The sequence below is a fragment of the Variovorax sp. V93 genome, assembly GCF_041154485.1.
In the GTDB taxonomy this organism is placed as follows: Bacteria; Pseudomonadota; Gammaproteobacteria; order Burkholderiales; family Burkholderiaceae_C; genus Variovorax; species Variovorax beijingensis_A.
On sequence record NZ_AP028669.1, the window covers coordinates 557,953 to 612,531 of the forward strand.

Sequence of the window (54,579 nt, forward strand, 5' to 3'; positions counted from 1 at the left end):
GCAGCACCGAATAGCCCGAGAGCAGGCCGTAGAGGATCGGCAGGCCGATGTCGACGGCGAGCGAATGCGTGAGCGCCATCAACGCGAACATCACCGCGGCCGCGAACGCGCAGCCCATGAGCCAGCGGCCGCGCCGCGCGCCGCCCGGGTCCAGGCGGCCGAACATCGCGGGGCTGATCATGCCCGCGATGGTCATCACCAGCGCCACGTTGCCGCTGCTGACCAGCGACAGCCCGTGGCGGTCGTGCAGCACGGGGCCGAGCCAGAGGCCGCGCAGGGTGATGAACGCGGCATACGACACGCAGGCAAAGCACAGCAGGCCCAGCGTGTGCGGCATGGCAAAGAGCGGCAGCAGTTCGCGCACGGCCTTGGCGAGCGTCTGGCGTTCGTGCGGCGCCGCGCGCGGCGGCTCGTGCACGCGCCAGAACACGAAGCCCCACGACAGCACCGCGAAGCCCGCGAGGCAGGCGTAGCCCGCGCGCCAGCTCGCGGCTTCGATCAGCAGCGCGAGCGGCGTGCCGGTGAACAGGATGCCGAGCCCCGCCATGCTCATCACGAGGCCCGACATGGCCGTGAAGCGCGCGGCCTCGAAGTGCCGTGCGATGAACACGGTGCAGGCGAGAAAGGCCGGCGCGCAGCCGACGCCGATCATGGCCTGCCCGAGCAGCAGCGCGTGGAAGCTGGGCGCCGCTGCGCACAGCACCGCGCCCGCAATGGCAAGCGGAAAGGCCGTGAGCACCGTGCGCCGCACGCCGTAGATGTCGATCGACACACCCATCGCGAGCTGCGTCGCGCCGAACATGAAATGGAAGGTGCCGGCCCACAAGCCCAGCGCCTGGGCCGTGAGGCCGAAATGCTGTGCGAGCGGCGTGGCCATCATCGCGCCGACGGTGCGAAAGGCCTGGCTCAGCGCGAAAGCGGAGGCCAGCACGATCAGCATCGATGTGGCCGAACGTGTCGAAGCGGGGGAGAGGGTCATGGGAGAGGCGCAGCGCTGGAGACGGAGGCAGCACGGATCCTAACGGCATGCCAAAGAAAAAAACGGCGCCTCGGGCGCCGTCGTTTTCAAGAGCCGATGCACGGCCGCGGTCAGGCCTCGCCCTTCACCTTCAGCCGCCACGCATGCAGCAGCGGCTCGGTGTAGCCGCTGGGCTGCTCGATGCCCTTGAACACCAGGTCCTGCGCCGCCTTGTACGCGGCCGAGGTTGCGAAGTTGCCGGCCATCGGCTGGTACACCGGATCACCCGCGTTCTGCTCGTCGACCACCTTGGCCATGCGCTGGAAGGTCTGGTCGACCTGTTCCTTCGTGACCACGCCGTGCAGCAGCCAGTTGGCGATGTGCTGGCTCGAGATGCGCAGCGTGGCGCGGTCTTCCATCAGGCCCACGTTGTGGATGTCGGGCACCTTGGAGCAGCCCACGCCCTGGTCGATCCAGCGCACCACGTAGCCGAGGATGCCCTGCACGTTGTTGTCGATCTCCTGCTGCTTCTCGGCCTCGGTCCAGTTGGCCGCGGGCGCAATGGGCACCTGCAGCAGCGCATCGAGGATGTTGTCGCGCTCCGCGTCGGCATCGATCTTCTCGAGCTCCTGCTGCACGGACGTGACGCTGATCTGGTGGTAGTGCAGCGCATGCAGCGTGGCGGCGGTGGGCGAGGGCACCCAGGCGGTGTTGGCGCCGGCCTTGGGGTGGCCGATCTTCTGCTCGAGCATGGCGGCCATCAGGTCGGGCATGGCCCACATGCCCTTGCCGATCTGCGCCTTGCCGCGCAGGCCGCACGAGAGGCCGACCAGCACGTTGTTCTTCTCGTAGGCGCCGATCCACGCGCTGGACTTCATGTCGCCCTTGCGGATCATCGGGCCGCCGTGCATGGCGGTGTGCATCTCGTCGCCGGTGCGGTCGAGAAAACCGGTGTTGATGAAGGCCACGCGCGCGGCGGCCTCGGCGATGCAGGCCTTGAGATTCACGCTGGTGCGGCGCTCCTCGTCCATGATGCCGAGCTTCACGGTGTTGGCGGGCAGGCCGAGCAGCTGCTCGACGCGGCCGAACAGCTCGCTCGCAAAGGCCACTTCGGCCGGGCCGTGCATCTTGGGCTTGACGATGTAGATGCTGCCGGTGCGCGAGTTGCCCTTGCGCTTGAGGTCGATCATCGCAATGGTGGTGGTGACCACGGCATCGAGGATGCCTTCGGGGATCTCCTTGCCGCCCGCGTACAGCACGGCCGGGTTGGTCATCAGGTGGCCCACGTTGCGCAGGAACATGAGCGAGCGGCCGTGCAGCTTCACGGGCTTTCCGTCGGCGCCGGTGTATTCGCGGTCGGGGTTGAGGCCGCGCGTGAAGGTCTTGCCGCCCTTGGCGACTTCTTCCGTCAGCGTGCCCTGCACGATGCCGAGCCAGTTCGAGTACGCGACCACCTTGTCGGCCGCATCCACCACGGCCACCGAGTCCTCGAGGTCGAGGATGGTCGAGAGCGCGGCTTCGAGCACCAGGTCGCTCACGCCGGCCGCGTCGCCCTTGCCGATGGGCGTGCTGCGGTCGATGCGGATGTCGAGGTGGATGCCGTTGTGCCTGAGCAGCACCGACGACGGCGCAGCCGCATCGCCCTGGTAGCCGACGAACTGCGCGGGGTCGGCCAGGCCGGTGCTGCTGCTTTGCAGCGCGACGACCAGCTTGCCGTCCTTCACGCTGTAGCCGGTCGCCATCTTGTGCGAGCCGTTTTCCAGCGGTGCGGCCTGGTCGAGCACGTTGCGCGCGTATTCGATCACCTTGGTGCCGCGCACGGGGTTGTAGCCCTTGCCTTTTTCGGCGCCACCGGTTTCGGGAATGGCGTCGGTGCCGTAGAGCGCGTCGTACAGCGAACCCCAGCGCGCGTTGGCGGCGTTGAGCGCGTAGCGGGCGTTGAGGATCGGCACCACCAGCTGCGGGCCGGCCTGCAGCGCGAGCTCGGAATCGACGTTCGCGGTGGTGGCCTTCACGCCCTGGGGCTGCGGCAGCAGATAGCCGATCTTCTCGAGGAAGGCGCGGTAGGCCGGCATGTCGGTGATGGGACCAGGGTTCTTCTTGTGCCAGGCGTCGAGCTCGCTCTGCAGGCGGTCGCGCTCGGCCAGCAGCGCGATGTTCTTCGGCGCGAGGTCATGGACGATGGCGTCGAAGCCTTTCCAGAAAACCTCGCTGGCCACGCCGCTGGCGGGCAGGACCTTGTCCTCGATGAAGCGGTGGAGCTCGGTCGCAACCTGGAGGCCATGGGTGGTGGTGCGGGCGGTCATGTTTTTCTCTCCTTGAGAACGGTGCAATGCTGAATGAATCGAGGGGCGGTGTCTGTCAGAAGAACCCGAGCACGTCGCGCAGGCTGCTGCCGATGCGTTCGGGCTGCGTGCCGAGTTCTTCGAACGGGAGCTGGTAGCGGTTGACCCAGAGCGTGCGAAAGCCGAACCAGGTGGCGCCGAGTGCGTCCCAGCCGTTGCAGCTGACGAAGGCGATGCGCCCGGGCGGCAGGCCGGTGGCGGCGACGCCCAGCTGGTAGGCATCGGGATGCGTCTTGTACTTGCGGATGCCGTCGACGCTCAGCACGTGGTCCAGCAAGCCGTCGAGCCCGGCGCTGCGCACGGCGGCATCGAGCATGCCGGGGTCGCCGTTCGAGAGGATGCCGGTGGCCACGCCGCGGTCCTTGAGTGCCTGCAGCACTTCGCGGCATTCGGGAAAAGCCGTGAGCGTGCGGTACTGGTCCATGAGCTGCTGCTCGGCGGCTTCCGTGAGGCCGAGGCCCAGCCGCTTGCAGGTGTAGCGCAGCGCGGCGCGCGTGAGTTCGCCGAAGGGCCGGTAGTGCGCGCCATGGTTGCTGGTGGTGACGAGGCGCGTGTATTCGATCTGCTTGTCGCGCCAGCCCGCGGCCAGCGCCTGCCCCTGGCCGGCGAACAGCCGCTCGGCCGCCTGCGCGACGCTGTAGACGTCGAACAGCGTGCCGTAGGCATCGAAGAGCACTGCGCCGGGTTGATCCATGGCTTGGACTTTATTCGATACTTTGCTGATCAGTAATAACCAGGATCGGGATTTATCAGTGACAAAAATGAAGGTAATCGCAGTGCGGCTGCGTTTTTCCCCTTTGTTTGTCAGAGGATTCCGCTGAGCTCGCGGGCGGCGGTGCGCACCGGCTCGATGTGGCGCGCGTCGTAGCGGTGCGCCGGCATCGTCAGCGTGACGGCCGCGGCGAGGCTGCCGTCGGCATGGAACACCGGTGCCGAGATGCCGGCCAGCTCGGCCGTGCGGTCGCCCACCAGCGCGCAGTAGCCCTGGGCGCGGATCGCGTCGTACAGCTTGCGCTCTTTGGCGCCGCGGGGGCGCCCGGCTTCGGGGCCGAAGGCGATCAGCACGCGCGCGCCCGCGCCGCGGTCGTTGGGCAGCAGGTCGCCCGCGCGCACGTGGTCGCGCACCACATGCGACGAATCGACCCGGAACTGGCACAGCCGCACCCAGCTGTCGCCCTGGTCCTGCCGCACGTGGTAGGCCGCGCTCTCGCCCGTGGTTGCCGCCAGCGCGCGCAGCACCGGCAGCACGATGCGTTCGAGCGACAGCGACGCCGCATAGAGGCCGTGCAGCCGCGCGATCTCCGCGCCCAGTGCATAGCGGCCATCGTCCTGCCGGCGGATCAGCCGCGCATGTTCGAGCGAGGCCAGGAGCCGCAGCACCGTGCTCTTGTAGAGCTGCGTGCGCTCGGCGAATTGCGCGAGCGTGAGCGCCTCGTCGCCGGGCCGGAACGCCGAGAGCAGGCTCAGGGCGCGGTCGACGGCCGCGGCGCCGCCGGGCGCGGCGTTGAGGTCTGGAACCGATTCGGTTCGGGCTTTGCGAGGCATGGGCGGGCTTGACAGTGAAAGTCGATCGGCAGTTTAATTCTGTTTCACAGAATTTAGTTCTGCAAGATAGAACTGTCAAGCGGTCGATGCCGCGACCGCTCAACGGAGATGAAGCCAATGACACCCCCCGATGTCCTCATCAGCGAGGTCGGCCCGCGCGACGGCCTGCAGTCGGTCAAGGCCACGATGCCGACCGCCGACAAGCTGCGCTGGATCGATGCGCTCCACGCGGCCGGCGTGCGCGAGATCGAGGTCGCCTCCTTCGTGCCCGCCAAATTGCTGCCGCAGATGGCCGACGCCGCCGAGGTGGTGCGCCATGCCGTCACCTTGCCCGGCCTCACCGTGATGGCGCTGGTGCCCAACCGCAAGGGCGCGCAGGCCGCGCTCGAAGCGGGCGTGCACAAGCTCACCATGCCGGTCTCGGCCAGCGTGGCGCACTCGCTCGCCAACGTGCGCAAGACGCCGACGGAAATGGTGGAAGAAGTGCGCGCCATCTCCGAGCTGCGCCGCGCGATCGCGCCGCATGTGAGGCTCGAGGCCGGCATCTCCACCGCCTTCGGCTGCACGCTGCAGGGGCTGGTGCCGGAGGACGACGTGATCCGCCTCGCGGCGCAGTGCATCGAGGCCGGCGCGGAAGAAGCGGGCCTCTCGGACACCGTCGGCTACGCCAACCCGGCGCAGGTGCGCCGGCTCTTCCGGCGCCTGCGCGCCGAGCTCGGCGCGCACGCCGGCGCCGCCCACATGCACAACACGCGCGGCCTCGGCATCGCGAACTGCCTCGCGGCCTGGGACGAGGGCGTGCGCACCTTCGACGCCTCGCTCGGCGGCCTCGGCGGCTGTCCCTATGCGCCCGGCGCCTCGGGCAATGCCGTCACCGAGGACCTCGTCTTCATGTTCGAGGCCATGGGCGTGCGCACCGGCATTGATATTCAAAAACTCATTGCGGCGCGCGCGCCGCTCATGGCCGGCCTGCCCGGCGAACCGGTCTACGGCATGACGCCCGAGGCCGGCCTGCCCAAGGGCTTCGTCCAACAGGAAACCACCGCACATGCCTGAATCCCAGCCCCTGCCGTACGCCGGCGTCCGCGTCGTCGAGTTCACCCACATGGTGATGGGCCCCACCTGCGGCCTGCTGCTGGCCGACCTCGGCGCGGAGGTCATCAAGGTCGAGCCCATCGAGGGCGACAGCACGCGCCGCCTGCTCGGCTCGGGCTCGGGCTTCTTCCCGACCTTCAACCGCAACAAGAAGAGCATCGCGCTCGACCTCAAGACGCCCGAAGGCGTGGAGGCCGCGCTGCGCCTCGTCGCCACGGCCGACATCGTGAGCGAGAACTTCAAGCCCGGCACCATGAAGAAGCTGGGGCTCGACTACGACAGCCTGAAGCAGCTCAACCCGCGCCTCATCTACGTGAGTCACAAGGGCTTTCTGCCCGGCCCCTACGATCACCGCACCGCGCTCGACGAAGTGGTGCAGATGATGGGCGGCCTCGCCTACATGACCGGCCGCGCGGGCGACCCGCTGCGCGCGGGCACCAGCGTGAACGACATCATGGGCGGCATGTTCGGCGCCATCGGCGCGATGGCCGCGCTGCGCCAGCGCGAACTCACGGGCAAGGGCTGCGAGGTGCAGTCCGCGCTGTTCGAGAACAACGTGTTCCTGGTCGCGCAGCACATGATGCAGTTCGCCGCCACCGGCAAGGCGGCCGACCCGATGCCCAGCCGCATCTCGGCCTGGGCCGTGTACGACGTGTTCACCGTGAAGGACGGCGAGCAGATCTTCCTCGCGGCGGTGAGCGACAAGCAGTGGGCGATCTTCTGCAAGGCCTTCGGCCTGGAGGAGATGCTGGCCGATCCGCGCCTCGCGACCAACAACGACCGCGTGCTCGCGCGCGACTGGATGATGCCGATCCTGCGCTCGCACCTGGCGGGCTACAGCGCCGCCGAACTCAGCGCGGTGTTCGAGCAGAACGAGCTGCCCTTCGCGCCCATCACCAAGCCGCAGGCGCTGTTCGACGACCCGCACCTCAACGCCACCGGCGGCCTTGCACCGGTGCGCATGAACGACGGCCACATGGCCAAGGTGCCGCTGATGCCCTTCACGCTCGACGGCGAAAGGCCCGGCATCCGCCTGCAGCCGCCGCGCATCGGCGAGCACACCGGCGAGCTGCTGAGGGAAGTGGGCTACAGCGAGGAGGAGATCGCCGCCTTCGAGGCGCGCCAGGCCGGCATCACCGGATGAGCCCGGGCAAAACCCTGGCGATATAGTTCGGGCGCCATGGACCGCCTGAAGCAACTCGAATCCTTCGTCTCCGTGGCGACCCGCGGCGGCCTCACGGCCGCGGCCAAGGCCGAGGGCGTGGCGCCCGCGATCATGGGGCGGCGGCTCGATGCGCTCGAGGCGCGGCTGGGCGTCAAGCTCCTGGTGCGCACCACGCGGCGCATCACGCTCACGCACGAAGGCAGCGCCTTTCTCGAAGACTGCCAGCGCCTGCTGACCGAATTCGCCAATGCCGAGGCGAGCGTGAGCGCGGGCGGCGTCAAGGCCAGCGGCCATCTGCGCGTGACGGCACCGGCCGGCTTCGGCCGCCGCCACGTGGCGCCGCTGGTGCCGCGCTTCCATGCGCTGCACCCGGAGGTCACGATCTCGCTGAACCTCAGCGACCGCGTGGTCGACGTGCGCGGCGAGAGCTTCGACTGCGCGGTGCGCGTGGGCGACATGCCCGACTCGTCGCTGGTCAGCGTGCGGCTGGCCGACAACCGCCGCCGCTGCGTCGCCACGCCGGAGTTCGTGCGCCGCCACGGCATGCCGCGGCATCCGAACGAGCTGTCGCGCTTCGCCTGCCTCACGCTGTCGAGCGATGCTTCGCAGACGCGCGGCTGGGCGTTCCGCGTTCCGCGGACCGCCCAGGGGCGGGATCAGGGACGCACCCTCGCGGGTGCGGGCGTTCCGCGCACAGCCCAGGGGCGGGATCAGGAGCGCACCCTGACGGGTGCGGGCGTTCCGCGCGCCGCTCAAAGCCAGGAACAGGAGCGCGCCCCGGCCGGCGCCGGCGAGGAGGGCGGCGAAGAGCTGATCTACCTGCGGCCCGAAGGCCCGCTCGATTGTTCCGACGGCCAGGTGCTGCACGACTGGTGCCTGGCCGGCCACGGCATCGCGTGGCGCAGCACCTGGGAAGTGGAGGCCGAGATCGATGCCGGCCTGCTGGTGCCGCTGCTGGACGAATTCGCCGCGCCGCCCAATGGCATCTACGCGGTCTTCGCGGGCACCAAGCACCTGCCGCTGAGGGTGCGGCTGTGGCTTGATTTCCTCAAGGAGCAGTATGGGCGGCCTGAATTCTGGGGCGGCAGGGGGTAAAGCGCGCGAGCGGCGGCACAATCTGCAAGCATTTGCAACTCATTGAAGAAGAAAGCCATCGATGACCCTCGAAGCCATCCTCGCCTACCTGCATCTGCTGGCCATCCTCACGATGGTCGTCTTCATCTCGAGCGAAGCGGCCCTGTGCCGCGTGCAGTGGCTCAATGCCGCCGTGGTGGAACGGCTCGCCAAGGTCGACATGGTCTACGGCATCGCCGCCATCGCTGTGCTGGCCACCGGCATCGCGCGCACGGTGTGGGGCGTGAAGGGCACGGCGTGGTATTGGACCAACCCGCTGTTGCATGTGAAGCTCGGCTTGTTCATCATCGTCGGCGTGCTCTCGATCTTTCCGACGCTCACCTACTTCCGCTGGCGCAAGGCGCTGCGCGCCAACGGCACGCTGCCGGCGGAAGCCGACATCCGCAAGACGCGCAGGCTGGTGATGGTGCAGGCCCACCTGATCGCGCTGATTCCGCTGGTCGCCGTGTTCCTCGCGCGCGGCTTCGGCAAGTAGGCGCATGGAACGCGCCGGCATCCAGCTCCTGTTTGCCGGCACCATCTTCAGCAGCGCGTTCCTGCTGTTCCTGGTGCAGCCGCTGATCGCCAAGCAGATCCTGCCCTGGTTCGGCGGTTCGGCCGCCGTCTGGTCGACCTGCATGGTGTTCTTCCAGGCCGTGCTGCTCGCCGGCTATGCGTACTCCGACTGGGTCACGCGCCGCCTTCGCGTACGCGCGCAGGCCGCGCTGCACGTGGGGCTGCTGCTGGCGAGCCTGGCGTTCCTTCCGCTCGTGGTGGCTGCGCGCTGGAAGCCCATGGGCGCCGAAGACCCGGCGTGGCTGATCCTCGGGCTGCTGCTCGCGACCATCGGCCTTCCGTACTTTCTTCTGTCGACCACCGGCCCGCTGGTGCAGTCGTGGGTGGCGCGCACGCCCTGGAGCGCGCGGGTGTACCGCTATTTCTCGCTCTCCAACCTGGCATCGCTGCTGTCGCTGCTGAGCTATCCGGTGCTGATCGAGCCGCGCAGCTCGCTGCTGCAGCAGGCGACGGGATGGTCATGGGGATATGGCCTGTTCGTGGGGCTTTGCGCCGGCACGACCTTGCTCGTGGCCTGCCGCTGGCCCGCGGCCGTGCCGGTTGCCGCGGCGCCCGGCCTGGGCGCGGCCGCCGACGGCAGCGACAAGCCGCCGCGCTGGTCCGATGGCCTGCTCTGGCTGGTGCTGCCGGCACTGGCCTCGTGGCTGTTGCTGGCCGTGACCAACCACATCACCCAGAACGTCGCCGCGGTTCCGTTTCTCTGGATCGTGCCGCTGTCGCTGTACCTGTTCACCTTCGTGCTGTGCTTCGAAAGCGACCGCTGGTACCGGCGCGGCGTCTTCCTGCCGCTGGCGGCGGGCGTGCTGCTGCTGTGCGCCTTCGGGCTGCAGCACCACGTCGGCTCGGACGTGCGCACGGGGCTGCCGATCTATGTCGGCGGCCTGTTCGTGCTGTGCATGTTCCTGCACGGTGAAACCGCCAGGCTGCGGCCGGCGCCGCGCTATCTCACGCGCTTCTACCTGATGCTCGCGCTCGGCGGCGCGCTGGGCGGCGCCACGGTCGGGCTGGTGGCGCCGCATGTGCTGCCGGCGTATTACGAGCTGGGCATCGGCCTGGTGCTGACGGCGCTCGCCGCAGCCGCCGTTCTGCGCCAGCGGATCTGGCTGCGGGTTTCCGGCGTGGCATTGGCGGCCGGCTGCGCGTACTTCCTGATGGCGCAGATCGCGAGCGACAGGTCGGACGCGCGCCACCTGCTGCGCAATTTCCACGGCGCGCTGATCACCTTCGACGTGCGGCGCCTCCATCCCTCGGACAGCGTGCGGGTGCTGTCGCACGGCTCCATCAAGCATGGCGAGCAGTTCCTCGATCCCGCCCGCCGGCGCGAGCCCACCACCTACTACGGCGCCACCTCGGGCATCGGGCGTGCGATGGCCGCCGCGCCGGCCGGACCGCGCCGCGTGGGGCTGATCGGCCTGGGCGCCGGCACGCTCGCAAGCTACGGCCGCAGCGGCGACGCCTACCGCATCTACGAGATCAACCCGCAGGTGTTCGAGCTGGCGGACAGCGAATTCAGCTTCCTGCGCGACAGCCCCGCGCGCATCGAGCGCGTGCTCGGCGACGCGCGGCTGGCGCTGGAGCGCGAGCCGCCGCAGGGCTTCGACCTGCTCGCGGTGGACGCTTTCTCGGGCGATGCGGTGCCGGCCCACCTGCTCACGGCGCAGGCCATGGACGTCTACCTGCGGCACATGAAGCCCGATGGCATCGTGGCCTTCCATGTGACCAACCGTTTCCTCGAACTGGCACCGGTGGTCGCGCGGATTGCCGGGCTGAAGGGCCTGCATGCCGTGCTCGTGAGCGACGACGCCGAAGCCTCGAGGTGGCTCAATCCGACCGACTGGGTGCTGGTGGCGCGCGATCCGGCCGTGCTGGCGCGCGAGCCGGTGCGCGCCGCGGCCTCGCCGATCGTGCTGCGCGCGGGCGTCCGCCCCTGGACCGACGACTTCAACAACCTGCTGAGCGTGCTGAAGTAGCCGGCCTCGCGGCCATGAAAAAGGCCCGCACGCGGCGGGCCCTGTTTGCGCAGGCTGGAGCGCAGTGCTGCTTCAGGCCTTGGCGTCCTTTTCGCACTTCTTCATGAAGCTGCTCTTGGCGGCGCCGGCCAGCGGCTTGCCGTTCTTGTCGACGGCCTTGGCTGCGCAAGCAGGTGCTGCGGCGGCCTTGGCGTCTTTTTCGCACTTCTTGATGAAGCTGCCCTTGGCGGCGCCGGCCAGCGGCTTGCCGTTCTTGTCGATGGCCTTGGATTCGCAGCTTGCGCCGGCGGCGGGGGCTGCTGCGGTGGCGGGCGCCGCGGGGGTGGCCGCCGCAGGAGCGGCGGGGGTGGCAGGCGTAGCGGGCGTGGCCGCGGGAGCGGTGACAGGTGCTGGAGCCTTGGCCGGGGCCTTGTCTTGTGCCTGCGCGGCGCCGAAGGAGAGACAGGCGCCCAGGGCGACCAGGGAAAGGAACTTCTTCATGGTGATATGTCCTTGCAAGGTGGGTTGTGACAGGTGCCCCGCCCCGGGGCCGAGGCTTCTAACGGCCGAAGGCGGCAATCGGATGACGATGGTCAACGGCGCCCGGGTTTGCCCCCGGTAAAATTCGCAGATGCTATTGGTCAAACAGGAGCTGCTCGCGGCGCTCGCGAACACGCTCGAATCCCTCTCGCCCGGCGCTGGCTCCAAAGCCGCGTTCGAGTCGCCCAAGGTGGCTGCCCACGGCGATTTCGCCAGCACGGCCGCCATGCAACTCGCCAAGCCGCTCGGGCGCAAGCCGCGCGAACTGGCCGAGGAGCTCAGTGCCGCGCTGCTCGCCACCCCGGTTTTCGGCCAGTGGGTCGAAGCCATCGAGGTCGCCGGCCCCGGTTTCCTCAACATCCGCCTGAAGACCGCAGCCAAGCAGCAGATCGTGCGCGAAGTGCTGAATGCGGCCGATGCCTTCGGCCGGCAGCCCGCCACCGGCGAAAAGGTGCTGGTCGAGTTCGTCTCGGCCAACCCGACCGGGCCGCTGCACGTCGGCCACGGCCGCCAGGCCGCGCTCGGCGACGCCATCTGCAACCTGCGCGCCTCCCAGGGCGACACCGTCTGGCGCGAGTTCTACTACAACGACGCCGGCGTGCAGATCCAGACGCTGGCCCACAGCACCCAACTGCGCGCCCGCGGCTTCAAGCCCGGCGACCCCGAATGGCCGAGCGGCGAGAAGGCGCCCGCCTACAACGGCGACTACATCGCCGACATCGCCGAAGACTTCAAGGCGAAGAAGACCGTCAGGTCGGACGACCGCGAATACACCGCCAGCGGCAACATCGACGACCTCGACTCCATCCGCGAATTCGCGGTCGCCTACCTGCGCCGCGAGCAGGACCTGGACCTGCAGGCCTTCCGCGTGCGCTTCGACAACTACTACCTCGAATCGAGCCTCTACACCAGCGGCCGTGTCGAGGCCGCGGTGCAAAAGCTCGTGGCCGCCGGCAAGACCTACGAGCAGGACGGCGCGCTGTGGCTCCGGTCGACCGACTACGGCGACGACAAGGACCGCGTGATGAAGAAGCAGGACGGCACGTACACCTACTTCGTGCCCGACGTCGCCTATCACATCGCCAAGTGGGAGCGCGGCTTCCACAAGGTGGTCAACATCCAGGGCACCGACCACCACGGCACCATTGCGCGCGTGCGCGCCGGCCTGCAGGCGGCGGGGGTCGGCATTCCCGAGGGCTACCCCGACTACGTGCTGCACACCATGGTGCGCGTCATGAAGGGCGGCGAAGAGGTCAAGATCAGCAAGCGCGCGGGCAGCTACGTCACGCTGCGCGACCTGATCGAGTGGACCAGCACCGACGCCGTGCGCTTCTTCCTGCTGAGCCGCAAGCCCGACACCGAATACACCTTCGACGTCGACCTGGCCGTGGCCAAGAACAACGACAACCCGGTGTACTACGTGCAGTACGCTCATGCGCGCATCTGCTCGGTGCTGGCGGGCTGGGGCGGCGACGCGGCCGCCCTCAAGGACGTGGACCTGTCGCCGCTCGAAAGCCCGGCCGCGCAGGCGCTCATGCTGCTGCTGGCCAAGTACCCCGCCATGCTCACGGCCGCGGCCAAGGATTTCGCGCCGCACGACGTCACCTTCTACCTGCGCGAACTGGCGGCCAGCTACCACAGCTACTACGACGCGGAGCGCATCCTGGTCGACGAGGAGCCGGTCAAGCTGGCGCGGCTCGCGCTCGTCGCGGCCACCGCGCAGGTGCTGCACAATGGCCTCGCGATTCTCGGCGTCAGTGCGCCGAGCAAGATGTGAACCTCACCATGAAGAAGACAACCAGACAACGCGGCAACATCGTCATCGGGCTCATCGTCGGCCTGGTGCTGGGGTTGGGTGTCGCGCTGGGCATCGCGGTCTACGTGACCAAGGTGCCGATCCCGTTCGTGACCAAGACCCAGCGCGGCGGCGCCGAGCAGGACGAAGCCGAAGCCCGCAAGAACCGCGACTGGGATCCCAACGCACCGCTGGCCGGCAAGGCCGGTGCGCCCAAGCCACCGCCGGCCGCGGCCGGTCCGGTGGCGCCACCGGCCGGCGGCGACACCGCCGCCGTGGCGCCGGGTGCGGCGCCGCCGCCCGCTCCGCCGGTGCCGGTGGTGGTGGCTCCGAAGCCCGCGCGCCCGGCCCCGGTGCCGGCCGAGGCCAATTCCCTGCCGCCATCGAACGATCCGCTCGGCGACCTGGCGCGCGCGCGCGCCGGCGGCAACAGCGGCAGCACCGCCACGGCTTCCGCCGCGCCCGGCGGCAACAGCGCGGCGGCGGGTGCCGATCCGTTCATGTACTTCGTGCAGGCGGGCGCCTTCCGCACCACCGACGATGCCGAGGCACAGCGCGCCAAGCTGTCGCTGATGGGCGTCGAGGCCCGGGTCACCGAGCGCGAGCAGGCAGGCCGCACCGTCTACCGGGTGCGCGCGGGCCCGTTCAACAAGAAGGACGAGGCCGATCGCCTGAAGGAGCGGCTCGACAGCGGCGGCCTCGAATCGGCGCTCGTGCGCGTGCAGCGCTGAGCTTGCCGGCAGCCGTCACGGATATTCTTTAAGCTTCGCCGCGCGGCATGGGCCGCCGCCAGGATCGTCCTGGGCATGCCGCTTGCGGGAACTCCGCGCGGCGCGCCGGCTCAGTCTGCCGTACCCCACAGGAGAACTCTTTCAATGAAACGTCGTGACTTTTCGCTGGCCGCCACCTCGCTGGGCCTGCTTTCGCTGGCTGGCAACACCGCGCACGCCCAGGCGCGCGCGCCCAAGGCCGGCACCGAGTACCTGGTGCTCGACAAGCGCGTGCCGGTCGACGCGCCGGCGGGCAAGGTCGAGGTGATCGAGTTCTTCTCGTACAACTGCCCGCACTGCAACGACTTCGAGCCGCAGCTGGAAGCCTGGCTCAAGACGGCCCCCAAGGAAGTGGCGTTCCGCCGCGTGCCCGTGCCTTTCGTGGGCAACGACGTCGAGGCCAAGCAGCGCCTGTACTACGCGCTCGAAGCCATGGGCAAGGTCGACGAATTCCAGCCGAAGGTCTTCGACGCCATCCACAAGCAGCGCCAGAACGTGAACGGCGACGCCAACATCATTGCCTGGGCGGGAGCCAACGGCCTGGACGGCGCCAAGTTCAAGGAAGTCTTCACCTCCTTCGGCGTGGCCAGCAAGGCCAAGCGCGCCGCGCAGCTGACCGACGCCTACAAGGTGGCCGGCGTGCCGGCGCTGGCCGTGAACGGGCGCTGGTACGTGGACGGCGAGCTGGCCGGCAACATGACCAAGGCGCTGCAGGTCACCAACTACCTGATCGGCGAAGCCAAGAAAGGCTGACCCCGGGCTGCGCGGCACTTCGCGTCCGCTGCGCGCCCACACCCCCTTGCAGGGGGCGGCACCTGCGGCCCGGCAAAGCCGGTTCCGCGGTGTCTCCCGGATGGGATGTCAAGCCCGCATTTGGCGGGCTTTTTCATTTGCGGTTGAAGGCTTGGCGCCATCCGCCGCATACAATGCAGAGCAAGTTTCGTGCCTCTATGACATTGCACTCCTACTCCCACACCACCCCTCTTCTTCGCAGCACCGGCCGCCTGGCCCGTCTCGCTCGCGCGGCTATCGGTGCGCTGCTGCTGGCCGGCCTGGCCTCGGGCGCGCTGGCCGAGACCGCCGACCGCAGCAAGCCGATGAACATCGAATCCGATGCGATGCGCTACGACGACCTCAAGCAGACGAGCGTGTTCACGGGCAACGTGCTGGTCACCAAGGGCACGATCATCATCCGCGGCGCGCGCATCGACGTACGCCAGGATGCCGAGGGCTACCAGTACGGCGTGGTCACGGCGGCGCCCGGCAAGCGGGCCTACTACAAGCAGAAGCGCAATGCGCCCGACGAGTGGATCGAGGGCGAATCCGAGGTCATCGAGTACGACAGCCGCGCCGACAACGTCAAGTTCATCCGCAATGCCGTCATGCGCCGCCTGCTCGGCGCCACGCCGAACGACGAGAGCCAGGGTGCGCTGATCGTCTACGACCAGAGCAACGACACCTACACCGTCAATGGCTCCACCGTGCCGCCGAACACCGCGGTGAACGCGCCGGCGGGCGGACGGGTGAAGACCATCCTCACGCCCAAGAGCGCCACCGCGCCGGCCCCGGGAGCTTCGGCGCCCGCCGGCGGACGGGCCGCGCCCGCGGCAGCAGCCCCCCAGCCGGCGCCCGGCGCCGGCCTGCGCTCGACCACCACGCTGGGCGGCGAAGGGGAAGGGCGCAAGTGATCGAAACCGCTGGAACCCAGAACGCCGACGGCACGCCGGGCAGCCGCCTGGTGGTGCGCGGACTGCAGAAAAGCTACGGCAGCCGCAAGGTCGTGCGGGACGTCTCGCTCGACGTGCAAAAGGGCGAGGTCGTCGGGCTGCTCGGCCCCAACGGCGCGGGCAAGACCACGTCGTTCTACATGATCGTGGGCCTGGTGCGGGCCGACGCGGGCGACATCACCATCGACGGCGAGCCCATCGCCCACATGCCGATCCACCGGCGCGCCCGCATGGGCCTGAGCTACCTGCCGCAGGAAGCCTCCATCTTCCGCAAGCTCACGGTCGAGGAAAACGTGCGCGCCGTGCTCGAACTCCAGCGCGAACCCGACGCCAGCGGCAAGCCCGCGCCTTTGACGAAGCAGCGCATCGAGGAGCGGCTCTCGGGGCTGCTGGCCGACCTGCGGGTGGACCATCTTCGCGATTCGCCCGCGCTCGCGCTCTCGGGCGGCGAACGCCGCCGGGTCGAGATCGCCCGCGCGCTGGCCACGCAGCCGCGCTTCATCCTGCTGGACGAGCCCTTCGCCGGCATCGACCCGATCGCGGTGATCGAGATCCAGCGGATCATCAGCTTCCTGAAGGAGCGCGGCATCGGCGTGCTCATCACCGACCACAACGTGCGTGAGACGCTGGGCATCTGCGATCACGCGTTCATCATCAGCGACGGGCATGTGCTGGCACAAGGCACACCCTCGGAGATCGTCGACAACGCCGAAGTACGCAGGGTGTACCTCGGCGAGCACTTCCGGATGTAAGGGAGGAGTCGGTCTCCATGAAGCAAGGGCTGTCCCTTCGCGTTTCGCAGCACCTGGCGCTCACGCCCCAGCTGCAGCAGTCGATCCGGCTGCTGCAGCTGTCCACGCTCGAACTGAGCCAGGAGGTGGAGCAGATGCTGGACGAGAACCCGTTCCTCGAACGCACCGCGGAAGAAGCGGCGCGCGAGGAGTTCGGGCTCGACGCCATCGACACGCCGGTGCCGCGCGACGAAGCCGGTGAAGCCGCCGAGGGCGAATTCGCCTCGGCCCCGGCCAGCAGCGCAACCACCACTTCGAGCGAAACCTCCTCGGCAGCCGAGGCCGACGTACCCGCCGCCGACGCCACCGAGCGCGAGCCCGACTGGGAAGGCGACGGCACCGTCGACATGGCGCCCGACGACAGCGAATGGGGCAGCGACGCCCCCGCGCGCCAGAACAACCTGGGCGACGACGAACGCGCCGACGCCACCGAGCTCGCGCGCAGCCAGGAGTCGCTGCAGTCCTTCCTGCACCGGCAGGCGCTGAGCCTGCGGCTCAACGAGAACGACAGCGCCGCGCTGCGCTTCCTGATCGAATCGCTCAACGACGACGGCTACCTCGAAGACTCCCTGCCGGCGCTGGCCTCGGGCCTCGCGGGCGACGACAACGACCAGTTCGACGAACTGGTGCACCACTTCCAGGTGGCGCTCGGCCTGCTGCAAAGCCTGGAGCCGGCCGGCGTCGGCGCGCGCGATCTGGGCGAATGCCTGTGCATCCAGCTGCGCGCGCTGGCCAGCGAAAGCGAGACCGAAGAGCAGGCCCTGGTGCGCAAGACCGCCATCGCGATCTGCAAGCAGCCGATGGAGCTGCTCGCGCGGCGCGATTTCAAGCGCCTGGCCACGCTCACGCGCACCAACGAAGAGGTGGTGCGCTCGGCGCTGCAGATCATCTCGCGCCTGGAGCCCAAGCCGGGCCGCCGCTTCGTCGACGTCGAGCGCAACATCGTGATTCCCGACGTGATCGTCACCAAGATCGGCCGCGGCACCAACGCCAAGTTCCGCGTCATGCTCAACCCCGAGGTGATGCCGCGGCTGCGCGTGCACGACATCTATGCCGGCGCGCTCAAGTCGCACAAGGGCGAGGGCAGCCAGGCGCTGTCGCAGCGGCTGCAGGAGGCGCGCTGGTTCATCAAGAACATCCAGCAGCGCTTCGACACCATCCTGCGCGTGAGCAACGCCATCGTCGAGCGGCAGAAGAGCTTCTTCGTGCACGGCGAGCTCGCAATGCGGCCCTTGGTGCTGCGCGAGATCGCCGACGAACTCGGCCTGCACGAATCGACCATCTCGCGCGTGACCACGGCCAAGTACATGGCCACGCCTTTCGGCACGGTCGAGCTCAAGTACTTCTTCGGCTCGGCGCTCGGCACCGAGACCGGCGGCAATGCGTCGAGCACCGCCGTGCGCGCGCTGATCAAGCAGTTCGTGAGCTCCGAGAGCATCAAGAAACCGCTGTCCGACAGCCAGATCTCCGAGATGCTCAAGGAGCAGGGCATCGAGTGCGCACGCCGCACCGTGGCCAAGTACCGCGAGGCCTTGCGCATCGCGCCCGCCAACCTTCGCAAGGCCCTGTAGAAAGCCGCCGATGGCCCGCCGCCTGCTGTCGCGCTGTGGGCAATGGGTCTTCGCCATGGCGGCGGCGCTGCTGTTCGCCGGCTGCGCCACCCTGCCCGACGAGGCACCGCGTCCGCCCACCAAGGCCATGGCCGCCTCGGCCGACACCGCGCTCGGCAAGATCGCGCTGGCCTCGCAGCCCGACCCCGACCTGAGCGGCTTTCGCCTGATGCCGGGCGGCGACTTCGCCTTCGACACCCGCATCCAGCTCGCGCGGCGCGCCCAGCGCACGCTCGACGTGCAGTACTACCAGATCGAGAACGACGAGACCGGCCGCTACCTGCTGCGCACGCTGCGCGATGCGGCCCGGCGCGGCGTGCGCGTGCGGCTCCTGATGGACGATCTCTACACCTCGGGCGAGGACGAGCTGCTGCTCGGCCTGGCCGCCACGCCCAACGTCGAGCTGCGCCTGTTCAACCCCTTTCCGGCCGGGCGCGGCAGCCTGCTCAGGCGCTTCACCGCTTCGCTGTTCGATTTCAGCCGCGTCAACCGGCGCATGCATAACAAGCTCTTCATCGCCGATGGCGCGATGGCGGTGGCGGGCGGGCGCAACATCGGCAACCAGTATTTCAGGCGCACGGCGGGCGAGAATTTCCTCGATCTCGACACCTTCGTGGCTGGTGCGCTGGTCCCGCGGCTGGGTGCGCTGTTCGACCAGTACTGGAACAGCGTCTATGTGCGGCCGGTCCAGTCGGTGGTGGCCAGCGAACTTCCGCAGGGCGAGCTGCAGAAGCGCTTCGAGGCCGCCACCGGCCCCGACACCACGCCGCCGCCGCCCAGGCCCGCGCCCAACGACCTGCTCGGCTACAGCCCGATCGCCGAAGACCTGGCTGCCGGCAAGCTCGACCTGATCTGGACCCTTGCCGAGGCCTACGCCGATTCGCCCGAACGCGTGATCGGCAAGACCGCCTCGTACGGCGGCGTGCCGCTGCTCGATGTCGACAGCGTGCGCTACAACGTGGTCGAGCAAATGCGCCGCGCGCGCTCCGAGGTGACCATCGTCTCGCCCTACCTGATTCCAGGCAAGGCGGGGCTCGAAGTGATGCGCGAGATCCGCCGGCGCAACGTCAAGATCAGCATCGTCACCAATTCCTTCGCCGCCACCGACGAGCCGCTGGTCCACACCGCCTACCGCCGCTACCGGCCCGAGATGCTCGAGCTCGGCGCCGAGCTCTACGAACTGAGCACCACGCGCACGCGGCGCAGCGTGCGGCTCGGCCTGTTCGGTACTTCGGTGGGGCGGCTGCATGCCAAGTCGGCGGTGATCGACCGGCAGATTCTTTTTGTCGGCTCGATGAACTTCGACCCGCGCTCCGAGACGCACAACACCGAGATCGGCCTGTTCATCCGCAGCCCCGAGATGGCGCAGCAGACGCTCAAGCTCATCGAGGTGCTGAAGCAGCAGGGCGCCTACCGGCTGCGCTTTGCGAAGGACAGCGGCAATTCGCGCATCGAGTGGATCAGCGAGGAGGAAGAAGCCGGCCGGACCACCGTGCTGAACGAGGAACCCGACTCCGATTTCTGGGGCCGCACCATGCTCGAGATGCTGGCGCCGCTGACGCCCGAGAGCCTGCTGTAGCCCGGGCGGCTCAGCCGCTGCGCACGCCCGACAGCAGCTTGAGGCCCAGCAGCACCATCACGCCGCCGGCCGCGCGGTCGATCCAGGCCTTGTAGCGCAGGTAGGCCGAGCGCGGCGCTGCCGACGAGAGCGCCAGCGCGACGACCGCGTACCAGCCGGTCTCGATGCAGAAGATCACCGCCGGCACCGCGAGCGCCAGCGCCAGCGGCACTTCGCGCGGCAGGAAGGCGGCAAAGATGCTGGCGTAGACCACGGCGGTCTTCGGATTGCTGATCTGCGTGCCCATGCCCAGAAGAAACGCACGCCGCGCATCGCCCCGGCTTCCGGGCGAGCGCTCTTCCTGCGAAACCGGCAGCGGCTGGCTCGCACCGCGCCAGATGCGGATGCCCAGAACCACGAGGTAGGCGCCCCCGAGCAGCTTCACCGCGAGGTACAGCGCGGGAACCGCGAGGAACGCCGCCTGCAGCCCGACCAGCGCCGCAATGGCGAACACGACGCCGCCCGCGCCCATGCCCAGCGCCGCGGCCAGGCCGTCGCCGCGCGACGACGAGACGGCGGTGCGCGCGACCATGACGAAGCTCGGGCCGGGGCTCATGGCCCCCACGACCATCGCGCCCGCGATGCCCAGCAGTGCAACCGTGATGCCGCTCATGGTCTTCTATTGCTGCACGTTGACGGCTTCGACCTGCACCAGCAGCTTCACCTTGTTCTCGAAGCCGAAGTTCAGGCCCCAGGTGATGCCCCAGTCGCTGCGCTGCACCGTCGTCTCGAAGTCGCCGCCGCAGACCTGGCGGTTGATGAGCGGATTCAGGTAGCAGTTGAAGCGCACGGCCCTGAGCGTGACCGGCCTGGTCTGCCCCATCAGCGTGAGCGTGCCCGGCACGTCGACCACCTTGTCGCCATTGAACTCGATGCGGTCCGCCACGAAGCGGCCGGTCGGGAATTCGGCCACGTTGAAGAAATCCTTGCTCTGCACGTGGCGGTTGAGCAGGTCGACGCCGGTGTTGATGGAGCCGATGTCCATCGTGATGTCGACCTTGCCGCTGCTGCCGGTGCCGTCGATCTGCACCGAGCCGTCCTTGGTGCTGAAGCGGCCGCGGTTGGTGGTGGTGCCGTAATGCCCCATCTCGTACATCACGAAGGTGTGCGTGGGGTCGATCACGTAGCTGGCGTTCTTCACCGGGCCGCCCGCGGGCTTGGCGGCCACGGCCGGCGCGGTGTAGTCCTGTGCCAGGGCAGGGGTGGCAAGGGCCGCCGCGGCAGACAGCGCGGCAGCGAGGAGGAGCTTCTTCATGGCAATGGGCGTGCGTGGCGTGGGAACGAAACAGGAAAAATTCAAAGCGGACCGAAGCCCGCGAGCGTGAACTTGAAGCGAACCAGCACCTCGTTGGCGACCACCGAGGTGTCGGTCCACTCGCCGTCGCCCACCTTGTAGTCGAGCCGCTGGATCGTAAAGCTTCCGCTGGCCACCGCGTGGCCGTTGGCCGGCGCAATGCTCACCGGCACCGTGACCTGGCGCGAGATGTTCTTGATGGTGAGCTTGCCCGCCATCTCGAAGCGGCCGTCGCCCAGCGCCTTGATCGCGCTCGACTGGAAGCTGGCCTGCGGAAAATGCGCCGTGTCGAACCACGGCGCCTTGGGCAGTTCGGCATCGCTCATGGGCACGCCGAGCGATGCGCTGCCGGTGTCGATCTGCAATGCGACGCTGCCGCCTTCGGGCTTGCGCGGATCGAAAGCCACCTGGGCATCGAACTTCTTGAACGCGCCCTCCACGGGCACCCCCATCTGCTTGCTCACGAAGGCGATCTGGCTCTTGTCCGGCACCAGCCGGGTGGCCGCGGCCGGCTCGGCGAGCGCGGGCGCAAGAGTGGCGAACGCCAGGGCTGCGAGCAAGGGGCGGGCGGTGCGCTTCATCTGGCGGATTCCTTGCGTGGCGCGGGCCACATGCGTTTCAAGATGCCGTCGCGGTCGATCCAGTGGTGCTTGAGCACCGCCGCCACATGCAGCAGCGCCACCGCGGCGAGGGTGAAGGCGCTGCCCTTGTGCAGCGGCTTGAGCACGGCCTCGGCCCATTCCTTGTCGACCGGCACGAAGTCGGGCAGCGGCAGCAGGCCGAACCACACGACCGGAAAGCCGAGCGCCGAACTGTAGGCCCAGCCGAACAGCGGAACCGCCAGGAACAGCAGGTACATCAGCGCGTGGCTCGCGCGGTGGCCGCTGCGCTGCCAGCGCGGCATGGCCGCCGCCGCAGCGGCCGGCAGCGGCGGCGGCGGATGGCGCAGCCGCCACAGCAGGCGCACGGCCGACAGCAGCAGGATCGTCACGCCGGCCCATTTGTGCCAGTTGTAGAGCTTGATGCGCGCCGGCGACAGCGGCAGGCCGGTCATGTAGAGGCCGACGCCGAGCGAGCCGACGATCATGGCCGCCAGCAGCCAGTGCAGCGCGATCGCGACGGGGCCGTAGCGCAGTTCGCGCAGGCGTGGATCGGCGGGTGCATCGGCCATGGCGGCGGGGTGGGAAGGTGTGTCGATGGACATCGGAAGCAGGACCGGCGGCCTGTGCGCGGAGCATATATCGGAAGCGGCGGAGGCGCCGCGGCCCGATCGGCCGGAGCGACCATGGACGCGGTGGTGGAATTGCTTGTCCGATCCCCTGTGTGGAGAAGCGGCCCGGCGCGGCGACAATGGCGTTCCCCTGCGGCCGAATGATGGCGAACCTCCTGTGAACGATCTCTCTCTCTTTTTGCCCTGCGCCGCCGGCGTCGAGGAATTCCTCGCGCAGGAAGTCCATGCGCTCACCGGCCGCGTCGGCCAGGACCTGCTCACGCTGCGCGGCGGCGTGCGGGTGCGCGCCGAATGGCGCGACGCGCTCAAGCTCAACCTGCACAGCCGGCTCGCGCAGCGCGTGCTGGTCGAACTGGCGCACGCGCCCTACCGCAGCGAGAACGACCTCTACGCCATCGCGAGCGGCGTGGCCTGGGAGATCTGGTTCACGCCCAGGCAGACCTTCAAGATCGAGACCACGGCGCAGCACAGCCCGCTGCAGAGCCTGAACTTCGCCACCCTGCGCATCAAGGACGCCATCGCCGACCGCTTCCGCGCCAAGGCCGGCGGCGTGCGCCCGAGCATCGAGACCCAGTGGCCCGACTGCCGCGTGTTCGCCCACCTGACCACCGAACACTGCACGCTCTACATCGACACCTCCGGCGAGCCGCTCTTCAAGCGCGGCTGGCGCCAGGACAAGGGCGATGCGCCGCTGAAGGAAACCCTGGCCGCCGCGATGCTGGCCGCCAGCGGCTGGTGGAACCCCGAAACCGGCGCCGTGGCCGCCGAGCCGCTGTACGACCCCTGCTGCGGCAGCGGCACCATCGCCATCGAGGCGGCGCAGATCGCGCGCGGCATTGCGGCCGGGTCGCTCAGGCGTTTCGGCTTCGAGAAGCTGCTGCCGTTCCAGGCCCATGTCTGGGACGCGATCAAGAAGGACGCCGCATCGTCGGCGGTGCCGCGCGATGTCGCCATCTTCGGCTCCGACGTCTCGCACCGCATGGTCGACTTTGCCGAGCGCAATGCGGAGCGCGCCGGTGTCGCCGATGCCATCGAGTTCCGCGGCGGCGACGCGCTGCAGCGCATGCCGCCGGCCGAGGGCGGGGTGATCATGCTCAACCCGCCGTACGGCGAGCGCATCGAGGTCGGCGGCGTGGCGCGCTTCGGCGCCCGCGAAGCCGCGCAGACTTCGGGCGACGCTGGCGGTGAACGCGGCGGCGGCGGCGAGTTCTTTCCGCAGCTCGCCACCCACTGGAAGAAGAACTACGCCGGCTGGACCGCCTGGGTGCTCACGCCCGACCTGAAGCTGCCCAGGCAGATGCGGCTGAAGGAATCGCGCCGCGTGCCGATGTGGAACGGCCCCATCGAGTGCCGGCTGTTCCGCTTCGACATGGTCGCGGGTTCCGCCAGGAAGTAGCTTCGCGCGCCTGCGGGTGCACGCCACCATGACCGTTCCGGAATCCGGCCTCGTCGTCATCGACACCAACATCGCGCTCGACCTGCTGGTCTTCGAAGACCCCGCCTGGCTGCCGCTTATCGCCCTGCTGGCCGCGGGCGAACTGCGCTGGCTCGCAACGGCCGCGATGCGCGCCGAACTCGAGCGCGTGCTCGGCTACCCACTGATTGCCCGGCGCATGGCGCAGCGCGGCCTGCAAGTGCCCGCCGTGCTGGCGGACTTCGATGCGCGGGTGCGCATGGTCGAAGGCATTCCATCGCGCGCACCCTGCGTCTGCAGCGACCCCGACGACCAGGTCTTCATCGACCTTGCGGTGGCGCACCGCGCGCTGCTGCTCAGCAAGGACCGCGCGGTGCTGTCGATGAAGAAGCGGCTGGCGCTGCGCGGCGTGGTGGTGCAGGCGGCGCTCGGGGCCTGACTGCACCCACAGTCTCGGCCCGTTGCCGCTGCGCGCCGAGAAGCGCGAAATCCAGCGGCTTGACTACTTCCTTCTCATCGACGCCTGCCAGGGGCGGTGTTAGCTTTCCGGCAAGGCGAGGATGGTGCGGCGAACGGGTATCGCAGTCCTTGCCTTTGCGGCCCTTGCGCCACCCTTCAGTTCTTGCTTCGACTGGAAATCATGCAACCCTCATTCGCGACGCTCTGGGCGAATCATCCCAATATCAAGGGCGACGGCGCCCTGCTGGACAAGGGCGTTTACACGGATCAATGCGCCATCAATGTGGGCGCAGCATTCATTCGATCCAACCTGAGCCTCGACAGCTTCCACGGCGTCTTCTCCTGGCAGAAGGACAGGCCGAAGTACCCGATCAGGGCGCAGGAATTGGCGAACTGGCTGGATTCCGGCAAGGCCGGCTTGATGTCCCGGACCGAAAAATACACAGGGAAAGAAGGTTTCGAGAAAATCGCCAACCGCACGGGCATCGTGTTCATCCAGAACTACTGGGGTGAGGGGCGGCAAGGCGACCATATCGACCTATGGAATGGGGCGCGGCTGACTAAACTGTCGTCGTGGTTTCTCATTCAGTGGCGCATCTCTTGGGAAGGGGTCCTCACTGACATGCGTCATGCGCAAGCCATATGGTTTTGGCCGGTCCTATGAAAATCCTCATTCGACTACTCTGCATTTTGGTCGGAGCGCTGGTGCTCAGTTTTCTTGTTGCGAAAGTCGTACTCGTTCCCATTGGGCAATGGTACGAAATGAACAAAGCCCAAAGCTTCGACGATATATCCGACGCTTTCGTTCTCGCTCTTGCTGTGCAAGCGATTTTCGCTGTTGTGGGCGGTTGGCTAGGCGATTGGGCATTTCGCAAATGGCGACAGAAGCAACTTGATCGTCAATAGCCCGTGGTGCATCTCTTGGGGACGGGCATTATCGAAATGCGCCATATGGTTTTGGCCAGTCCAGTGAAAACACTTGTTCAACCGCTTTGTATTTTGGCCGGAGCGATTGCGCTCGGCCTTGTTTTCTACAAGCTCATTGGCCCTGTGGGTCATTGGTATGAGCTCAAATTTGCAAGGAACGACGGTGACTTGGGCCAGGCGTACATGGTTGCGCTCGCCGTTCAATTCCTCGCATTGATAGTGGGCGGCTGGCTCGGCGACTGGGCATTTCGAAAATGGCTGCAGAAGCGGCCGGATCGCCAGTAGCCCATGTGGCGACTGCCGATAGGTCGTGTCCCATGAAGATACTTATTCGACTGCTCTTCATTTTGGTCGGCGCACTTGCGCTCAGTTTTCTTGCTGCGAAAGTCGTGCTCGTTCCCATTGGGCAGTGGTACGAAATGAACAGGGCCCAGAGCGAGAGCGATTTGTCGCGAGCCTTCGTCATTGCGCTTGCGATACAGGCTCTTTGTGTCGTAGTTGGAGGCTGGCTCGGCGACCGTGCATTCCGCAAATGGCGGCAGAAGCAGCTCAGCCGCCAACAACGCCTCTGACGACCGCTGCTAGTTCCGGAGCGCAGCGGCCGGCGCCAGGTGCCAGCGCCCCAGCAGCCGCGCCACCGCCCGCACCCGCTGCGTGTCGCGGCCCCAGCGGCGGCTCGCGGGCAGCTTCTGCGCCCATTTCATGCGCCGTGCCGCCTCGGCGATGCGCTCGCGCACTTGCGCGTCCACCTCGGCCAGCGCGGCGTGCCAGTGCTGGCCGGCGGCTTCGGGCGCGGCGGCCTCCAGCATCATGGCCGTGGAGTGCAGGTAGCTGAGCCAGTCGCGTGCCTGGCATTCGGCCAGGGTCATGACTTCGGAAGGATCGTCCTCGAAGTCGATGTAGCCGATCACGCCGTCGGGGCACTGCACCAGGTTGCGGTCGAAGGCCTGGCTCAGGTGCTGGCCGCGCACATGCACCCTGGCGATCGCGGCCAGCCCTTCGCGCCAGACCGCGAGCAGCGCGGCCGGTCCGGCCGCGGCGGCCTGGTCGAGCCGCTCCTGCAGCACGACAGTGCTGCGGCCGCTTTCGCCGAGGTCGGAAATCAGCAGGCCGTCGGGCTGCTGCGCCAGCACCGCCGGCACGCGCAGGCCCGCGGCCGCGAGCTGCCGCAGGCGCCGCGCCTCGGTGGCGATGGCGGCTTCGCCGCCCGGGTTGGGCACCGGCTTGATGATGTCCAGCCGCGCCATGCGCGCGACCGCCGCCATCACGCGGTAGCCCCACTTGCCGTGGCGCGGGCCGGCCTTCTTGAGCCACACGCGCTCGCTGCCCAGGCGGTGGCTGGCCACGTTCTTCTGCTGCTTCGGCAGCATGAGTCGCAGGAACTCGGCATAGTCGCCGGGCGCCGGCACGATGGGCTGCGCGTCCAGCGGCGCGGGCGCGGAGGCCGCGCCCTTGGCGCTGTGCAGCCGCGCCGAAGAACCACCGCGTCGCAAGGGGTTCATGCGGCCAGCGGAAGGTTCGACACCAGGCCGTGCGGCCCCTGTGTCAGGGGCTGGAAGCTCTCGGCGCTGGCCAGCGGCCAGTAGGTGCGGAACACGTTGTGCTGCTTGTCGAGCGGGCCGAGCAGCGCACCCGGCTGCACCTGCATCACCAGGTTGCTCAACAGGCGCACCTCGGTGTCGGAGATGCGCCGCACGATGTGGTGCGCCGTGATCTGCTGCGGATGGTCGAGGCCGGCGGCCTGTACCAGCTCCTGCAGCGCATGCAGCGTGCTGCGATGGAAGTTGCGCACGCGCTCGGCCTTGGTCGGCACCACCAGCGCTTGCTGGCGCACCGGGTCCTGCGTGGTCACGCCCGTGGGGCAGTGGCCGGTGTGGCAGCTTTGCGCCTGGATGCAGCCCAGGGCCATCATGAAACCGCGCGCCGCGTTGCACCAGTCGGCACCCAGCGCCATCATGCGCGCCACGTCGAAGGCCGTGATCACCTTGCCCGCGCAGCCCAGCTTGATGCGGTGGCGCAGGTTCACGCCGATCAGCGTGTTGTGCACCAGCAGCAGGCCCTCCTGCAGCGGCGCGCCCACGTGGTCGCTGAACTCGACCGGCGCCGCACCCGTGCCGCCCTCGGCGCCGTCGACCACGATGAAGTCGGGCGTGATGCCGGTGGCCTGCATGGCCTTGACGATCGCGAACCACTCCCACGGGTGGCCGAGGCAGAACTTGAAGCCGGTCGGCTTGCCGCCCGAAAGCTCGCGCAGCCTGGCGATGAAATGCATCATCTCGATGGGCGTGGTGAACGCGCTGTGCGATGAGGGCGAGACGCAGTCGATGCCGATCGGCACGCCGCGCGCGGCCGCGATCTCGGGCGTGACCTTGGGCGCGGGCAGCACGCCGCCGTGCCCGGGCTTGGCGCCCTGGCTCAGCTTGATCTCGATCATCTTGACCTGCGGGTCGCGCGCGTTGGCGCTGAAGCGCTCGGCGTTGAACGTGCCATCCTCGTTGCGGCAGCCGAAGTAGCCCGAGCCGATTTCCCAGATCAGGTCGCCGCCATGCACGCGGTGGTGCTGCGAGATCGAGCCTTCGCCGGTGTCGTGCGCAAAGCCGCCGAGCCTGGCGCCCTGGTTGAGCGCGAGGATCGCATTGGCCGACAGCGCGCCGAAGCTCATGGCCGAGATGTTGAACACGCTCGCGCTGTACGGCTGCGTGCAGGGATGGTGGGACGACGCCCCGGCCGCGCCCGATGGCGGCGGGTTTGCGTCGGCGGTATGCGGCGTGCCGCCGATCACGATGCGGAAATCGTGGTTCTCGAGCTTCGTGGGCTGCATCGAGTGGTTGATCCACTCGTAGCCCGCGATGGTCACGTCGAGCTGCGTGCCGAAGGGCCGGTTGTCGGGCTCGCCCTTGGCGCGCTGATACACCAGCGAGCGCTGCGCGCGCGAGAACGGGGCCGCTTCGGAATCGCTCTCGATGAAGTACTGCCGCATTTCCGGCCGGATGAATTCGAGCAGGAAGCGCAGGTGGCCGATGACGGGGTAGTTGCGCAGGATGGCGTGGCGCGCCTGCCGCAGGTCGTGCACGCCGGTGCCCGAAAGCACCGCGAAGACGGCCACGCCCACCCAGGCCAGCCACAGGTGGGGCGACACCAGCACCAGGGCGATGCAGGCCGCCAGGCCGACCACGCACAGGGCGAAGGCGCTGTAGCGCGTCGGAAACGGAATAATCGTGGGCATAGAAAATAGTGTCGACCGGAGGCCTGCTGCATCATAGAGGGCTGCCCCGAACTTGCCATGACCAACAACCACGACACCCCCCAGGCCGCAGCGGCCGCTTCCGCCCCCCTCGGCCCCGACGATTTCGATGCTCTCGACCAGGCGCTCGACGCCATGCGCGAGCACGATGAGGAAATCCCCCAGTGGGAGTTCTGCGAAGGCTTCATGGCCGCGCTGATCTGCACCCGCCGGCCCATCGAGCCCGCCGAATACTGGCCGGTGCTGCTGGGCGAGGGCTTCGTGCCGGCCCAGCACATGGAGTTCGTCTGGAACTGGAAGCGCCGCTGGCGCGAGATCGAAGAGGGGCTGGACGCCGACGTGCAGTCGCTCGACGACGAGCGCAGCTGGCAGCCCGAGGTGCTCGACACCCGCGGCGCCATCGCCTCGCTGCCCGAGGAAGAGCGCGCCGAGGTGGCGGGCGAGGAGATTCCCTCGTTCGCGCAGGTCTGGGCGCTGGGCTTCATGTACGCGGTCGAGAACTGGCCCGAGGACTGGGCGACGCCGCGCGACAAGGAAGCCGCCCAGATGCTCGACGACGCGCTCGACAACATCGTGGCGCTGACCGAGGACGACAAGGCCAAGCCCACGCTCTCGATGTTCAGCGACGACGGCCCGCCGAGCGTGAGCCAGCAGCGGCTGGACGATTTCGGCGCCGCCATCTGGGCCGTGTACGACCTGCGCCAGCTCTGGAAGAGCCTGGGCCCGAAGGTCGAGACCGTGCGCAAGGAAGCCACGCCCGGCCGCAACGATCCCTGCCCCTGCGGCAGCGGCAAGAAATACAAGAAGTGCCACGGTGCCTGATAGCGGCCCTGCCAGCGCACGGCTGACGCCACGCGCGGCGTGGGTCATGGTGCTGGCGCTGTGCGCCGGGGTGGCGCTGAGCCAGGCCTTCCGTACCGTGGGTGCCATCATGGCGAGCCCGCTGCAGGCCGACTTCAGGCTGTCGGCCCAGGCGCTGGGCATTTTCTCGGGCGCCTTTCATTTCGCCTTTGGCGCGATGCAGCTCTTCATGGGCATCGGCATCGACCTGCATGGCGTGCGGCGCACGGTGCTGGTGGCGTTTCCGGTCGCCATCGCGGGCGCGCTGCTGTCGGCGTTCGCGCCGAGCTACGCGGTGCTGGTGGCGGGGCAGGCGCTGATCGGCGTCGGCTGCGCGCCGGCCTTCCTGGTGTGCACCGTGTTCATCGCGCGGCACTTTCCGGCCGCGCGCTTCGCCACCGTCTCCGGCCTGGTGCTGGCCATCGGCGGCCTCGGCATGCTGGCCACCGGCACGCCGCTCGCGTGGCTGGTGCAGGCCTATTCGTGGCGCGCGGGCTTCCTGGTGCTGGCCGTGGCCTCGGCACTGGCGTGGCTCGCGATCTGGCGCTGGGTGCGCGAGCCCGCCTCGGCCGTGCCGCAGGCGAACGAGTCCATTCCCGAGGCCATCCGCCAGTTCGGCGCGCTGCTCGCAATGCCGCACACGCTCGGCATCGTCGTGCTCGGGGCCGTGACCTATGCCGCCTTCATCTCGCTGCGCGGGCTCTGGCTCGGGCCGCTCATGATGGAGCGCCACGGCTATTCGCTGGTGCAGAGCGGCAACGTCGCGATCGCGGTGTCGGTGATCTCGCTGTTCGGTGCGCCGCTGTTCGGCCGCTTCGACCGCGACGGCGCCGCGCGCCGCCGCCGGATCGTGGCGTGCGCGCTCGGCTATGCGGCGCTGTTCGCGCTCATCGCCTTCACGCACTCGGCCTGGCTGGACATCGGTGGCATGGTGCTGATCGGCGTGCTCTCGGGCTTCATCGTCTGGCAGTACGCCGACGTGCGCGTGGCCTATCCGGCCACGCTCACGGGCCGCGCGATGGCGGTGTTCACGATGGCGATGTTCCTTGGCGTCGCGCTCATGCAATGGGGCACCGGCGTGGCAGCCTCGGTGGCCGCGGCGCATGGCGGCGATCCGCTCACGGCCGTGCTGGCCACCATCGCCGCGCTGCTGGTGCTGGGCATCGCGGCCTTCGCGTGGCTGCCCGCGCCGAAGGCGCAGGCCCTCAGATCTTGAAGGCGCGCTGGATGTCCGGCCGCACCAGGTCGGCGTACTCGCGGTGCTTGCGGATATAGCCCGCGATGAATTGGCACACCGGAATCACGTGCAGCCCCCTGGCGCGCGCCTCGTCGAGCACATGCCGTGCGATGCCCGAGCCCACGCCCTTGCCCTCGTGCTCGGGCAGCACCTCGGTGTGGGTGAACATGATGGCGTCGGTCAGCAGGTTGTATTCGGCGTAGGCCGCGAGCTGGCCCTCGAGTGCGGCTTCGTAGCGGTGCTGGGCTTCGTTGTTGGTGATGACGAGGTTGCTGTTGCTCATGGTTGGCGTGCGAGATAAGTGGCGAGATTGGCGGCCGCGGTGGCGCGCACCTTGTTGCGCAGCATCGGCGTCCAGCCGAGCAGCAGGCCCGGCGCGCCGAGCGCCTGGCGCGACCAGGTCCAGAAGGCAAAGCTGTCGCGGTGCGTGGCGATCAGCCCGTCGGGCGTGAAGCCGAAGCGCGCGTCGACGCTGTTGTCGACCAGCCGGCCGGTGGCGCTGAAGCGGTAGTGCGCGTCCCAGTGGGCCTGGCCGCTGGTGTCGTCGGCGTGCACGTCGCGCCAGGTCAGCCGCCAGACGTCGGCCCCCTTGGCCTTGGTGGCATTGCAGAGCATGCGCCACATGCCGCCCACCTGTTGCCGGCCGCGCAGCGAGAAGGCCTCGTCGTCGAACGCCGCATCGCTGGCATAGCAGGCGGCCATGGCGGGGGCGTCGAGCCTGGAGAAAGCCTCGTAGAGGCGCTCGATGGTCTGGGCATTGGCTGCTGCTGTCATGTCATGGGGCCTTTGTTGTTGTGCCGGCGTACGGGCCGAGCAGGCCCACCAGCGTCTGCAGAGCGTAGTGCACCGTGGCCGCGCGCACTGCGGCGCGATCGCCGTCGAAGCGGCGGCGCTCGGTGCGGACCTGCCCGTCGACCGACCAGCCGAACCACACGGTGCCGACCGGCTTCTCGGGACTGCCGCCGGTGGGGCCGGCCACGCCGGTCACGGCCACCGCCGCACGGGCCGCCGAATGCGCGATGGCCCCTTCGGCCATGGCGCGCGCCACGGGCTCGCTGACCGCGCCGTGGGCGTCGATCAGCGCGGCATCGACGCCCAGCAGTTCGGTCTTGGCCGCGTTCGAGTAGCTGACGAAGCCGCGCTCGAACCATGCGCTGGAGCCCGCGAGCTCGGTGCATGCGCCGGCGATGAGTCCGCCGGTGCAGCTTTCGGCCGTGGCCAGCATCCAGCCCTTCTTCAGCAGCAGTTCGGCCAGGGCCGCGACGAGCGCGGGCGTGTCCTGGTCGGCAAGAAAATTCGCCGGGGTCGAAGGTTCCATCAGTTCACCATGCGCGCCAGAGCGCGATGACCAAGAGCGTGCAGAACGCCGCCACGAGGTCGTCGAGGATGATGCCGAAGCCGGCGCGCCACCAGCGCACCTCGGTCGCGTCGCGCTGCTTGAACAGCGCATCGGCCCAGGCCACCGGCCCCGGCTTGGCGGCATCGAAGAAGCGGAACAGGCCGAACGCGATGGCCTGCGCGAAGAGGCCGGCCGGTGTGACGAGCCACAGCACGATCCAGAACGCGATCACCTCGTCCCACACGATGCTGCCCGGGTCGGCCACGCCCATGTCGCGCGCGGTGACGCTGCAGGCCCACCAGCCGACGGGCAGCGAGGCCAGGATGATCCAGCCGATGGCGGCGGGCGAGAGCCACAGCTGCATCACGGCAAAGGCGGCCCAGGCCCACAGGGTGCCGACAGTGCCGGGCGCCACGCGCGGCAGGCCGGAGCCGAAGCCCATGGCGATGAAATGCGCCGGGTGGGACAAAAGGAAAGCGATCGAGGGACGGCGGGGCGTGGCTTGCGGCATGGGGCCTGCGTAGGAAGAAGCAGCTTGCATCAGGCCAGAGTGTCGCGCATTCGAGGGGCTGTCCAAGACCCTCTATTTATCAAAGCAATAGCTTGTTTAATTCAGAGAGCGGGCCTAGTATCCAGGCCTTGCCTTGCCACCTGTCGTCCGCCACGGACCGCGCCCTATGCCTGCTGCCTCATCCAACGCCCCTGCTTCGCTCCACCCCGCTTCGCCCGCCGCCGACTGGAGCGAACTGTTCAGCGGACGCAACGGCTGGCGTGCGCTGGCGCTCACGGGCGGCGTTGCGCTGCACGCGGTCAACGTGCACATCGTGACGACCGTGCTGCCGTCGGTGGTGAGCGAGATCGGCGGGCTCGACTGGTATGCCTGGAGCACCACGCTGTTCGTGGTCGGGTCGATCCTCGGCGCCACGCTGTCGGTGCGGCTGCTCGCGCGGCTGGGCCCGCGCGGTGCCTGCCTGGCGGCGCTGGCGGTGTTCGGCGCGGGCTCGATGGCCTGCGCGCTCGCGCCGACCATGCCCTGGCTGCTCGCGGGCCGCACGGTGCAGGGGCTGGGCGGCGGACTGCTCGCGGCCCTGAGCTATGCGCTGATCCAGCGGGTGTTCGCGCCGCGGCTGTGGCCCCGCGCGGTGGCGCTGGTGTCGGGCATGTGGGGCGTGGCCACGCTCTGCGGGCCGGCGGTCGGCGGCCTGTTTGCGCAGGCGGGGCATTGGCGCTGGGCCTTCTGGTCGCTGCTGCCGCTGGCTGCGGTACAGGGGCTGCTGGTGGCGGTGCAGCTGCGGCCCGCGGCCGGCGTGCGGCACGAGCGGCCGGCGGCCATGCCGCGCATCGCGGCGCCGCAGATCGGTTTGCTGGCGGCCTCGGTGCTGGTGATCGCCGCCAGCGAATTCCTGTCGGCCATCGCCTGGCAGGCCGCCGGCGTGGCGCTGGGTCTGGGGCTCGGCGTGGCCGCCACGCGGATCGACCGGCGTGCCGCAGTACGGCTGCTGCCCGCCGGCGCCTACGCGCTGCGCACGCCGATGGGCGCCATCTATGCGAGCGTGGTGCTGCTGCTGATCGGCACCACCACCGAGATCTTCGTGCCGTACTTCCTGCAGCTGCTGCATGGCCATTCGCCTTTGTCGGCCGGCTATCTCACGGCCGCGATGGCCGGCGGCTGGAGCGTGGGTTCGCTGCTGTCGTCGGGGCGCAGCGGCGCGGGCGCCGACCGCATGCTGCGCGCCGGGCCGGTGGCCTGCACGCTGGGGCTTGCCGCGCTCGCGCTGCTGCTGCCGGCGCCCGGACGCTTCGCGCCGGGGCTCGAGATGCTGCTGGCCGCCATTGCGCTGGCAGCCGTGGGGCTGGGCGTGGGCATCGGATGGCCGCACCTGGTCACGCGCCTGATGTCGCTGGCGCCGGCCGGGCAGGAAGGGCTGGCCTCGGCCTCGATCACCACCGTACAGCTCTACGGCATGGCCGTGGGTGCGGCAGTGGCCGGGCTGGTGGCCAACGCGGCCGGCCTCAGCGAGCCCGGCGGCGCGGCGGGTGCGCGCTCCGCTGCGGCCTGGCTGTTCGCGAGCTTCGCGTTCGCGCCTGCGCTGGCGGCATGGCTGGTGGCCCGCTTCGTTGCCGCGCGCAGCCTGGCCGGCGTGCCCAGGCAATCGCTCTAGGCCTTCCTGCATGCCGTCCGGCGTATTCGCCCGCGGCATGGGGCATCGTATGCTTGGCGACCCATTCAAGCGAGAGAGCCCATCCATCATGAAAAGAGCCGTGGTCCGTTTCAACGCGTTGTGGCTGTGCCTCGCGTTCAGCTTGCTGCTCGCGGCCTGCGGCAACAAGGAGGCCGAGCAACGCACCGCCTTCATCGCCTTCCTGCAGGCCCGGGTGCTCGACAAGCCCGGCCTGCGCGTGCCCACGCCCAATGCCGAGGAGAAGGCCTCCTTCGGCGACTATGCGCAGCACTACGCGGTGATTGCCGACTTCAACGAGGGCATGAACAAGTCGGTCAGCCAGCCGATGGGCCAGGTCATGGCCAAGGGCGCGCTGCGCTCGATTGCCGACCTGGGGTCGCGCCGCGACGACCTCAAGGCCGCCAAGGACGGCCTGGGCGGCCTGCGCACCGCGCTCGACCAGGAGCTGGCCAAGGCCGATGCCGCGCATGCGAAGCTCAAGCAGCCCGACGACCTGAAGCAGGTCTACGACAAGGCCTACGAAAAAACCGTGTCGGCGCCGGCCGCCACTTTCAAGGAAGTGTTCCCGGCGCTCGACAAGGTGTTCGACGGCGCGCTTGCGGTGGGCAACTACCTCGAGCAGAACAAGTCGAAGATCCAGGTCTCGGGATCGTCGGTCAGCGTGAGCGATCCGGCCGTGCAGGCGCAGCTCAACAAGATGCTGCAGGAGCTCAATGCTCACTCGAAGGACATCAACGCCGCGCAGGCCAAGATGCAGGCGATGGTCCGAGGGTCCTGATCAGACGAAGTGGTCGAAGGAGTCGAAGCGCTGCGATACCGGCGTGCCGCCCGCATCCACGATGCGCAGGCCGGCTTCGGCGTCGATGCGGCCGATGCGCGTCACGCGCGTGGCGCTTTCCCGGCCGGCCTGTTCGACCGCGGCGCGCGCCGTGGGCGGGGCGGTGAAGACCAGCTCGTAGTCGTCGCCGCCCGAAAGCGCGCAGGTGCGCAGCATCTCGGTGCCGAGGCCGGATGACGCGGCCGCGGCGATCACGCCCGTGGCCGCATCGGCATCGAGTGTGGCGCCGACCTTGCTCGACGCGAGGATGTGGCCCAGGTCGCCCACGAGCCCATCGCTCACGTCCACCGCCGCGGAAGCCCTGCCGCGCAGCGCCTGGCCCAGCGCCACGCGCGGCGTGGGCTGCTCCATGCGCATGCGCGCCTGCGCGAACACCTCCGCAGGCAGTGCGATCGTGCCGCGGAACGCCTCGAGCGCGAGCCGTGCATCGCCGAGCGTGCCGCTGACCCAGATGTCGTCGCCCGCGTGCGCGCCCGAGCGCAGCAGCGCCGCGCCGGCCGGCACTTCGCCGAACACGGTGATGCAGATGTTGAGCGGGCCGCGCGTGGTGTCGCCGCCCACCAGCTCGCAGCCGTGTTCGTCGGCCAGTGCGAACAGGCCGCGCGAAAAAGCTTCGAGCCAGGGCTCGTCGACACCGGGCAGCGCGAGCGCGAGCGTGAAGGCCAGCGGCTTCGCGCCGCAGGCCGCCAGGTCGCTGAGGTTCACCGCCAGCGCCTTGTGGCCGAGCCGCGAGGGATCGACGGTCGAGAGAAAGTGCCGGCCCTCGACCAGCATGTCGCAGGACACGGCAAGCTGCATGCCGGGCGCGGGTGCGAGCAAGGCGCAGTCGTCGCCCACGCCGAGCGGGGAGCGTGTGGCGGGGCGCTGGAAGTAGCGTGTGATCAGGTCGAATTCACCCATGGGGTGAGCATAAGCGCTGGAACGCTCAGCCCCGCGCGCGCCGGTTCGACATCACCACGTTGTCCTTCTCGATCGGCTGGCCGGCCTGCAGCGCCGCGATCCAGGCCTCGGTCGTCGTCACGGCCGCGAAGTTGCTGTGGAACACGACGCTGAAGACGCGGTGGATCTCTTCGGCGCTCACGCGGCCGGCCGCATTCTCATAGGGCAGCGCGCCGCTCGCGTCCGACAGGAACTCCACGTTGAGCCCGCGGTGCATGGCCTCGAACACGGTGGACGCATCGCAGTTGTGGGTCATGTAGCCCACCACGCTGAGCGTGTCGATCTGGTGGCGCGCGATCCAGTCGGCGAAGTCGGTGCCGGTGAAGACGCTCGGGAAGGCCTTGGTCACGAGGTGGTCGCGCGGCCGCCTGGCAATTTCAGGATGCAGCTGCCCGTTGTGCGTGTCGGCCTGGAACACCGGCGCGCCCTTGGGTGCGTGGTGCTGCACCACGACCACCGGCGTGCCGGCCGCGCGGGCAGCGTCCATGGCCTGCGCGATCTTCGGCAGCGAGCTTTCGACCGGCGGGTACTCGATGGGCAGTCCGCCGCCTTCGAAGTATTCGTTCTGCACGTCGATCACGACAAGGGCTCGGCGCGGTGCGGGATGGTTGCTCATGGTGGTGGCTCCGTATTGCAAGTGGTTGGGATGGCGCAATTGTTCGCGCTGGAGCCCCTGGGAGAAAGTGGCCCGAAAGCCATTCATCGATAAAATCGGGCCATGGCCAGAAAAACCGCGGAAACCATCGCCGTCGTCGCCTTCGACGGCATCAGTCCCTTTCACCTGTCCGTGCCGTGCATGGTCTTCGGCGAGGACCGCACCGAGGCGGGCGACCTGCGTTTTCGACTGCAGGTGTGCGGCACCGAGCCGGGCCCGCTGCATACCAATGCGGGCTTCACGCTGGTGGTGCCGCACGGGCTCGAAGCCATCCGGCGCGCGCAGATCGTGATCGTGCCCTCCTGGTGCGACGACGGCCGGCCCGCACCGCCGGCGCTGATCCGCGCGCTGCAGGCGGCGCATCGGCGCGGCGCCATCGTGGTCGGGCTGTGCCTGGGCGCCTTCGTGCTGGCCGAGGCGGGCCTGCTCGACGGCCGGCCGGCCACCACGCACTGGAACCTGGCCGAAGCCTTTGCCAGGCAATATCCGAAGGTCAGGCTGCAGCCCGAGGTGCTGTATGTCGACGATGGCGACGTGCTCACCTCGGCCGGCACGGCCGCGGGCATCGACTGCTGCCTGCACCTGCTGCGCGTGCGCCATGGCGCCGAGGCGGCGAACCGCGCTGCGCGGCGCATGGTCGTGGCGCCGCACCGGCAGGGCGGGCAGGCCCAGTACATCCGCCAGCCGATGCCTGCCGCGGCCGACGGCGACCGGCTTGCGCCGCTGCTCGAATGGCTGGGCCGCCACCTCCAGAGCCCGCACGAACTGGACAGCCTCGCGCGGCGCGCGCTCATGAGCCGGCGCACCTTCACGCGGCGCTTTCGCGAGGCCACCGGCACCACGGTCGGCCAGTGGCTGCAGAACCAGCGCCTCGCGCTCGCGCAGCGGCTGCTGGAGACCACCGACCGCCCGATCGAACGCGTGGCCGGCGACGTGGGCTTCGGCTCGGCGGTGTCGCTGCGAAAGCACTTCGCGGCGGCGTTCAAGGTGTCGCCCACGGCCTATCGCAGGCAGTTCTCGCAGGAGGCCGCCTAGGCCCCGCCGCGAAAGCGCAGCGCCGCCTGCCGCACCACCTCGGCCAGCAGGCGCTCCTTGCCCTGCTTCTCGCGCAGCCAGCGCGCATCGTTGCGGTTGGCTTCCACGCTGGTGCGCAGTTCGCCGAGCGCCTGCGTGGCGTTGAGCGCCTCGCTGTGCCATTCGAGCTGCGTCATGGTCATGAGGATGTGGTCGCGCAGCGGCATGTGCTGGCCGCTGGCCGGGTCCACGTACACCGCATCGAGCCCGAAGCGGCAGGCCTGGAAGCGGTTGTAGGTGTAGACGAGGTAGTCGTCCTCGGTCGGCTCGAAGGGCTGCTCCTGCAGGAACCACGCGGCGAGCGACTGCACGTAGCCCGCGAGCGCGGCCGCGCGCTCGACGGTGAGCGGCGTGTCGAACACGCGGATCTCGATGGTGCCGAACTCGGGCTTGGGCCGGATGTCCCAATAAAAGTCTTTCATGCTGCGCACGACGCCTGTGCGGGTCATGCGCTCGAAGTAGGCTTCGAACTCCTTCCAGCTCAAGGTGAAGGGTGCGCGGCCCGAGAGCGGGAACGCGAACACCGAGTTCAGGCGCGCCGAGTCGAACTGCGTGTCCTGCCCCTGCACGAACGGCGACGAGGCCGACAGCGCAATGAAGTGCGGGATGTAGCGCGACATGCGGTGCAGCATCAGCAGCGCCGCATCGGCATCGGGGCAGCCGATGTGCACGTGCTGGCCGAAGATGGTGAACTGCTTGCTCAGGTAGCCGTACAGCTCGGACAGCTCGCGAAAGCGCGGCTTGTCGTAGATGCGCCGCTCGTGCCACTGCTGGAAGGCATGCGTGCCGCCGCCCACCACCGCGATGTTGAGCTTGTCGGCGTTCCTGATGAGCGCCTCGCGGATCGGCGAGAGCTGCGTGATCACGTCCTGCGCCGAATGGCAGATGTCGGTCGAGATCTCGATCATGCTCGAGGTCATCTCGGGCACCACGCTGCCGGGCAGCGGGGTCTGCGCCATCAGCCGCAGCATGTCTTCCGCATAGGGGGCCAGGTCGTAGTCGTGCGTGTTGACGAGCTGCAGCTCGAGCTCCACGCCGAGCGACAGCGCTTCGGAGCGATTGAAGGGTTCGAGCTTGACCACGCGGCTCGCGGGGTCCGCGGGCAGGGCGGGCGAGCGGAAGTCGTCGCTGTCGGGAAAAGCCATGGCCGCGGTCATCGCTGCGTGTCCTCCGTGGTGCTGAAGGCCTGGGGCGTCCAGGGCACCGAGCTTTCGCCCACCGCGTGGATGGCCACGGTGGCAAGCACGGCGCCCATCACTTCCATCAGGAGAATCGAGGGCAGGGCCACCTGCGTGATCATGGTGCCGAGCAGCGGCGACGCGGTGGTGAAGTTCGAGGCGATGAGCAGCGCGATCGACGACAGCGGCGACATCGCGCAGCCGACCCAGAAGGCCTGGTTCCAGCTGGCGCCGCTGCCCGGATTGGCAATGGCCACGCCGGCGATCTTGGCGAACAGGCGGATGCCGATCACCGCCAGCACCACGCTGGCCACGGGCAGCGTCCAGTCGGCCTGCGCCGCCACGATGGACACCAGCACGAACATCAGCATGGTGAGCAGCGACGAAGCCGTGCCGAGCTGCCGCTGCCAGGCCCAGGGCTTGGGATTCAGCGTCTTGAGCAGCACCCCGCCGATCAGCGCGGCCAGCGGCGCCGAACCGCCGACGTGGGCCGTGAGCGCGCTGGCGGCCGCAATCAGCGCGAGCAGCAGGATCGAGGTGTTCTCGCTCGTGGGGCTCATGAAGCGCAGCGCCGTGCGCAGCGCCAGCGCGAGGATGCCGCCGACCACGAACGACAGGCCCAGCACCACCGCCACCGGATAGAGCTTCTGCAGCAGCGTCTGGGGCGCCCGCTCGATCAGGCCGGCCTGCGCATAGCCGAGCGCCAGCGCATAGAAGGTGTTGAGCGTGGCCAACGTCATGGCGCGCTCGGTTACCGGGCCCGAGGCGCGGGTGTCGATGATCACGCGGCTCAGCACCGCGGGCGAGGCGACGATGGCCATCAGCGCGATCGGGTTGGCCACCGGATCGGGCAGGCCCAGCAGCTGCAGCATCCAGAACACGCCGAAGTAGGTGAGCGTGGCTTCGAGCAGGCTCTGCACCAGCACCATCGGGTTGTGGCGGAACCAGCGCAGCGGCAGCCGGCCGCCGGCCTCGAACAGCACCACGGCCGCGCCGAGCTCCAGCAGGAACAGGCTGATGCCGCGCAGCGGCCAGATCGCGCCCTCGAAGCCGGCCAGGCCGGCCACCGCGCCCACCATCGAATAGCCCACCACCTTGGGCAGGCCCAGGTAGCGCTGCACCAGATGGCCGGAGGCCGCGGCCGCGGCCAGCAGCAGCGACCACAGCACGGTGGGCAGGCCCGCCGAAGGGCGCAGCCACTCGGACCAGAAGCCCAGCAGATCGTTGATGAGATTCGTCAGGTTCATGCAGGTAGAAAAAAGCTGATGGGCCGGCTGCGCCAGCGCGCCCGGATGGCGCTGCGGATGCGTGCACGGTCACCCAGGCTGACGCTGTGCGCACGCAGCGCCAGCCTGAATGCGAAATAGAAACTCACGCTCACATTGAGCGCGCCGATCACCGGGATGGCCGCCACCGCCCACCACAGCGCGGGCTGCTGGAGCACCGCCGTGCCCATGGAGGCCGCGGCGGCCGCGATCTGCCCGGCCGACAGTGTCACGTGGCGCACGTCCAGCCCGAGCCCGAAGAAACCCGCGATTGCGGGCAGCAGGCCGAGCATGAGCCCGAGCGAAATGTTGGAGGCAAAGCCCGATATGTTCGTGCGCATGAAGGTGGCCCACCGGCGGGCGCGGGCGGCACCCAGGAAAGCGCCGATGCGAGGGTTGTAACGCATGGCGGAGTCCAGGCGATGCAGGACAAAGGCGTTTTCTGTCCAGCCCGCGACGATGCTGGCCGCGAACAGCAGCACGCCGGTCATGGCTGCGAAGAGCGCGGTGGGGCCCAGCAGCGAGAGCGATTGCAGCGTGGCCGCGGCGTGCGCTGCGTCCAGCAGCGGCCGGCCGAGCGCGAACTGCACCAGCAGGGCGAGCGCCAGCATCGCGGGCACCACCACTCCCACGTTGCCCAGCACGGCCGCCACCTGCGAACGCACCAGGTGGGCCACTTCGTCGACGAAATCGGCCACCGCGGCATCGGTCTTGATGTCGCGCAGCCGCGCCGCCATGGCGGGCGCCGTCATCGCGGGCTGCTTGGTGGCCAGCGTCAGCTGCAGCAGCTGGATCGCGACGAAGCTCGCGGCATACATCAGGCCCGACCAGAGCCCGCTCCAGAAGGCCGACAGCGCGAGCGAATAGATGCCGAACTTGAGCAGCACCGTCAGCGCGGTGAGCGCGCCGCCGCCCGCCGCCTTGCGCACCATCTGCAGGTAGCTGGCGCGGTCGCGCGTGATGTAGTGCTCGCCGGTTTCGGCGCTGCGCTCGGTCACCTTGGCCGCCAGCATTGAGGAGTTCGACGCGATCAGCGCGCGGATGCTGTTGCGTTCGCCGCCGGCCAGCACCAGGCGGCCCACCAGCCGTGCCACGCTGGGCGCGGGCGTGGCCGACACCAGGCAATCGAGCAGTTCGCGGATGCGCAGCACCCGCTCGCGCAGCTGGCGCAGCCGGAACACCAGGCCGACCGAGATGCCGTTGTCTTCCAGGTGCGCGTAGACCGAGGAGGCGCTGGCACGGCAGGCGTCGAGCCGGTCGCGGAAGGCCACGAACGCAGCCTGCAGCGCGTCTTCGTCGCGAGGGGCGCGGAACATCTGATCGCGCAGCGCATCGAGGTCGGACATGAGCGCATGGAAGGCGCGGCTCTCGCTCGCGGCGCTCATGCGCAGCCGCAATTCGGGCGAGAAGCCGGCCGCCACCACCTGGCTGCTGCAGTAGGTGACGGCGTCCATCACGGTGTGGCGCCAGCGCGGCGCGCCGTCGATGTCGTCGAGCGCGGCGTCGGCCAGCAGATTGCCGATGCGCGCGAGCTGTGCGTCGTCCAGCAGCGCGATCCAGCCCGCATCGAACGCGCCGGGCAGCACCATGCGGAAAAGATCCGAGGCATCGGTGGTCTCGGGCGTGCCGGGCAGGATCTTGCGGCGCAGCCGTTCGGTGAGTTCGCTCACGAAGGCGGTGCGCGGCGCAAAGCCGTAGTCCGCGAGCAGCGCGGTCAGGTCGACCGCCCGCGTGAAGGCGCGCCACCATGCGCGCAGGCGCTCGCGCAATTCGGGACGCGCCTCGACCGCGTCGAGCAGCAGCGACACGCGTCCCACCGCAGCCTGCGGCGAGGCGCGGTCGCCGCGCAGCCAGTCGAAGACGTCGATCAGCCAGATGTGGCGCTGCGCCACGTCCGCCGTCGGATCGAGCCGGGCCAGCAGCCCCTGCAGGTCAAGCGATGCAGCAGCCATTTGATAAAAGAACAAAAAATGTAATCAGACCAGGAACACCGCGGAACCGGCTTTGCCGGGCCGCTGGTGTTGCCCCCGGTAGGGGGTTGGCGAAGCGACACGAAGTGCGCGAAGCCTGGGGGCGAGCCAAGCTACACCGGGCCTCTGGTGTTGCCCCCGGCGAGGGGGAGGAAGAAGCGACACGAAGTGCGCGAAGCCTGGGGGAGTGCTAGTGAAGCACCCGTGAAACGGGGGTTCCGCCGATGTCGGCCTCCAGCACGAACATCGGAATCGGCACGTCGAAGCGCTCGCCGTCCTCGGTCACCATGAAGTAGCTGCCGTGCATGGTGCCGCTGGGCGCCTGCAGGCGGCAGCCGCTGGTGTAGCGGAACGATTCGCCGGGCGCCAGCAGCGGCTGCTGGCCGATCACGCCCAGGCCCTTGACCTCCTGCGCATGGCCCGAGGCGTCGTTGATGAGCCAGTGGCGGGCGATGAGCTGGGCGCTGGTCTCGCCCTCGTTGGTCACGGTGACGGTATAGGCGAAGGTGTAGATCTTGTCCTTGGGCGAGGACTGGTCTGCGAGATAGCGCGGTTCGACCTGGATGCGGATGGGGCTGTGCGGCATGCGCGCGATGGTAACTGGAGCCTTCTCTTGCACTGCTTTCCGGGTTTTCCGCCGGCTGCGACAATCGGCGCATGAGCAGCACGCCGTTCCGCATCGCCCCCTCCATTCTCTCGGCCGATTTCGCCCACCTGGGCGACGAGCTGGCCAAGGTCATCGCCGCCGGCGCCGACTGGATCCATTTCGACGTGATGGACAACCATTACGTGCCGAACCTGACCTTCGGCCCGATGATCTGCAAGGCCCTCAAGCCCTACGCCAAAACGGCCGACGGCGAGGCGGTCCCGATCGACGTGCACCTGATGATCCAGCCGGTCGACGCGCTGGCCGCCTCCTTCGCCGAAGCGGGCGCAGACTACATCAGCTTCCACCCCGATGCCTCGCCGCACGTGAACCGCAGCATCCAGGCCATCAAGGCCGCAGGCTGCAAGGCGGGGCTGGTGTTCAACCCGGGGCTGGGCCTGGAGGCGCTCGACTGGGCGATCGACGACATCGACCTGATCCTGATCATGTCGGTGAACCCCGGCTTCGGCGGGCAGAGCTTCATCGATTCGGCGCTGCGCAAGATCGAACTCGCGCGCAAGCGCATCGAGCAGAGCGGGCGCGACATCCGCTTGGAGGTGGACGGCGGCATCAAGGCCGACAACATCGCGCGCGTGGCTTCCGCCGGCGCCGACACCTTCGTGGCGGGCAGCGCGATCTTCAACGCCAAGGACTACGCGGCGGTGATCTCGTCCATGCGCGACCAGCTCGCAGGCGTGGGCCGCAAGTAGGAACTTCGGTCAGCGCTTGACCTTGTCGTTGTAGACGCGGTCCGCCACCGGCCCGCGGTCGGTGTCCACGCTGCCGCGCTCGATGTCCTCGTGGCCCTTGCGGCCGACTTCGGGCGGCTGCCCGTCCTGCGCTTCCTGGCTGTCGGAAGACTGGTCGTGCTCGTGCGGCAGGCGCGGCGCCGAATCGCCGCCCTGTTCGATCTTGGTGTTGCCGCCGCCGGCGTCCCGCAGCGGGTCGCTCGGTTCGACCGGATCCTTGGTGCGGGGCTTGCTGCTGTTCATGGCTTTCTGTTCCTTCGCGGTGTCTGTCTGTCTGTCTGTCTGTCCTGCCTGCATCTGCCGCGAGCCTGCATGGCGCGCCGGCCGCGGCCAGTAGGACAGGCCAGGCACGCCCTGTAGGCACGGCACGCCGGGCCGCGCTCGACGCGCCGCTATGAAAGGAGTAGCGGCTTTGCGCGCAGGGGAAGGCCTCCGCAATAATCGCCGGGATGTCCTCCGATTCCCTTGCCGCCGCCGCAACCACCGACAACCTGCGCATCCACACCTTCGCCGCGCTGGAGCCGGGCCCGCGGCTGCTCGTGCTCGGCGGCGTGCATGGCGACGAAACCTGCGGCACCGCGGGCATCGAGCGCGTGCTGGCCGAGCTCGACGGCGGCAGCTTCGGGCTGCGGCGCGGGCAGCTCACGCTGGTACCGGTCGCCAACCCGCTGGCGCGGCGGCGCCTGCAGCGCGAAGGCGAGCGCAACCTCAACCGCCTGTTCAAGCCGAGCGAGGCGCCCGCGGACTACGAAGACCGGGTCACCAACGTGCTGTGCCCCATCATCGCGCGGCACGACGTGCTGCTCGACCTGCATTCCTTCCAGAGCGAGGGCGAGGCCTTCGCGATGATCGGCCCGCGCGACAACACCGGCACGCTCGAGCCCTTCGCGCGCGCCAGCGAGGAAGGGCTGCTTGCGCTGCACCTGGGCACGCCGATCGTGGTGGAGGGCTGGCTCGACATCTATGCCGCCGGGCTCGCGCAGCGCTCCGCCGGCATCGCGGTCGGCGACGATGCGATCGACTTCGGCCGCGGCACCAACGAGTACATCCGCAATTGCGGCGGCTACGGCGTCACGCTCGAATGCGGCCAGCACCAGGATCCACAGGCGCCCGAGGTGGCCTGGCGCGCCATCCGCCGCGCGCTCGCGCTGCTCGGCATGGCGGCGCTGCCTCAGGGCCTGGTGGTGGAGCCGCCCAAGCCGCCCCAGCTGCTGCGCCTGGCGAGCGTGACCGACCGGCTGCACGAGGAAGACAGCTTCGTGCGCGACTGGGCCACCTTCGATGCGGTGCAGCGCGGCGAACCCATCGGCATGCGCCACGACGGCACGCTGGTGAGCGCGCCGGACGACGGATTCATCGTCTTTCCCAACGCGCTCGCGCTGCCCGGCGCCGAGTGGTTCTACTTCGCGCGCCCGAGCGAGCGGGTGCTCGGCTCTGTGGCCTGAAGCATCCGCTCCTTCCCCCTCTGGAGGAAGGCTGGGATGGGGGCGGGCAGAGCGCCCGGTAGACACGCCGCTTGCCCCCACCTCAACCCTCCCCCGAAAGGGGAGGGAAAAAAATGCCGGTGAGCCCTACGGCAGGCGCCGCCGCGCTCCTACATCGCCGGACCGCCCGGGGCGCAGAGTCTCGAGGCTGAAGGAGTGTGCCCATGGCAGTCTCGAAAAAAGCCCCCGCGCCGCGCGTCCTGTGGAAGGGCGCGATCAGCTTCGGCCTCGTCCACATCCCGGTGGCGCTGTACTCGGCCACCACCGACCACGGCATCGACTTCGACTGGCTCGACAAGCGCACGATGGACCCGGTCGGCTACAAGCGCATCAACAAGAAGACCGGCAAGGAGATCGCGCGCGAGAACATCGTCAAGGGCATCGAGTACGAAGACGGCGAATACGTGGTGCTGAGCGACAAGGAAATTGCCGACGCCTACCCCAAGACCACGCAGACCATCGAGATCGAGAGCTTCGTGCCCGCCAACGGCATTCCCTTCGTCTATCTCGAGCGCCCCTACTACGTGGCGCCCATCAACCGCGGCACCAAGGTGTATGCGCTGCTGCGCGAGACGCTGCAGCGCACCCAGCGCATCGGCGTGGCGCGCGTGGTGATCCAGACCAAGCAGCACCTGGCCGCGCTCGTGCCCGTGGGCCCGGGGCTGGTGCTGAACCTGCTGCGCTGGGGCGCCGACATCCGGCCCTGGACCGAGCTCCCGCTGCCGTCGGAAGACGCGAAGAAGGCGGGGCTGCGCGAGCACGAGATCAAGATGGCCGAGCAGCTGGTCGAGGACATGAGCGCCGAGTGGGACCCGGACGACTACAAGGACGAGTTCAAGGACGAGATCCTGCGGCTGGTCGACCGCAAGGTGGCGGCGGGCCAGACCGAGACCGTGACCCAGATCGAGCCCGAGGAGGGCCAGGCGCTCGAGAGCCGCGGCGCGAAGATCATCGACCTCACCGAGCTGCTGCAGCGCAGCCTGCGCAAGGGTGGTGGCGGCGGCAAGGCGGCCGCGGCCAGCGAAGACAGCGACGATGAAGAAGAGGCGCCCGCGGCCACCAGGGCCAAGCCCAGGCCCAAGGCCAAGCCCCGGGCTCATGGCAAGACCGCCGCAAAAGGCAGCAGCGGCAGCGCCGCGCGCAAGCGCAGCGCGGCCAAGAGCGCCACCACCCGGCGCCGCGCGGCATGAGCGGGCGCATGGCCACGGCGCAGAAGGCGCCGCGCATCACCCACGCGGAGCGCGTGATCGACGCCGCCAGCGGCCTCACCAAGGGCGATCTCGCGGCCTACTACGCGCGCGTTGCGCCGCTGATGCTGCCGCACCTCGAGGGGCGCCCGGTGGCGCTGGTGCGCGCGCCCGACGGCGTGGGCGGCGAGCTGTTCTTCCAGAAGCATGCGCAGCACAGCGACATCGCGGGCATCAGGCTGCTCGATCCTGCGCTCGACCCGGGCCACGACCCGCTGCTGCAGATCGACACCGCCGAGGCGCTGGTCGGCGCGGCGCAGTTCAACACCGTCGAACTCCACACCTGGAACGCCACCTCGCGCGCCATCGGCAAGCCCGACCGCATGACCTTCGACCTCGACCCCGGCGAAGGCATCGACTGGCAGCAGATGCAGGAGGCGGCGCTGCTGGTGCGCGTGCTGCTCGACGAACTCGGCCTGCCGTCGTTCCTCAAGACCAGCGGCGGCAAGGGGCTGCACGTGGTGGTGCCGCTGCGGCGCCAGTTCGGCTGGGACGAGGTGCGGGGTTTCTCGCGCGCCGTCGTCGAGCACCTGGCGCGCACGGTGCCCGAGCGCTTCGTGGCCAAGAGCGGGCCGCGCAACCGCGTGGGCCGGATCTTCGCGGACTATCTTCGCAACGGCTTCGGCGCCACCACCGTCAGCGCGTGGTCGGCGCGCGCGCGGCCGGGCATGGGCGTGTCGGTGCCGCTGGCGTGGGAGGAGCTGCCCGACCTGGGCAGCGCCGCCCACTGGACGGTGGCGAACATCGGCCCGCGCCTGGCCACCGGCAACACGCCCTGGGACGCGATGGAGCGCAGCCGCACCGGCCTTCGCGCTGCCATGGAGATGCTCGGCTTCCTGCCCGGCTGAGCGAAGCCGTGGGCCTACTGCGGCACTTCCTCGGTCGTCACTTCGAAGCGCTTGAGCGAGTTGGCGCCGAACACCATGGTGATCGGCACGTCGGCCGCGTCGCGTCCGCGCGCAATCACGATGCGGCCGATGCGCGGCACGTTGTGGCGCGCATCGAAGGTGTACCAGCGCTCGCCCAGGTACACCTCGAACCAGGCGCTGAAGTCCATCGGGGAGGGCACGGGCGGCACGCCGATGTCGCCCAGGTAGCCGGTGGCATAGCGTGCGGGAATGTTCATGCAGCGGCACAGCGTGATCGCCAGGTGGGCGAAGTCGCGGCACACGCCCGTGCGCTCGCGGAACCCCTCGAGCGCGGTGCGCGTGGCGCGCGCGCTCTGGTAGTCGAAGCGCAGGTGCTCGTGCACGAAGTCGCAGATGGACTGCACGCGGTGCCAGCCCGGTGCCACGCTGGAAAAGTTGCTCCAGGCGAACGCGAGCAGTTCGCTGTCGACCTCGCAGTAGCGGCTCGGCAGCAGGAAGGGCAGCGTGGAGACCGGTAGGTCCGCTGCCGTGTGCTCGACGGCGCTGAAGTCCACCGGGTCGGCCCAGCCCGGATCGAACACCACCGCATGGTTGCGCAGCCGCACGCTTTGCACGCCCGCGGGAATCCGCACGCGCGCGCAATGGTTGTCGAAGCCGTCCATGTAGTAGTCGGTATGCAGCGGCGGCGTGAGGGTGACGTGCTCGCCGTCCTGCAGGTCCGCCGCGCGCGAGGGGTGGACATGCAGCATGTAGACCAGTGCGGTGGGGGCCGTGACGGCGAGTTCGATGTCGAAACCGATCTTGATCTGCATGTTCTTTCTTTCTTCCCTGAGTGAATGGCTTCGGTCCACGGATGCCCAAGCAGGCTTCGTGCCGCCTGCGTTCGATGGTACGGCTGCGCTTGCGGCGCGGATGCGGGCCGACACGCCGGCCCGCGTAGGCGGCAGCCAGCCGCTGTCGGTGCGCTCCTACCGCCTAGACGCCGCCTCTCCCACAAGCGCGGGCGAGGCGCCACTACGGGTAACAGTGTGAGAAAAACATAACCTTTGGATTCGCTCGCAACGGCCCCCGCGAACCCGCTTTCGTGGCTTCATGGAGGCCGCAGCGCAAGCATCGAGTGTTCAATCTGATCTGCTGGAGCGAATCATGGATCTGTCGTCGCTGTTCGATTCACTCACCGGTGCTTGGGGGGATGAAATCCTGTTCTGGGTGGTGGCCGCCGTGGCGGGCTTCATCTGCCTGATTGCGCTGGTGAACGTGCTGGACCTTTTTATCGACAACGAAGCTGACCCTCCCATGAAAGACCCTCGATGACGCCTCAGAACAAGGCCGCCGCCGGACGCCGCTCGAAGGCCACGGACGGCAGCAATGCCAAGCAGCAGCAGCTCGATGGATTCGCAACCGATCATGCGCCCAATCTGACGACCAACCAGGGTCTTCAGATCCCGGACAACCACAATTCGCTCAAGGCCGGGGTGCGCGGGCCCACGCTGCTCGAAGACTTCATCCTGCGCGAGAAGATCACGCACTTCGACCACGAGCGCATTCCCGAGCGCGCGGTGCATGCGCGCGGCTCGGCGGCGCATGGCTATTTCCAGGTCTACAAGTCGATGTCGCAGTTCACCTGCGCCGACTTCCTGCAGGACCCGGACGCGAAGACGCCCGTTTTCGTGCGCTTTTCCACCGTGGCCGGCTCGCGCGGCTCGGCCGACACGGTGCGCGACGTGCGCGGCTTTGCCGTCAAGTTCTACACCCGCGAGGGCAACTACGACCTCGTGGGCAACAACATCCCGGTGTTCTTCATCCAGGACGCGATGAAGTTCCCCGACCTGATCCACGCCGTGAAGCCCGAGCCGCACCACGAGATGCCGCAGGCCGCCAGCGCGCACGACACCTTCTGGGACTTCGTCTCGCTCATGCCCGAGAGCACCCACATGCTGATGTGGGCGATGAGCGACCGTGCCATTCCGCGCAGCCTGCGCATGATGGAAGGCTTCGGCGTGCACACCTTCCGCTTCGTGAACCTGCGCGGCGAGAGCCACTTCGTGAAGTTCCACTGGAAGCCCAAGCTCGGCATCCATGGCCTCGCATGGGACGAGGCACAGAAGGTCGCGGGCAAGGACCCGGACTTCCACCGCCGCGACCTGTGGGAGGCGATCGAGCAGGGCGACTTTCCCGAGTGGGAGCTCGGCGTGCAGCTGGTGCCGCCCGACAAGGCCGATTCGCTCGGCTTCGACCTGCTCGATCCCACCAAGCTGATCCCCGAGGAGATGGTGCCGGTGCAGCGCATCGGCCGGCTCGTGCTCAACCGCAATCCCGAGAACTTCTTTGCCGAGACCGAGCAGGTGGCCTTCCATCCGGGGCACGTGGTGCCAGGCATCGACTTCAGCAACGATCCGCTGCTGCAGGGGCGCCTGTTCTCCTATACCGACACGCAGATCTCGCGCCTGGGCGGTGCCAATTTCCACGAGCTGCCCATCAACAAGAGCGTGTGCCCGTTCCACAACTTCCAGCGCGACGGCATGCACCGCCAGGCCATCGCGCGCGGCCAGGTGGCCTACGAGCCCAACTCGCTGGGCGACGGCAAGGAGTTCAGGGTCGACGGCGGCAGCGTCGGCTTCCAGCCGCATCCCGACGAACTCGAGTCGCCCAAGGTACGGCGGCGCAGCCCGAGCTTCGACGACCACTTCACGCAGGCGCGGCTGTTCTTCAACAGCCAGAGCGCGGCCGAGAAGGAGCACATCGTTGCGGCCTTCCGCTTCGAGCTCTCCAAGGTCGACGTGCCGGCCATCCGCCAGCGCATGGTCGACAACCTGGCGCACGTCGACGAGAAGCTTGCGCGCCGCGTGGCCGAGCCGCTGGGCATCGGGGCGCCGGACGCCAAGGCGGCTGCGGGCCGCGCGGGCTACCGCGAGCACCGCATGACCCTGCCCATCGAGGAGTCGCCCGCGCTCAGCATGGCCGACAGCGGCGACGGCTCGATCCGCACGCGAAAGATCGCGATCCTCGCGGCCGACGGCATCGACTCCGCCTCGCTCAAGCCGATCCGCGATGCGCTCGAGCAGGCCGGCGGCAAGTGCAAGGTGGTGGGCGCGCGCCTGGGCACCATCGCCAGCGCGTCGAAGCGGCAGATCGACGTCGACATGACCTTTGCCAACGGGCCATCGGTCGTGTTCGATGCCGTGCTGATCCCCGGCGGCGCCCAGGGCGTGGCAGCGCTGGCGGGCATGGGCGATGCGGTGCACTTCGTGCTCGAGGCGTACAAGCACTGCAAGGCGATCTGCACCGTGGGCGACGGCGTGCAGCTGCTCTCCACGCTCGGCATCGGTGCCAACGCGCAGCAGGGCGATGCACCGGCGGGCGTCATCGTCGCGGCCACGCCGGTCACCAACCTCGGCGACACCAGCGAGGCAACGCAGATCGCGCAGGCCTTCATTGCCGCGATTGCCAAGCACCGCCACTGGGACCGCGCCAACATCGATGCCATTCCTGCGTGAACAGGCCCTAGTCCATTCGCGCTAGGCCTTCTTGCGAATAGGCGCAGCAGAGGGCCGCTCCTAGACTTTCCCCACGAGGCCTGAACGGCGCGCACTTCCGCGGCGTCGACCCCCGCAACCGCGGGCACACGGCCGCGCGCGGGGGTCCAATGACGTGGTTTTCGAGAAGAACGGAACGGGAGCGCTCGGCACGTCGTGCAGGGGCCGCGGGTGCGCTGAGGCTGGCAGCCATTCTTCTGCTGGGCCATGGGTCCCTGGCATCGGCGCAGCAGCAGGCGCCGAATGCCGAGGCCGCGGCCGGCCGGGCGGAGCAGGCCCGGCTCGCCGACACCGACACCTTGCTCGCATTGACCAGCGAGGGCGCGGTGCTCTATGGGCAGGATGCGGTCAAGCTGTCGGGCTACCAGTACTGCAGCCAGGCGGTGGCGCTGGCCGAGGCCGGCGAATTCCGCCAGAGCGTGCGCGCCGCCAGCAAGGCGCTGCACCTGGCCAATGCCACGCGCGATCCGAACCTGCTGGCCATGGCCAACCGCGACCTGGCCATCGTCTACAGCTATTCCGGCCAGCTCGAGAAGGCCGAGGAATTTGCGCGCGAGGCGCTCAAGCATCCGGCGCGCGACCCCAAGCTGGTGGTCGGCCCGGTGCAGAAGGTGATCGGCGACGTGCGCACGCGCCGCGGCGACTACGCGGGCGCCGTGATCAGCTATGACGAGGCGCTGGCCAACAGTTCGTCGCGCTACGCGCCGCTGGTGCAGGCCTCGCTCGTCAATGCGCTGATCGAAGCGGGCGACGCCACCAGGGCGCGCGAGGTGCTAGGGGGCATGGCGCCGCCCCGGGACGCGCCGCTCACGGCGCAGCTCGACCGCACCCGCGCGCGGCTGCTGCTGGCCGAGAACAAGCCGGCCGAGGCGCGCGACCTCTACCGCGCGCTCACCGCGCGGCAGGTCGGCACCGACACCGAGTACTACCGCCTCTGGGCCTGGGACGGCGTGGCGCGCAGCGAGCTCGCGCTCGGCCAGAAGCAGGCCGCGGCCGAGGCCGTGGCGCGCGCGCTGGGCGGCATCGACCAGGTGCGCGCCAGGTTCCGCAGCGAAGAATTCAAGATGGGCCTGTTCTCGGACCTGCAGTCGGTGTTCGAACGCGGCGTTGCGATCTACAGCGACGCGGGCGATGCGCGCCAGGCCTTCGAGGTGAGCGAGCGCAGCCGTTCGCGCGCGCTGCTCGACGCGGTGCGCGGCCGCGCGAAGATCAACGAGCGCGCCGCGACCACCGTGGACCTGGCCGCGCTGCAGGGCATGCTGGCGCCCGACGAGCGCGTGGTGCAGTTCCATTCGCTGCCCGACCGGCTGCTGGTGTGGGTGGTCGGCCCGGCCGGCATCGAGGCCAGGACGGTGGCGGTGCGCCGCGAGGAGCTCGCCGAGCTGGTCGAGGTGTTCCGCAACTCCATCGTGCGCGGCCGCCGCGCGGCCATCACCAATGCCGACAAGCTGGGCGCCGCGCTGCTCGGGCCGCTGGCCCTGGCGCCGGGGCAGCGGCTGATCGTGGTGCCGCACGGGCCGCTGCACTACCTGCCGTTCCAGGCACTGCGGCTCGACGGACGCTACGTGATCGAGACGCATCCGGTGGCGGTGGCGCCTTCGATCAGCATCGCGGTGCAGCTCGCCCAGCGCTCGCCGCGCGTGGGCGCATCGCTCACCGCCTTCGGCAATCCGCGCATCGAGGACAAGTACGACCTGCCCGGCGCCGAGGTCGAGGTGAAGCAGCTCGCGCAGCTGTTCCCGCGCAACGCGGTGTACATGGGCGCCGCGGCCACCAAGACGCAGTTCCGCGACGTGGCTGCGCGCTCGCCGCTGATGCACGTGGCGGCGCATGCCGAGGCCGATGCGGTCGATCCGCTGTACTCGCGCATCCTGCTGGCCAACGAGGGCGGCAAGCAGAATTTCCTGGAGGCGCACGAGATCCTCGGCCTGCCGATGGACGGCACCGCGCTGGTCACGCTGTCGGCCTGCGAGTCGGGGCTCGGGCGCATCGCGCAGGGCGACGAGGTGCTGGGCTTCACGCGCTCCTTTCTCTCGGCCGGCAGCTCGAGCCTGATCGCATCGCTGTGGCCGGTGTCGGACGACGCGACCGCGGTGCTCATGAGCACGCTCTATGGCGAGCTGGCCAAGGGCCGCGACATCCAGAAGGCGATGCAGGCCGGACAGCTGGCGGTGCTGAAGGATCCCAAGATGTCCCATCCCTTCTTCTGGGCGCCGTTCAACCTGATCGGCAACTGGCGTCTCACGGTGGGGAGCTGATGACATGAAAAGAAGAACAGCCATGTCTATTTGTCGCGTTGTGTCTGGAGTGCTGTGTTCGGGGCGCTGCTGTTCAGGGCGCGTGCCCAGGCCACCGGGTACTCCCCTCCGCGAATGTCCCCCGCCTTCGGCTCCTCCTTTATTTCGCTGCGGGGAGCACCCGATGCCCTGTGCACCAGGGCACGCTGCTGGTGTACCGCCGATCAACGACCGCTCTGTCCAACGCTCCCCATCGGCGGGAGCGCACCCTGAACAGCAGCGCCCACAACAACAGCAAAGCTCAACGGAGCACTGAGATGCGCGCCATCCAACGCTCCACCCCGACCGCCCTTGCCGCCGCCGCCCTGGTGAGCGCAACGCTTCTCGTTGCCGCCCAGCGCACCCACGCGGCGGAAGCCGATGCCAATGAGCTGCTGCCAACAAAAGATCCCTGCGGCAGCTGCGACCGCCCCCTCGCGCAGGCCACCGGCGCCGTGGCGCCGCAGAGCCTGCCGGCACCGCCGCGGCCGCCCGCGGCCACCTTCAAGCTCAACGACCTGCGGCTCAACGGTGTCAAGGCACTGAGCAACGAGGAACTGCAGAGCATCACCGCGCCCTACATCGGGCGCGACGTCACGCTCGGCGATCTCGAAAGCCTGGCGCAGGCCATCACCGCGCGCTACAAGGAGCGCGGCTATTTCCTCGCGCAGGCCGTGGTGCCCGTGCAGACCGTGCGCGACGGCATCGTCGAGATCAGCGTCATCGAAGGCCGGCTCGGCAAGGTCGAGGTGATCGTTGCACCCGACGCGCCCGTCGGCGAGGCGCGCGTGCGCGGATTCCTTGCGCCATTGCAGCCCGGGGAGGCCGTGAACGCGCCGGCCTACGAGCGCTCGATGCTGCTGCTGTCGGACCAGCCCGGCATCAAGGTCTCGTCCGCGCTGCAGGAAGGCACGCAACCGGGCACCACCGACCTGTCGGTGGAAGTGGCGGCGGCGCCGCGCTGGGCCTTCGCGGCCGAGGCCGACAACCACGGCACCAAGGAGTCCGGCCGCTACCGCCTCGGCGGCACGATGCGCTGGGCGAGCCCCTTCGGCATCGGCGACAACCTGGACGTGCGCGCCATGGTCTCCAACGGCAATGCGCTGCAGTTCGGCCGCGTCGCCTACGAGGCGCCGATCGGCAGCAGCGGCCTGCGCGCCGGCGTCGGGCTGGCACGCGTCAACTACGAGCTGGGCGGCGAGTTTTCGGAGCTGGGCGCCCAGGGCAAGGCCGACGTGTTCGACGTCTCGCTGAGCTATCCGCTGATCCGCCAGCGCCAGCACAACCTCTTCCTGCGGCTGTCGGCCGACAGCAAGAAGCTCACCGACGAGTACACGGCGGTCGACTTCTCGGCGCGCAAGCGGGTGCGCGGCTTCGGCCTGGGCTGGACCTGGGAGCGCCGCGACGACTGGCTGGGCGGCGGCTACTGGGCGAGCACCGGCAATCTCTATCACGGCCGGCTCTCGATCCGCGATGCCGACAGCCTGCAGACCGACCAGGGCCTGGGCGGCCACCGCACCGAAGGCGGCTTCACCAAGGCCACCTTCCAGCTCTCGCGCCTGCAGGCGGTGCTGCCCCGGCACTCGCTGTACCTGGCGCTGGGCGGGCAGTGGGCCAGCAAGAACCTCGACGCCTCGGAAAAGCTCTCGCTGGGCGGCGCGCGTGCCGTGCGCGCCTACCCCTCGGGCGAACTGCTGGTGGACCAGGGCGTGATCGGCACCGTGGAATGGCGCTGGTCGTTCGACGCCGAGTTCACGCCCTTCGTGTTCTACGACGCGGCGCGCGGCCGCCCGACGAAGAACCCGACGATCTTCGACGCCGGCTCCCCTTCGCGCAGCCTGCGCGGCGCGGGCATCGGCCTGAGCTGGACGCGGCCCGGCAACTTCACCATCAACGCCACGCTGGCCTGGCGCGCCGGCACCGACCCGGCGCGCACCGACGGCGGCGGGCGCAACCCGCGGCTGTACGTGCAGGCGCAAAAGACCTTCTGAGGGCAGCATGAGAAACCATGATCTTTCCGCGAAAGCCCTGCCGCGGCACTGGCGCGTGCGGCCGCTCGTGCTGTCGCTGGCCTGCATGGGCATGGTG

54 protein-coding genes and 1 pseudogene (2 of these 55 cut by a window edge) are annotated in these 54,579 nt (G+C 69.0%); 32 read left to right on the forward strand and 23 right to left on the reverse strand.

All coding sequences use genetic code 11. The annotated features are described in order from the left end of the window. From ACAM54_RS02500 to ACAM54_RS02515, 4 genes are all read right to left on the reverse strand, one after another. Positions 1–979: the 5' portion of a nitrate/nitrite transporter gene (locus ACAM54_RS02500; RefSeq protein WP_369649728.1), read on the reverse strand. 260 nt of this gene lie to the left of the window's left edge; the window shows 979 of its 1,239 coding nt (coding positions 1–979); its start codon is at positions 977–979; its stop codon lies off the left edge, out of view. Between the two features lie 110 nt (positions 980–1,089). Next, complete coding sequence (locus ACAM54_RS02505) at positions 1,090–3,264, reverse strand: malate synthase G (RefSeq protein ID WP_369649729.1); 2,175 nt, start codon at positions 3,262–3,264, stop codon at positions 1,090–1,092. Between the two features lie 55 nt (positions 3,265–3,319). After that, complete coding sequence (locus ACAM54_RS02510; protein WP_369649730.1) at positions 3,320–3,997, reverse strand: haloacid dehalogenase type II; 678 nt, start codon at positions 3,995–3,997, stop codon at positions 3,320–3,322. Between the two features lie 110 nt (positions 3,998–4,107). After that, positions 4,108–4,848, reverse strand: a complete 741-nt coding sequence (locus ACAM54_RS02515; protein WP_369649731.1) for an IclR family transcriptional regulator — start codon at positions 4,846–4,848, stop codon at positions 4,108–4,110. A gap of 117 nt (positions 4,849–4,965) precedes the next feature. Between ACAM54_RS02515 and ACAM54_RS02520 the strand changes: the two genes are divergently transcribed. From ACAM54_RS02520 to ACAM54_RS02540, 5 genes are all read left to right on the forward strand, one after another. Next, positions 4,966–5,904: a hydroxymethylglutaryl-CoA lyase gene (locus tag ACAM54_RS02520; protein WP_369649732.1), complete on the forward strand. Its 939-nt coding sequence runs from the start codon at positions 4,966–4,968 to the stop codon at positions 5,902–5,904. After that, on the forward strand, positions 5,897–7,087 hold the full coding sequence (locus ACAM54_RS02525; protein WP_369649733.1) for a CaiB/BaiF CoA transferase family protein: 1,191 nt from the start codon (positions 5,897–5,899) through the stop codon (positions 7,085–7,087). The genes ACAM54_RS02520 and ACAM54_RS02525 overlap by 8 nt, the downstream gene beginning before the upstream one ends. 36 nt (positions 7,088–7,123) lie before the next feature. Further along, entirely contained in the window at positions 7,124–8,203 is a 1,080-nt protein-coding gene (locus ACAM54_RS02530; protein WP_369649734.1) for a LysR family transcriptional regulator, read from the forward strand. A gap of 61 nt (positions 8,204–8,264) precedes the next feature. Next, positions 8,265–8,717, forward strand: coding sequence for a DUF2214 family protein (locus tag ACAM54_RS02535; RefSeq protein ID WP_369649735.1), 453 nt, complete (start codon positions 8,265–8,267; stop codon positions 8,715–8,717). 4 nt (positions 8,718–8,721) lie between these two features. Further along, entirely contained in the window at positions 8,722–10,767 is a 2,046-nt protein-coding gene (locus ACAM54_RS02540) for a spermidine synthase (protein ID WP_369649736.1), read from the forward strand. A gap of 72 nt (positions 10,768–10,839) precedes the next feature. Here ACAM54_RS02540 and ACAM54_RS02545 read toward each other — a convergent pair whose 3' ends face one another. Next, the gene (locus ACAM54_RS02545; protein WP_145742551.1) at positions 10,840–11,247 is read right to left on the reverse strand and encodes a hypothetical protein; all 408 of its coding nucleotides are present in this window, start codon (positions 11,245–11,247) and stop codon (positions 10,840–10,842) included. 130 nt (positions 11,248–11,377) lie between these two features. On the opposite strand from ACAM54_RS02545, the gene argS reads away from it, so the two are divergent. From argS to ACAM54_RS02580, 7 genes are all read left to right on the forward strand, one after another. Further along, positions 11,378–13,063 carry an arginine--tRNA ligase gene (argS, locus tag ACAM54_RS02550; RefSeq protein WP_192323498.1) on the forward strand — a complete coding sequence of 562 codons (1,686 nt, stop codon included), beginning with the start codon at positions 11,378–11,380 and terminating at the stop codon, positions 13,061–13,063. Between the two features lie 8 nt (positions 13,064–13,071). Further along, the gene (locus tag ACAM54_RS02555; protein WP_145742548.1) at positions 13,072–13,812 is read left to right on the forward strand and encodes an SPOR domain-containing protein; all 741 of its coding nucleotides are present in this window, start codon (positions 13,072–13,074) and stop codon (positions 13,810–13,812) included. A gap of 144 nt (positions 13,813–13,956) precedes the next feature. Continuing rightward, the gene (locus ACAM54_RS02560) at positions 13,957–14,604 is read left to right on the forward strand and encodes a thiol:disulfide interchange protein DsbA/DsbL (protein ID WP_145742546.1); all 648 of its coding nucleotides are present in this window, start codon (positions 13,957–13,959) and stop codon (positions 14,602–14,604) included. A gap of 197 nt (positions 14,605–14,801) precedes the next feature. Then, the gene (gene lptA / locus ACAM54_RS02565) at positions 14,802–15,539 is read left to right on the forward strand and encodes a lipopolysaccharide transport periplasmic protein LptA (RefSeq protein ID WP_369649737.1); all 738 of its coding nucleotides are present in this window, start codon (positions 14,802–14,804) and stop codon (positions 15,537–15,539) included. After that, positions 15,536–16,330 (forward strand): LPS export ABC transporter ATP-binding protein, encoded by a 795-nt coding sequence (gene lptB, locus ACAM54_RS02570; RefSeq protein ID WP_145742542.1) that lies wholly within the window; start codon positions 15,536–15,538, stop codon positions 16,328–16,330. The genes lptA and lptB overlap by 4 nt, the downstream gene beginning before the upstream one ends. A 17-nt stretch (positions 16,331–16,347) precedes the next feature. Continuing rightward, on the forward strand, positions 16,348–17,940 hold the full coding sequence (locus ACAM54_RS02575) for an RNA polymerase factor sigma-54 (RefSeq protein ID WP_145742540.1): 1,593 nt from the start codon (positions 16,348–16,350) through the stop codon (positions 17,938–17,940). Positions 17,941–17,950: 10 nt separating this feature from the next. Next, positions 17,951–19,558 carry a phospholipase D family protein gene (locus tag ACAM54_RS02580; RefSeq protein ID WP_369649738.1) on the forward strand — a complete coding sequence of 536 codons (1,608 nt, stop codon included), beginning with the start codon at positions 17,951–17,953 and terminating at the stop codon, positions 19,556–19,558. 10 nt (positions 19,559–19,568) lie between these two features. Here ACAM54_RS02580 and ACAM54_RS02585 read toward each other — a convergent pair whose 3' ends face one another. Genes ACAM54_RS02585 through ACAM54_RS02600 form a run of 4 tightly spaced genes read right to left on the reverse strand, consistent with a single transcriptional unit; the run spans position 19,569 to position 22,095 of the window. Further along, on the reverse strand, positions 19,569–20,210 hold the full coding sequence (locus tag ACAM54_RS02585) for a LysE family translocator (protein WP_369649739.1): 642 nt from the start codon (positions 20,208–20,210) through the stop codon (positions 19,569–19,571). A 6-nt stretch (positions 20,211–20,216) separates the two neighbouring features. Beyond that, complete coding sequence (locus tag ACAM54_RS02590; RefSeq protein WP_145742535.1) at positions 20,217–20,852, reverse strand: YceI family protein; 636 nt, start codon at positions 20,850–20,852, stop codon at positions 20,217–20,219. A 41-nt stretch (positions 20,853–20,893) separates the two neighbouring features. Then, entirely contained in the window at positions 20,894–21,472 is a 579-nt protein-coding gene (locus ACAM54_RS02595; RefSeq protein ID WP_369649740.1) for a YceI family protein, read from the reverse strand. Then, the gene (locus ACAM54_RS02600) at positions 21,469–22,095 is read right to left on the reverse strand and encodes a cytochrome b (protein WP_209503117.1); all 627 of its coding nucleotides are present in this window, start codon (positions 22,093–22,095) and stop codon (positions 21,469–21,471) included. The genes ACAM54_RS02595 and ACAM54_RS02600 overlap by 4 nt, the downstream gene beginning before the upstream one ends. A 184-nt stretch (positions 22,096–22,279) precedes the next feature. Here ACAM54_RS02600 and ACAM54_RS02605 point away from each other — a divergent pair, with 184 nt between their 5' ends. The 6 genes from ACAM54_RS02605 to ACAM54_RS02630 all read left to right on the forward strand — a co-directional run bounded on the left by ACAM54_RS02605 (position 22,280) and on the right by ACAM54_RS02630 (position 25,494). Continuing rightward, positions 22,280–23,518, forward strand: a complete 1,239-nt coding sequence (locus ACAM54_RS02605) for a class I SAM-dependent RNA methyltransferase (RefSeq protein WP_369649741.1) — start codon at positions 22,280–22,282, stop codon at positions 23,516–23,518. Positions 23,519–23,546: 28 nt separating this feature from the next. Next, a complete protein-coding gene (locus ACAM54_RS02610) occupies positions 23,547–23,975 on the forward strand; it encodes a putative toxin-antitoxin system toxin component, PIN family (protein ID WP_369649742.1) in 429 nt (142 codons plus the stop codon). Between the two features lie 201 nt (positions 23,976–24,176). Next, positions 24,177–24,659: a type VI secretion system amidase effector protein Tae4 gene (locus ACAM54_RS02615; RefSeq protein WP_369649743.1), complete on the forward strand. Its 483-nt coding sequence runs from the start codon at positions 24,177–24,179 to the stop codon at positions 24,657–24,659. Next, entirely contained in the window at positions 24,656–24,901 is a 246-nt protein-coding gene (locus tag ACAM54_RS02620) for a hypothetical protein (RefSeq protein WP_369649744.1), read from the forward strand. Before ACAM54_RS02615 ends, ACAM54_RS02620 begins: the two co-directional genes overlap by 4 nt. Positions 24,902–24,904: 3 nt before the next feature. After that, complete coding sequence (locus ACAM54_RS02625) at positions 24,905–25,207, forward strand: hypothetical protein (RefSeq protein WP_369649745.1); 303 nt, start codon at positions 24,905–24,907, stop codon at positions 25,205–25,207. 32 nt (positions 25,208–25,239) lie between these two features. Continuing rightward, entirely contained in the window at positions 25,240–25,494 is a 255-nt protein-coding gene (locus ACAM54_RS02630; RefSeq protein WP_369649746.1) for a hypothetical protein, read from the forward strand. A 9-nt stretch (positions 25,495–25,503) separates the two neighbouring features. On the opposite strand, the gene ACAM54_RS02635 is transcribed toward ACAM54_RS02630, so the two are convergent. Beyond that, complete coding sequence (locus ACAM54_RS02635; RefSeq protein ID WP_369649747.1) at positions 25,504–26,424, reverse strand: hypothetical protein; 921 nt, start codon at positions 26,422–26,424, stop codon at positions 25,504–25,506. Next, positions 26,421–28,148, reverse strand: coding sequence for an FMN-binding glutamate synthase family protein (locus ACAM54_RS02640; RefSeq protein ID WP_369649748.1), 1,728 nt, complete (start codon positions 28,146–28,148; stop codon positions 26,421–26,423). The genes ACAM54_RS02635 and ACAM54_RS02640 overlap by 4 nt, the downstream gene beginning before the upstream one ends. Positions 28,149–28,205: 57 nt before the next feature. On the opposite strand from ACAM54_RS02640, the gene ACAM54_RS02645 reads away from it, so the two are divergent. Continuing rightward, complete coding sequence (locus ACAM54_RS02645; protein ID WP_369649749.1) at positions 28,206–28,988, forward strand: UPF0149 family protein; 783 nt, start codon at positions 28,206–28,208, stop codon at positions 28,986–28,988. A 46-nt stretch (positions 28,989–29,034) separates the two neighbouring features. Next, entirely contained in the window at positions 29,035–30,222 is a 1,188-nt protein-coding gene (locus ACAM54_RS02650) for a nitrate/nitrite transporter (RefSeq protein ID WP_369650937.1), read from the forward strand. On the opposite strand, the gene ACAM54_RS02655 is transcribed toward ACAM54_RS02650, so the two are convergent. From ACAM54_RS02655 to ACAM54_RS02670, 4 genes are read right to left on the reverse strand one after another with little or no spacing between them, the layout of a single operon-like run. Further along, positions 30,212–30,526: a GNAT family N-acetyltransferase gene (locus tag ACAM54_RS02655; RefSeq protein ID WP_145742518.1), complete on the reverse strand. Its 315-nt coding sequence runs from the start codon at positions 30,524–30,526 to the stop codon at positions 30,212–30,214. The two genes, ACAM54_RS02650 and ACAM54_RS02655, sit on opposite strands and share 11 nt — an antisense overlap. Beyond that, positions 30,523–31,017, reverse strand: a complete 495-nt coding sequence (locus tag ACAM54_RS02660) for a nuclear transport factor 2 family protein (protein WP_145742516.1) — start codon at positions 31,015–31,017, stop codon at positions 30,523–30,525. The genes ACAM54_RS02655 and ACAM54_RS02660 overlap by 4 nt, the downstream gene beginning before the upstream one ends. Position 31,018: 1 nt before the next feature. Then, complete coding sequence (locus tag ACAM54_RS02665; protein WP_369649750.1) at positions 31,019–31,561, reverse strand: CinA family protein; 543 nt, start codon at positions 31,559–31,561, stop codon at positions 31,019–31,021. A 4-nt stretch (positions 31,562–31,565) separates the two neighbouring features. Further along, on the reverse strand, positions 31,566–32,123 hold the full coding sequence (locus tag ACAM54_RS02670; protein WP_369649751.1) for a phosphatidylglycerophosphatase A: 558 nt from the start codon (positions 32,121–32,123) through the stop codon (positions 31,566–31,568). Positions 32,124–32,259: 136 nt separating this feature from the next. Here ACAM54_RS02670 and ACAM54_RS02675 point away from each other — a divergent pair, with 136 nt between their 5' ends. Beyond that, positions 32,260–33,744 carry an MFS transporter gene (locus ACAM54_RS02675; protein WP_369649752.1) on the forward strand — a complete coding sequence of 495 codons (1,485 nt, stop codon included), beginning with the start codon at positions 32,260–32,262 and terminating at the stop codon, positions 33,742–33,744. Between the two features lie 88 nt (positions 33,745–33,832). Further along, positions 33,833–34,543: a DUF3053 domain-containing protein gene (locus ACAM54_RS02680; RefSeq protein ID WP_369649753.1), complete on the forward strand. Its 711-nt coding sequence runs from the start codon at positions 33,833–33,835 to the stop codon at positions 34,541–34,543. Here ACAM54_RS02680 and thiL read toward each other — a convergent pair whose 3' ends face one another. Further along, positions 34,544–35,503, reverse strand: a complete 960-nt coding sequence (thiL, locus tag ACAM54_RS02685; RefSeq protein ID WP_369649754.1) for a thiamine-phosphate kinase — start codon at positions 35,501–35,503, stop codon at positions 34,544–34,546. 25 nt (positions 35,504–35,528) lie between these two features. After that, the gene (locus ACAM54_RS02690) at positions 35,529–36,158 is read right to left on the reverse strand and encodes an isochorismatase family protein (protein WP_369649755.1); all 630 of its coding nucleotides are present in this window, start codon (positions 36,156–36,158) and stop codon (positions 35,529–35,531) included. 102 nt (positions 36,159–36,260) lie between these two features. On the opposite strand from ACAM54_RS02690, the gene ACAM54_RS02695 reads away from it, so the two are divergent. After that, positions 36,261–37,232 (forward strand): helix-turn-helix domain-containing protein, encoded by a 972-nt coding sequence (locus ACAM54_RS02695; RefSeq protein WP_209537105.1) that lies wholly within the window; start codon positions 36,261–36,263, stop codon positions 37,230–37,232. Here the strand turns inward: ACAM54_RS02695 and ACAM54_RS02700 are convergent. The 4 genes from ACAM54_RS02700 to apaG form a co-directional block, all read right to left on the reverse strand. Beyond that, complete coding sequence (locus tag ACAM54_RS02700) at positions 37,229–38,428, reverse strand: YbdK family carboxylate-amine ligase (RefSeq protein WP_145742499.1); 1,200 nt, start codon at positions 38,426–38,428, stop codon at positions 37,229–37,231. The two genes, ACAM54_RS02695 and ACAM54_RS02700, sit on opposite strands and share 4 nt — an antisense overlap. Beyond that, complete coding sequence (locus ACAM54_RS02705; protein WP_124958569.1) at positions 38,425–39,696, reverse strand: cation:proton antiporter; 1,272 nt, start codon at positions 39,694–39,696, stop codon at positions 38,425–38,427. Before ACAM54_RS02705 ends, ACAM54_RS02700 begins: the two co-directional genes overlap by 4 nt. Beyond that, entirely contained in the window at positions 39,693–41,666 is a 1,974-nt protein-coding gene (locus ACAM54_RS02710) for a site-specific recombinase (RefSeq protein WP_369649756.1), read from the reverse strand. The genes ACAM54_RS02705 and ACAM54_RS02710 overlap by 4 nt, the downstream gene beginning before the upstream one ends. A 208-nt stretch (positions 41,667–41,874) precedes the next feature. After that, the gene (gene apaG, locus ACAM54_RS02715; RefSeq protein ID WP_145742496.1) at positions 41,875–42,270 is read right to left on the reverse strand and encodes a Co2+/Mg2+ efflux protein ApaG; all 396 of its coding nucleotides are present in this window, start codon (positions 42,268–42,270) and stop codon (positions 41,875–41,877) included. A gap of 71 nt (positions 42,271–42,341) precedes the next feature. Between apaG and rpe the strand changes: the two genes are divergently transcribed. Continuing rightward, positions 42,342–43,040, forward strand: a complete 699-nt coding sequence (rpe, locus tag ACAM54_RS02720) for a ribulose-phosphate 3-epimerase (protein WP_369649757.1) — start codon at positions 42,342–42,344, stop codon at positions 43,038–43,040. A gap of 9 nt (positions 43,041–43,049) precedes the next feature. On the opposite strand, the gene ACAM54_RS02725 is transcribed toward rpe, so the two are convergent. Continuing rightward, a complete protein-coding gene (locus tag ACAM54_RS02725) occupies positions 43,050–43,322 on the reverse strand; it encodes a hypothetical protein (protein WP_145742492.1) in 273 nt (90 codons plus the stop codon). Between the two features lie 206 nt (positions 43,323–43,528). On the opposite strand from ACAM54_RS02725, the gene ACAM54_RS02730 reads away from it, so the two are divergent. The 3 genes and pseudogenes from ACAM54_RS02730 to ligD form a co-directional block, all read left to right on the forward strand. Beyond that, positions 43,529–44,524: a succinylglutamate desuccinylase/aspartoacylase family protein gene (locus ACAM54_RS02730; protein WP_369649758.1), complete on the forward strand. Its 996-nt coding sequence runs from the start codon at positions 43,529–43,531 to the stop codon at positions 44,522–44,524. Positions 44,525–44,727: 203 nt separating this feature from the next. Continuing rightward, a complete protein-coding gene (locus tag ACAM54_RS02735; protein ID WP_369649759.1) occupies positions 44,728–45,753 on the forward strand; it encodes a Ku protein in 1,026 nt (341 codons plus the stop codon). A 29-nt stretch (positions 45,754–45,782) separates the two neighbouring features. Next, a pseudogene (gene ligD, locus ACAM54_RS02740) lies at positions 45,783–46,658 on the forward strand (non-homologous end-joining DNA ligase); the annotation flags it as partial. A 14-nt stretch (positions 46,659–46,672) separates the two neighbouring features. On the opposite strand, the gene ACAM54_RS02745 reads toward ligD, so the two are convergent. Beyond that, entirely contained in the window at positions 46,673–47,491 is an 819-nt protein-coding gene (locus ACAM54_RS02745) for a transglutaminase family protein (RefSeq protein ID WP_369649760.1), read from the reverse strand. 334 nt (positions 47,492–47,825) lie between these two features. Here ACAM54_RS02745 and ACAM54_RS02750 point away from each other — a divergent pair, with 334 nt between their 5' ends. From ACAM54_RS02750 to ACAM54_RS02770, 5 genes are all read left to right on the forward strand, one after another. Continuing rightward, positions 47,826–47,993, forward strand: a complete 168-nt coding sequence (locus tag ACAM54_RS02750) for a hypothetical protein (RefSeq protein WP_021005272.1) — start codon at positions 47,826–47,828, stop codon at positions 47,991–47,993. Next, a complete protein-coding gene (locus ACAM54_RS02755) occupies positions 47,990–50,176 on the forward strand; it encodes a catalase (RefSeq protein ID WP_192323513.1) in 2,187 nt (728 codons plus the stop codon). The genes ACAM54_RS02750 and ACAM54_RS02755 overlap by 4 nt, the downstream gene beginning before the upstream one ends. Before the next feature lie 149 nt (positions 50,177–50,325). Then, on the forward strand, positions 50,326–52,473 hold the full coding sequence (locus tag ACAM54_RS02760) for a CHAT domain-containing protein (RefSeq protein ID WP_369649761.1): 2,148 nt from the start codon (positions 50,326–50,328) through the stop codon (positions 52,471–52,473). A gap of 296 nt (positions 52,474–52,769) precedes the next feature. After that, entirely contained in the window at positions 52,770–54,482 is a 1,713-nt protein-coding gene (locus tag ACAM54_RS02765; protein WP_369649762.1) for a ShlB/FhaC/HecB family hemolysin secretion/activation protein, read from the forward strand. 7 nt (positions 54,483–54,489) lie between these two features. Next, a protein-coding gene (locus tag ACAM54_RS02770; RefSeq protein ID WP_369649763.1) for a filamentous hemagglutinin N-terminal domain-containing protein crosses the window boundary here: on the forward strand, positions 54,490–54,579 show its 5' end (the start). 5,451 nt of this gene lie beyond the right edge of the window; 90 of the gene's 5,541 nt are visible here — the first part of the coding sequence; the start codon lies at positions 54,490–54,492; the stop codon falls past the right edge of the window.

What these genes read in the sequence shown, in the direction of transcription:
- ACAM54_RS02505 (WP_369649729.1), bottom strand. Translation starts at nt 3,264, where the DNA reads ATGACCGCCCGCACCACCACCCATGGCCTCCAGGTTGCGACCGAGCTC.
- ACAM54_RS02510 (WP_369649730.1), bottom strand. Translation starts at nt 3,997, where the DNA reads ATGGATCAACCCGGCGCAGTGCTCTTCGATGCCTACGGCACGCTGTTC.
- ACAM54_RS02515 (WP_369649731.1), bottom strand. Translation starts at nt 4,848, where the DNA reads ATGCCTCGCAAAGCCCGAACCGAATCGGTTCCAGACCTCAACGCCGCG.
- ACAM54_RS02520 (WP_369649732.1), top strand. Translation starts at nt 4,966, where the DNA reads ATGACACCCCCCGATGTCCTCATCAGCGAGGTCGGCCCGCGCGACGGC.
- ACAM54_RS02525 (WP_369649733.1), top strand. Translation starts at nt 5,897, where the DNA reads ATGCCTGAATCCCAGCCCCTGCCGTACGCCGGCGTCCGCGTCGTCGAG.
- ACAM54_RS02530 (WP_369649734.1), top strand. Translation starts at nt 7,124, where the DNA reads ATGGACCGCCTGAAGCAACTCGAATCCTTCGTCTCCGTGGCGACCCGC.
- ACAM54_RS02535 (WP_369649735.1), top strand. Translation starts at nt 8,265, where the DNA reads ATGACCCTCGAAGCCATCCTCGCCTACCTGCATCTGCTGGCCATCCTC.
- ACAM54_RS02540 (WP_369649736.1), top strand. Translation starts at nt 8,722, where the DNA reads ATGGAACGCGCCGGCATCCAGCTCCTGTTTGCCGGCACCATCTTCAGC.
- ACAM54_RS02545 (WP_145742551.1), bottom strand. Translation starts at nt 11,247, where the DNA reads ATGAAGAAGTTCCTTTCCCTGGTCGCCCTGGGCGCCTGTCTCTCCTTC.
- argS (WP_192323498.1), top strand. Translation starts at nt 11,378, where the DNA reads ATGCTATTGGTCAAACAGGAGCTGCTCGCGGCGCTCGCGAACACGCTC.
- ACAM54_RS02555 (WP_145742548.1), top strand. Translation starts at nt 13,072, where the DNA reads ATGAAGAAGACAACCAGACAACGCGGCAACATCGTCATCGGGCTCATC.
- ACAM54_RS02560 (WP_145742546.1), top strand. Translation starts at nt 13,957, where the DNA reads ATGAAACGTCGTGACTTTTCGCTGGCCGCCACCTCGCTGGGCCTGCTT.
- lptA (WP_369649737.1), top strand. Translation starts at nt 14,802, where the DNA reads ATGACATTGCACTCCTACTCCCACACCACCCCTCTTCTTCGCAGCACC.
- ACAM54_RS02575 (WP_145742540.1), top strand. Translation starts at nt 16,348, where the DNA reads ATGAAGCAAGGGCTGTCCCTTCGCGTTTCGCAGCACCTGGCGCTCACG.
- ACAM54_RS02580 (WP_369649738.1), top strand. Translation starts at nt 17,951, where the DNA reads ATGGCCCGCCGCCTGCTGTCGCGCTGTGGGCAATGGGTCTTCGCCATG.
- ACAM54_RS02585 (WP_369649739.1), bottom strand. Translation starts at nt 20,210, where the DNA reads ATGAGCGGCATCACGGTTGCACTGCTGGGCATCGCGGGCGCGATGGTC.
- ACAM54_RS02590 (WP_145742535.1), bottom strand. Translation starts at nt 20,852, where the DNA reads ATGAAGAAGCTCCTCCTCGCTGCCGCGCTGTCTGCCGCGGCGGCCCTT.
- ACAM54_RS02595 (WP_369649740.1), bottom strand. Translation starts at nt 21,472, where the DNA reads ATGAAGCGCACCGCCCGCCCCTTGCTCGCAGCCCTGGCGTTCGCCACT.
- ACAM54_RS02600 (WP_209503117.1), bottom strand. Translation starts at nt 22,095, where the DNA reads ATGTCCATCGACACACCTTCCCACCCCGCCGCCATGGCCGATGCACCC.
- ACAM54_RS02610 (WP_369649742.1), top strand. Translation starts at nt 23,547, where the DNA reads ATGACCGTTCCGGAATCCGGCCTCGTCGTCATCGACACCAACATCGCG.
- ACAM54_RS02615 (WP_369649743.1), top strand. Translation starts at nt 24,177, where the DNA reads ATGCAACCCTCATTCGCGACGCTCTGGGCGAATCATCCCAATATCAAG.
- ACAM54_RS02620 (WP_369649744.1), top strand. Translation starts at nt 24,656, where the DNA reads ATGAAAATCCTCATTCGACTACTCTGCATTTTGGTCGGAGCGCTGGTG.
- ACAM54_RS02630 (WP_369649746.1), top strand. Translation starts at nt 25,240, where the DNA reads ATGAAGATACTTATTCGACTGCTCTTCATTTTGGTCGGCGCACTTGCG.
- ACAM54_RS02635 (WP_369649747.1), bottom strand. Translation starts at nt 26,424, where the DNA reads ATGAACCCCTTGCGACGCGGTGGTTCTTCGGCGCGGCTGCACAGCGCC.
- ACAM54_RS02640 (WP_369649748.1), bottom strand. Translation starts at nt 28,148, where the DNA reads ATGCCCACGATTATTCCGTTTCCGACGCGCTACAGCGCCTTCGCCCTG.
- ACAM54_RS02645 (WP_369649749.1), top strand. Translation starts at nt 28,206, where the DNA reads ATGACCAACAACCACGACACCCCCCAGGCCGCAGCGGCCGCTTCCGCC.
- ACAM54_RS02650 (WP_369650937.1), top strand. Translation starts at nt 29,035, where the DNA reads ATGGTGCTGGCGCTGTGCGCCGGGGTGGCGCTGAGCCAGGCCTTCCGT.
- ACAM54_RS02655 (WP_145742518.1), bottom strand. Translation starts at nt 30,526, where the DNA reads ATGAGCAACAGCAACCTCGTCATCACCAACAACGAAGCCCAGCACCGC.
- ACAM54_RS02660 (WP_145742516.1), bottom strand. Translation starts at nt 31,017, where the DNA reads ATGACAGCAGCAGCCAATGCCCAGACCATCGAGCGCCTCTACGAGGCT.
- ACAM54_RS02665 (WP_369649750.1), bottom strand. Translation starts at nt 31,561, where the DNA reads ATGGAACCTTCGACCCCGGCGAATTTTCTTGCCGACCAGGACACGCCC.
- ACAM54_RS02670 (WP_369649751.1), bottom strand. Translation starts at nt 32,123, where the DNA reads ATGCAAGCTGCTTCTTCCTACGCAGGCCCCATGCCGCAAGCCACGCCC.
- ACAM54_RS02675 (WP_369649752.1), top strand. Translation starts at nt 32,260, where the DNA reads ATGCCTGCTGCCTCATCCAACGCCCCTGCTTCGCTCCACCCCGCTTCG.
- ACAM54_RS02680 (WP_369649753.1), top strand. Translation starts at nt 33,833, where the DNA reads ATGAAAAGAGCCGTGGTCCGTTTCAACGCGTTGTGGCTGTGCCTCGCG.
- thiL (WP_369649754.1), bottom strand. Translation starts at nt 35,503, where the DNA reads ATGGGTGAATTCGACCTGATCACACGCTACTTCCAGCGCCCCGCCACA.
- ACAM54_RS02690 (WP_369649755.1), bottom strand. Translation starts at nt 36,158, where the DNA reads ATGAGCAACCATCCCGCACCGCGCCGAGCCCTTGTCGTGATCGACGTG.
- ACAM54_RS02695 (WP_209537105.1), top strand. Translation starts at nt 36,261, where the DNA reads ATGGCCAGAAAAACCGCGGAAACCATCGCCGTCGTCGCCTTCGACGGC.
- ACAM54_RS02700 (WP_145742499.1), bottom strand. Translation starts at nt 38,428, where the DNA reads ATGACCGCGGCCATGGCTTTTCCCGACAGCGACGACTTCCGCTCGCCC.
- ACAM54_RS02705 (WP_124958569.1), bottom strand. Translation starts at nt 39,696, where the DNA reads ATGAACCTGACGAATCTCATCAACGATCTGCTGGGCTTCTGGTCCGAG.
- ACAM54_RS02710 (WP_369649756.1), bottom strand. Translation starts at nt 41,666, where the DNA reads ATGGCTGCTGCATCGCTTGACCTGCAGGGGCTGCTGGCCCGGCTCGAT.
- apaG (WP_145742496.1), bottom strand. Translation starts at nt 42,270, where the DNA reads ATGCCGCACAGCCCCATCCGCATCCAGGTCGAACCGCGCTATCTCGCA.
- rpe (WP_369649757.1), top strand. Translation starts at nt 42,342, where the DNA reads ATGAGCAGCACGCCGTTCCGCATCGCCCCCTCCATTCTCTCGGCCGAT.
- ACAM54_RS02725 (WP_145742492.1), bottom strand. Translation starts at nt 43,322, where the DNA reads ATGAACAGCAGCAAGCCCCGCACCAAGGATCCGGTCGAACCGAGCGAC.
- ACAM54_RS02730 (WP_369649758.1), top strand. Translation starts at nt 43,529, where the DNA reads ATGTCCTCCGATTCCCTTGCCGCCGCCGCAACCACCGACAACCTGCGC.
- ACAM54_RS02735 (WP_369649759.1), top strand. Translation starts at nt 44,728, where the DNA reads ATGGCAGTCTCGAAAAAAGCCCCCGCGCCGCGCGTCCTGTGGAAGGGC.
- ACAM54_RS02745 (WP_369649760.1), bottom strand. Translation starts at nt 47,491, where the DNA reads ATGCAGATCAAGATCGGTTTCGACATCGAACTCGCCGTCACGGCCCCC.
- ACAM54_RS02750 (WP_021005272.1), top strand. Translation starts at nt 47,826, where the DNA reads ATGGATCTGTCGTCGCTGTTCGATTCACTCACCGGTGCTTGGGGGGAT.
- ACAM54_RS02755 (WP_192323513.1), top strand. Translation starts at nt 47,990, where the DNA reads ATGACGCCTCAGAACAAGGCCGCCGCCGGACGCCGCTCGAAGGCCACG.
- ACAM54_RS02760 (WP_369649761.1), top strand. Translation starts at nt 50,326, where the DNA reads ATGACGTGGTTTTCGAGAAGAACGGAACGGGAGCGCTCGGCACGTCGT.
- ACAM54_RS02765 (WP_369649762.1), top strand. Translation starts at nt 52,770, where the DNA reads ATGCGCGCCATCCAACGCTCCACCCCGACCGCCCTTGCCGCCGCCGCC.